At 65.3% G+C, this 53,397-nt stretch carries 63 protein-coding genes and 1 tRNA gene (1 of these 64 only partly in view); 41 read left to right on the forward strand and 23 right to left on the reverse strand.

Annotation, left to right across the window (positions count from 1 at the left end; translation table 11 throughout):
* Positions 1-123: 123 nt before the first annotated feature.
* Genes truA through def form a run of 4 tightly spaced genes read right to left on the reverse strand, consistent with a single transcriptional unit; the run spans position 124 to position 2,822 of the window.
* A complete protein-coding gene (gene truA / locus ACFOYU_RS08380) occupies positions 124-867 on the reverse strand; it encodes a tRNA pseudouridine(38-40) synthase TruA (RefSeq protein WP_226736765.1) in 744 nt (247 codons plus the stop codon).
* 1 nt (position 868) lies between these two features.
* Complete coding sequence (locus tag ACFOYU_RS08385; protein ID WP_377033197.1) at positions 869-1,375, reverse strand: GNAT family N-acetyltransferase; 507 nt, start codon at positions 1,373-1,375, stop codon at positions 869-871.
* Positions 1,372-2,304, reverse strand: coding sequence for a methionyl-tRNA formyltransferase (gene fmt, locus ACFOYU_RS08390; protein WP_226736761.1), 933 nt, complete (start codon positions 2,302-2,304; stop codon positions 1,372-1,374). Before fmt ends, ACFOYU_RS08385 begins: the two co-directional genes overlap by 4 nt.
* Positions 2,301-2,822, reverse strand: a complete 522-nt coding sequence (gene def / locus ACFOYU_RS08395) for a peptide deformylase (RefSeq protein ID WP_226736759.1) — start codon at positions 2,820-2,822, stop codon at positions 2,301-2,303. The genes fmt and def overlap by 4 nt, the downstream gene beginning before the upstream one ends.
* Before the next feature lie 87 nt (positions 2,823-2,909).
* Here def and ACFOYU_RS08400 point away from each other — a divergent pair, with 87 nt between their 5' ends.
* Both ACFOYU_RS08400 and ACFOYU_RS08405 read left to right on the forward strand, forming a co-directional pair.
* Entirely contained in the window at positions 2,910-4,097 is a 1,188-nt protein-coding gene (locus ACFOYU_RS08400; RefSeq protein WP_226736757.1) for a DNA recombination protein RmuC, read from the forward strand.
* Positions 4,098-4,258: 161 nt separating this feature from the next.
* Positions 4,259-4,762, forward strand: a complete 504-nt coding sequence (locus tag ACFOYU_RS08405; protein ID WP_377033198.1) for a ferritin-like domain-containing protein — start codon at positions 4,259-4,261, stop codon at positions 4,760-4,762.
* Positions 4,763-4,848: 86 nt separating this feature from the next.
* Here the strand turns inward: ACFOYU_RS08405 and ACFOYU_RS08410 are convergent, their stop codons facing one another.
* The 9 genes from ACFOYU_RS08410 to rpmH all read right to left on the reverse strand — a co-directional run bounded on the left by ACFOYU_RS08410 (position 4,849) and on the right by rpmH (position 12,478).
* Entirely contained in the window at positions 4,849-5,586 is a 738-nt protein-coding gene (locus tag ACFOYU_RS08410; protein ID WP_226736753.1) for a pyrimidine 5'-nucleotidase, read from the reverse strand.
* 76 nt (positions 5,587-5,662) lie between these two features.
* Complete coding sequence (gene argB, locus ACFOYU_RS08415; RefSeq protein WP_226736751.1) at positions 5,663-6,574, reverse strand: acetylglutamate kinase; 912 nt, start codon at positions 6,572-6,574, stop codon at positions 5,663-5,665.
* A 79-nt stretch (positions 6,575-6,653) separates the two neighbouring features.
* A complete protein-coding gene (locus ACFOYU_RS08420) occupies positions 6,654-7,016 on the reverse strand; it encodes a DUF423 domain-containing protein (RefSeq protein ID WP_226736749.1) in 363 nt (120 codons plus the stop codon).
* Positions 7,013-7,669, reverse strand: coding sequence for a ribosome biogenesis GTP-binding protein YihA/YsxC (yihA, locus tag ACFOYU_RS08425; RefSeq protein ID WP_377033199.1), 657 nt, complete (start codon positions 7,667-7,669; stop codon positions 7,013-7,015). Before yihA ends, ACFOYU_RS08420 begins: the two co-directional genes overlap by 4 nt.
* A gap of 79 nt (positions 7,670-7,748) precedes the next feature.
* Positions 7,749-9,278 carry a CHAD domain-containing protein gene (locus tag ACFOYU_RS08430; RefSeq protein ID WP_377033200.1) on the reverse strand — a complete coding sequence of 510 codons (1,530 nt, stop codon included), beginning with the start codon at positions 9,276-9,278 and terminating at the stop codon, positions 7,749-7,751.
* Between the two features lie 67 nt (positions 9,279-9,345).
* A complete protein-coding gene (locus ACFOYU_RS08435; RefSeq protein ID WP_377033201.1) occupies positions 9,346-9,990 on the reverse strand; it encodes a CatB-related O-acetyltransferase in 645 nt (214 codons plus the stop codon).
* A gap of 67 nt (positions 9,991-10,057) precedes the next feature.
* Positions 10,058-11,899 carry a membrane protein insertase YidC gene (yidC, locus tag ACFOYU_RS08440; protein WP_226736739.1) on the reverse strand — a complete coding sequence of 614 codons (1,842 nt, stop codon included), beginning with the start codon at positions 11,897-11,899 and terminating at the stop codon, positions 10,058-10,060.
* A complete protein-coding gene (rnpA, locus tag ACFOYU_RS08445) occupies positions 11,892-12,323 on the reverse strand; it encodes a ribonuclease P protein component (protein ID WP_226736738.1) in 432 nt (143 codons plus the stop codon). The genes yidC and rnpA overlap by 8 nt, the downstream gene beginning before the upstream one ends.
* Positions 12,324-12,343: 20 nt before the next feature.
* Complete coding sequence (rpmH, locus tag ACFOYU_RS08450) at positions 12,344-12,478, reverse strand: 50S ribosomal protein L34 (RefSeq protein WP_027314822.1); 135 nt, start codon at positions 12,476-12,478, stop codon at positions 12,344-12,346.
* A gap of 270 nt (positions 12,479-12,748) precedes the next feature.
* On the opposite strand from rpmH, the gene ACFOYU_RS08455 reads away from it, so the two are divergent.
* The 4 genes from ACFOYU_RS08455 to ACFOYU_RS08470 all read left to right on the forward strand — a co-directional run bounded on the left by ACFOYU_RS08455 (position 12,749) and on the right by ACFOYU_RS08470 (position 16,642).
* On the forward strand, positions 12,749-13,567 hold the full coding sequence (locus tag ACFOYU_RS08455) for a TVP38/TMEM64 family protein (RefSeq protein WP_377033202.1): 819 nt from the start codon (positions 12,749-12,751) through the stop codon (positions 13,565-13,567).
* A complete protein-coding gene (locus ACFOYU_RS08460) occupies positions 13,545-15,008 on the forward strand; it encodes a dihydrolipoyl dehydrogenase family protein (RefSeq protein ID WP_377033203.1) in 1,464 nt (487 codons plus the stop codon). The genes ACFOYU_RS08455 and ACFOYU_RS08460 overlap by 23 nt, the downstream gene beginning before the upstream one ends.
* A 7-nt stretch (positions 15,009-15,015) precedes the next feature.
* The gene (locus tag ACFOYU_RS08465; protein ID WP_377033204.1) at positions 15,016-16,461 is read left to right on the forward strand and encodes a sensor histidine kinase; all 1,446 of its coding nucleotides are present in this window, start codon (positions 15,016-15,018) and stop codon (positions 16,459-16,461) included.
* A gap of 104 nt (positions 16,462-16,565) precedes the next feature.
* Positions 16,566-16,642, forward strand: a tRNA-Arg gene (locus tag ACFOYU_RS08470).
* Positions 16,643-16,854: 212 nt separating this feature from the next.
* Here ACFOYU_RS08470 and ACFOYU_RS08475 read toward each other — a convergent pair.
* Entirely contained in the window at positions 16,855-17,202 is a 348-nt protein-coding gene (locus ACFOYU_RS08475; RefSeq protein ID WP_377033205.1) for a DUF6665 family protein, read from the reverse strand.
* 249 nt (positions 17,203-17,451) lie between these two features.
* On the opposite strand from ACFOYU_RS08475, the gene ACFOYU_RS08480 reads away from it, so the two are divergent.
* The 7 genes from ACFOYU_RS08480 to phnE (ACFOYU_RS08510) all read left to right on the forward strand — a co-directional run bounded on the left by ACFOYU_RS08480 (position 17,452) and on the right by phnE (ACFOYU_RS08510) (position 23,161).
* Positions 17,452-17,763: a DUF6894 family protein gene (locus tag ACFOYU_RS08480; protein WP_226736727.1), complete on the forward strand. Its 312-nt coding sequence runs from the start codon at positions 17,452-17,454 to the stop codon at positions 17,761-17,763.
* Positions 17,764-18,158: 395 nt separating this feature from the next.
* Complete coding sequence (locus ACFOYU_RS08485; RefSeq protein ID WP_377033206.1) at positions 18,159-18,851, forward strand: DUF1045 domain-containing protein; 693 nt, start codon at positions 18,159-18,161, stop codon at positions 18,849-18,851.
* Complete coding sequence (locus ACFOYU_RS08490) at positions 18,848-19,471, forward strand: chloramphenicol acetyltransferase (RefSeq protein ID WP_377033207.1); 624 nt, start codon at positions 18,848-18,850, stop codon at positions 19,469-19,471. The genes ACFOYU_RS08485 and ACFOYU_RS08490 overlap by 4 nt, the downstream gene beginning before the upstream one ends.
* An 83-nt stretch (positions 19,472-19,554) precedes the next feature.
* Positions 19,555-20,361, forward strand: a complete 807-nt coding sequence (phnC, locus tag ACFOYU_RS08495; protein WP_377033208.1) for a phosphonate ABC transporter ATP-binding protein — start codon at positions 19,555-19,557, stop codon at positions 20,359-20,361.
* Between the two features lie 71 nt (positions 20,362-20,432).
* Positions 20,433-21,335: a phosphonate ABC transporter substrate-binding protein gene (gene phnD, locus ACFOYU_RS08500; RefSeq protein ID WP_377033209.1), complete on the forward strand. Its 903-nt coding sequence runs from the start codon at positions 20,433-20,435 to the stop codon at positions 21,333-21,335.
* A 63-nt stretch (positions 21,336-21,398) separates the two neighbouring features.
* Positions 21,399-22,295, forward strand: a complete 897-nt coding sequence (gene phnE / locus ACFOYU_RS08505; protein ID WP_226736714.1) for a phosphonate ABC transporter, permease protein PhnE — start codon at positions 21,399-21,401, stop codon at positions 22,293-22,295.
* Positions 22,292-23,161, forward strand: a complete 870-nt coding sequence (gene phnE / locus ACFOYU_RS08510; protein ID WP_377033210.1) for a phosphonate ABC transporter, permease protein PhnE — start codon at positions 22,292-22,294, stop codon at positions 23,159-23,161. Before phnE (ACFOYU_RS08505) ends, phnE (ACFOYU_RS08510) begins: the two co-directional genes overlap by 4 nt.
* Positions 23,162-23,167: 6 nt before the next feature.
* Here the strand turns inward: phnE (ACFOYU_RS08510) and phnF are convergent, their stop codons facing one another.
* On the reverse strand, positions 23,168-23,917 hold the full coding sequence (gene phnF / locus ACFOYU_RS08515) for a phosphonate metabolism transcriptional regulator PhnF (protein ID WP_377033211.1): 750 nt from the start codon (positions 23,915-23,917) through the stop codon (positions 23,168-23,170).
* A 74-nt stretch (positions 23,918-23,991) separates the two neighbouring features.
* Between phnF and phnG the strand changes: the two genes are divergently transcribed.
* The 11 genes from phnG (at position 23,992) to ACFOYU_RS08570 (ending at position 32,965) form a co-directional block, all read left to right on the forward strand.
* The gene (gene phnG, locus ACFOYU_RS08520; RefSeq protein ID WP_377033212.1) at positions 23,992-24,483 is read left to right on the forward strand and encodes a phosphonate C-P lyase system protein PhnG; all 492 of its coding nucleotides are present in this window, start codon (positions 23,992-23,994) and stop codon (positions 24,481-24,483) included.
* Positions 24,480-25,076: a phosphonate C-P lyase system protein PhnH gene (gene phnH / locus ACFOYU_RS08525; RefSeq protein ID WP_377033213.1), complete on the forward strand. Its 597-nt coding sequence runs from the start codon at positions 24,480-24,482 to the stop codon at positions 25,074-25,076. The genes phnG and phnH overlap by 4 nt, the downstream gene beginning before the upstream one ends.
* A 2-nt stretch (positions 25,077-25,078) precedes the next feature.
* Positions 25,079-26,185 (forward strand): carbon-phosphorus lyase complex subunit PhnI, encoded by a 1,107-nt coding sequence (locus ACFOYU_RS08530; protein WP_226736703.1) that lies wholly within the window; start codon positions 25,079-25,081, stop codon positions 26,183-26,185.
* Positions 26,182-27,105 (forward strand): alpha-D-ribose 1-methylphosphonate 5-phosphate C-P-lyase PhnJ, encoded by a 924-nt coding sequence (locus ACFOYU_RS08535; protein ID WP_226736701.1) that lies wholly within the window; start codon positions 26,182-26,184, stop codon positions 27,103-27,105. Before ACFOYU_RS08530 ends, ACFOYU_RS08535 begins: the two co-directional genes overlap by 4 nt.
* Positions 27,098-27,874, forward strand: a complete 777-nt coding sequence (phnK, locus tag ACFOYU_RS08540) for a phosphonate C-P lyase system protein PhnK (protein ID WP_377033214.1) — start codon at positions 27,098-27,100, stop codon at positions 27,872-27,874. Before ACFOYU_RS08535 ends, phnK begins: the two co-directional genes overlap by 8 nt.
* Before the next feature lie 2 nt (positions 27,875-27,876).
* Positions 27,877-28,578, forward strand: coding sequence for a phosphonate C-P lyase system protein PhnL (gene phnL / locus ACFOYU_RS08545; RefSeq protein ID WP_377033215.1), 702 nt, complete (start codon positions 27,877-27,879; stop codon positions 28,576-28,578).
* A gap of 21 nt (positions 28,579-28,599) precedes the next feature.
* Entirely contained in the window at positions 28,600-29,742 is a 1,143-nt protein-coding gene (locus tag ACFOYU_RS08550) for an alpha-D-ribose 1-methylphosphonate 5-triphosphate diphosphatase (RefSeq protein WP_377033216.1), read from the forward strand.
* 2 nt (positions 29,743-29,744) lie between these two features.
* On the forward strand, positions 29,745-30,332 hold the full coding sequence (gene phnN, locus ACFOYU_RS08555; protein WP_226736693.1) for a phosphonate metabolism protein/1,5-bisphosphokinase (PRPP-forming) PhnN: 588 nt from the start codon (positions 29,745-29,747) through the stop codon (positions 30,330-30,332).
* A gap of 38 nt (positions 30,333-30,370) precedes the next feature.
* The gene (locus ACFOYU_RS08560) at positions 30,371-30,865 is read left to right on the forward strand and encodes a hypothetical protein (RefSeq protein WP_377033217.1); all 495 of its coding nucleotides are present in this window, start codon (positions 30,371-30,373) and stop codon (positions 30,863-30,865) included.
* A gap of 497 nt (positions 30,866-31,362) precedes the next feature.
* The gene (locus ACFOYU_RS08565; RefSeq protein WP_377033218.1) at positions 31,363-31,641 is read left to right on the forward strand and encodes a DUF3563 family protein; all 279 of its coding nucleotides are present in this window, start codon (positions 31,363-31,365) and stop codon (positions 31,639-31,641) included.
* Positions 31,642-31,900: 259 nt separating this feature from the next.
* Positions 31,901-32,965, forward strand: coding sequence for a patatin-like phospholipase family protein (locus tag ACFOYU_RS08570; protein ID WP_377033219.1), 1,065 nt, complete (start codon positions 31,901-31,903; stop codon positions 32,963-32,965).
* Between the two features lie 46 nt (positions 32,966-33,011).
* Here ACFOYU_RS08570 and ACFOYU_RS08575 read toward each other — a convergent pair whose 3' ends face one another.
* Positions 33,012-34,157, reverse strand: a complete 1,146-nt coding sequence (locus tag ACFOYU_RS08575; RefSeq protein ID WP_377033220.1) for a glycerophosphodiester phosphodiesterase — start codon at positions 34,155-34,157, stop codon at positions 33,012-33,014.
* Between the two features lie 210 nt (positions 34,158-34,367).
* On the opposite strand from ACFOYU_RS08575, the gene ACFOYU_RS08580 reads away from it, so the two are divergent.
* The 4 genes from ACFOYU_RS08580 (at position 34,368) to ACFOYU_RS08595 (ending at position 38,921) form a co-directional block, all read left to right on the forward strand.
* On the forward strand, positions 34,368-34,904 hold the full coding sequence (locus ACFOYU_RS08580) for a DUF1440 domain-containing protein (RefSeq protein ID WP_226736682.1): 537 nt from the start codon (positions 34,368-34,370) through the stop codon (positions 34,902-34,904).
* A gap of 240 nt (positions 34,905-35,144) precedes the next feature.
* Positions 35,145-35,660, forward strand: a complete 516-nt coding sequence (locus ACFOYU_RS08585; RefSeq protein WP_226736680.1) for a (2Fe-2S)-binding protein — start codon at positions 35,145-35,147, stop codon at positions 35,658-35,660.
* Positions 35,657-36,673: an FAD binding domain-containing protein gene (locus ACFOYU_RS08590; RefSeq protein ID WP_377033221.1), complete on the forward strand. Its 1,017-nt coding sequence runs from the start codon at positions 35,657-35,659 to the stop codon at positions 36,671-36,673. The genes ACFOYU_RS08585 and ACFOYU_RS08590 overlap by 4 nt, the downstream gene beginning before the upstream one ends.
* Positions 36,674-36,683: 10 nt before the next feature.
* The gene (locus ACFOYU_RS08595; protein WP_377033222.1) at positions 36,684-38,921 is read left to right on the forward strand and encodes a xanthine dehydrogenase family protein molybdopterin-binding subunit; all 2,238 of its coding nucleotides are present in this window, start codon (positions 36,684-36,686) and stop codon (positions 38,919-38,921) included.
* Between the two features lie 29 nt (positions 38,922-38,950).
* Here the strand turns inward: ACFOYU_RS08595 and ACFOYU_RS08600 are convergent, their stop codons facing one another.
* The 3 genes from ACFOYU_RS08600 to ACFOYU_RS08610 form a co-directional block, all read right to left on the reverse strand.
* Entirely contained in the window at positions 38,951-39,796 is an 846-nt protein-coding gene (locus tag ACFOYU_RS08600) for a lysine/arginine/ornithine ABC transporter substrate-binding protein (RefSeq protein WP_377033223.1), read from the reverse strand.
* Positions 39,797-39,864: 68 nt separating this feature from the next.
* Positions 39,865-40,029, reverse strand: a complete 165-nt coding sequence (locus ACFOYU_RS08605; RefSeq protein ID WP_226736672.1) for a hypothetical protein — start codon at positions 40,027-40,029, stop codon at positions 39,865-39,867.
* A gap of 88 nt (positions 40,030-40,117) precedes the next feature.
* Positions 40,118-40,285, reverse strand: a complete 168-nt coding sequence (locus tag ACFOYU_RS08610; RefSeq protein ID WP_226736669.1) for a hypothetical protein — start codon at positions 40,283-40,285, stop codon at positions 40,118-40,120.
* 429 nt (positions 40,286-40,714) lie between these two features.
* Here ACFOYU_RS08610 and ACFOYU_RS08615 point away from each other — a divergent pair, with 429 nt between their 5' ends.
* Positions 40,715-43,183, forward strand: coding sequence for a calcium-binding protein (locus ACFOYU_RS08615; protein WP_377033224.1), 2,469 nt, complete (start codon positions 40,715-40,717; stop codon positions 43,181-43,183).
* A gap of 337 nt (positions 43,184-43,520) precedes the next feature.
* On the forward strand, positions 43,521-43,790 hold the full coding sequence (locus ACFOYU_RS08620; RefSeq protein WP_226736667.1) for a GlsB/YeaQ/YmgE family stress response membrane protein: 270 nt from the start codon (positions 43,521-43,523) through the stop codon (positions 43,788-43,790).
* A 62-nt stretch (positions 43,791-43,852) separates the two neighbouring features.
* Here the strand turns inward: ACFOYU_RS08620 and ACFOYU_RS08625 are convergent, their stop codons facing one another.
* Positions 43,853-44,092, reverse strand: a complete 240-nt coding sequence (locus tag ACFOYU_RS08625; RefSeq protein ID WP_377033341.1) for a hypothetical protein — start codon at positions 44,090-44,092, stop codon at positions 43,853-43,855.
* Positions 44,093-44,238: 146 nt separating this feature from the next.
* Here ACFOYU_RS08625 and ACFOYU_RS08630 point away from each other — a divergent pair, with 146 nt between their 5' ends.
* Positions 44,239-44,733 (forward strand): ferritin-like domain-containing protein, encoded by a 495-nt coding sequence (locus ACFOYU_RS08630; protein WP_226736665.1) that lies wholly within the window; start codon positions 44,239-44,241, stop codon positions 44,731-44,733.
* A gap of 123 nt (positions 44,734-44,856) precedes the next feature.
* Here ACFOYU_RS08630 and ACFOYU_RS08635 read toward each other — a convergent pair whose 3' ends face one another.
* A complete protein-coding gene (locus tag ACFOYU_RS08635; RefSeq protein ID WP_377033225.1) occupies positions 44,857-45,222 on the reverse strand; it encodes a hypothetical protein in 366 nt (121 codons plus the stop codon).
* A 400-nt stretch (positions 45,223-45,622) separates the two neighbouring features.
* Here ACFOYU_RS08635 and ACFOYU_RS08640 point away from each other — a divergent pair, with 400 nt between their 5' ends.
* The 8 genes from ACFOYU_RS08640 (at position 45,623) to ACFOYU_RS08675 (ending at position 50,723) form a co-directional block, all read left to right on the forward strand.
* On the forward strand, positions 45,623-46,162 hold the full coding sequence (locus tag ACFOYU_RS08640; protein ID WP_226736661.1) for an apolipoprotein A1/A4/E family protein: 540 nt from the start codon (positions 45,623-45,625) through the stop codon (positions 46,160-46,162).
* A gap of 11 nt (positions 46,163-46,173) precedes the next feature.
* Positions 46,174-46,569 carry a phage holin family protein gene (locus tag ACFOYU_RS08645; RefSeq protein WP_226736658.1) on the forward strand — a complete coding sequence of 132 codons (396 nt, stop codon included), beginning with the start codon at positions 46,174-46,176 and terminating at the stop codon, positions 46,567-46,569.
* Positions 46,566-46,967: a DUF3618 domain-containing protein gene (locus ACFOYU_RS08650; RefSeq protein WP_226736656.1), complete on the forward strand. Its 402-nt coding sequence runs from the start codon at positions 46,566-46,568 to the stop codon at positions 46,965-46,967. The genes ACFOYU_RS08645 and ACFOYU_RS08650 overlap by 4 nt, the downstream gene beginning before the upstream one ends.
* A 20-nt stretch (positions 46,968-46,987) precedes the next feature.
* Complete coding sequence (locus ACFOYU_RS08655; protein ID WP_226736654.1) at positions 46,988-47,773, forward strand: hypothetical protein; 786 nt, start codon at positions 46,988-46,990, stop codon at positions 47,771-47,773.
* A gap of 288 nt (positions 47,774-48,061) precedes the next feature.
* The gene (locus tag ACFOYU_RS08660; RefSeq protein ID WP_226736652.1) at positions 48,062-48,418 is read left to right on the forward strand and encodes a response regulator; all 357 of its coding nucleotides are present in this window, start codon (positions 48,062-48,064) and stop codon (positions 48,416-48,418) included.
* Between the two features lie 27 nt (positions 48,419-48,445).
* Positions 48,446-49,519 carry a UV damage endonuclease UvsE gene (locus ACFOYU_RS08665; protein ID WP_377033226.1) on the forward strand — a complete coding sequence of 358 codons (1,074 nt, stop codon included), beginning with the start codon at positions 48,446-48,448 and terminating at the stop codon, positions 49,517-49,519.
* Positions 49,520-49,768: 249 nt separating this feature from the next.
* Complete coding sequence (locus ACFOYU_RS08670) at positions 49,769-50,221, forward strand: response regulator (protein WP_377033227.1); 453 nt, start codon at positions 49,769-49,771, stop codon at positions 50,219-50,221.
* 181 nt (positions 50,222-50,402) lie between these two features.
* The gene (locus ACFOYU_RS08675) at positions 50,403-50,723 is read left to right on the forward strand and encodes an SWIB/MDM2 domain-containing protein (protein ID WP_226736647.1); all 321 of its coding nucleotides are present in this window, start codon (positions 50,403-50,405) and stop codon (positions 50,721-50,723) included.
* Positions 50,724-50,741: 18 nt separating this feature from the next.
* Here the strand turns inward: ACFOYU_RS08675 and ACFOYU_RS08680 are convergent, their stop codons facing one another.
* The gene (locus ACFOYU_RS08680) at positions 50,742-51,359 is read right to left on the reverse strand and encodes a hypothetical protein (protein WP_377033228.1); all 618 of its coding nucleotides are present in this window, start codon (positions 51,357-51,359) and stop codon (positions 50,742-50,744) included.
* 108 nt (positions 51,360-51,467) lie between these two features.
* On the opposite strand from ACFOYU_RS08680, the gene ACFOYU_RS08685 reads away from it, so the two are divergent.
* Complete coding sequence (locus tag ACFOYU_RS08685) at positions 51,468-52,331, forward strand: D-amino-acid transaminase (protein WP_226736643.1); 864 nt, start codon at positions 51,468-51,470, stop codon at positions 52,329-52,331.
* Positions 52,332-52,384: 53 nt separating this feature from the next.
* A complete protein-coding gene (locus tag ACFOYU_RS08690; RefSeq protein WP_226736640.1) occupies positions 52,385-52,711 on the forward strand; it encodes a hypothetical protein in 327 nt (108 codons plus the stop codon).
* A 16-nt stretch (positions 52,712-52,727) separates the two neighbouring features.
* Here ACFOYU_RS08690 and ACFOYU_RS08695 read toward each other — a convergent pair whose 3' ends face one another.
* Positions 52,728-53,397 carry the 3' portion of a hypothetical protein gene (locus ACFOYU_RS08695; RefSeq protein WP_226736638.1) on the reverse strand. It continues 317 nt past the right edge of the window, so 670 of the gene's 987 nt are visible here — the last part of the coding sequence; the start codon falls outside the window, past its right edge; the stop codon is at positions 52,728-52,730.

Here is a 53,397-nt window from a genome sequence, read left to right on the forward strand (position 1 = left end):
TCTTCTGCAAGCTCAAGGAGTTCAAGCGCATTGCCATGAGAGCCGACAAGACCGACCAAAGCTTCTCCGCAATGATCTATCTCGCCGCCGCCGTCATCAATTCACGATGAATCCCCACAAGCCTTAGTCGGGATAATCGACGCCGATCAGGTAGAGCCCCGTCGACGGGGCCATGGGGCCGCAGCGCTTGCGGTCCCGCGCATCCAGCGCCGCCCGCACGTCCTCCACGGCCCAGCGGCCCGCTCCGACCCTCTCCAGCGTCCCGACCATCGAGCGGACCTGATGGTGGAGGAAGGAGCGGGCGGAGGCGTAGACACGGATTTCGTCGCCGATCCGCTCCACGTCGAGCCGGTCGAGGGTGCGGATCGGGCTGTTCGCCTGGCACTCGGCGGCGCGGAACGTGGTGAAGTCGTGCCGCCCGATGAGCGCCTGGGCCGCCTCGTGCATGGCGCCGGCATCGAGCTTCCATGCCACGTGCCAGACCCGGTTGACCTCGAGGGCGGCTGGCGCCCGGCGGTTGAGGATCCGGTAGACGTAGTGGCGTTTGACGGCCGAGAGCCGGGCATTGAACGTGTCCGCCACCTGCTCCGCCGCCAGGATCGCCACGGGGGCGGGCTTCAGATGCGCGTTCGTCGCGTCGCGGACCGTGTCCGTGCGCCAATCCTTGCCGAGATCCACGTGGATGACCTGATGGGTCGCATGGACGCCCGAGTCGGTGCGCCCGGCGCAATGGACCCGCACCTTTTCCCCGGCGAATTTCTCGATCGCCTCCTCGACCGCCTGCTGCACCGAGAGACCGTTGGTCTGGTGCTGCCAGCCGGTGAACGGCGTGCCGTCATATTCCACGACGAGCTTGAAGCGGGGCATGTCAGGACAGCTCCGCGAAGGCGGGGGCGTAGGCGATCGGCCCGCGAGCCTCCTTGCCCCTGTCCGAGAGGGGAAGGGCCTGGAGATAGGGGCCGTCATAGGGCGTCTCGAATGCCCTTGCCGCCTCCGGCGCGAAACCGAAGCGGCCGTAATAGGCGGGGTCGCCGAGGACCAGGGCCAAGTCCCAACCGGATTGCGACAGCCGCCGCAGGCTGTCGGCGACCAGGGCGGCGCCGATGCCCTGCTTCTGCGCGTGGGGATCGACGGCCAGGGGCGCCAGGGCGCATGCCCTGATGGACGGCATCTCGACAACGTTCAGGCGTGAGAAGGCGATATGGCCGACGGGCCGTTCGGTGCAGGCGACGAGGGACAGGATCAGGTCGCCGTCTCTCTCCAGCCGCTCCACCAGCTCGGCCTCCGCCTCCTGCCCGAAGGCGGCGACATGGATCGCGTGAATCGCAGACCGGTCGCCGGGCTCGGCGGGGCGGACCTGCACCGAGGACGTCATGCGAAACGGGCTCCGGGCTCGAGTCGCACGCCGCGGAAGAACTCCTCGGCGCTCATGGGAGCCTTGCCGGCGCGCTGGACCTGGATCAGCCGGACCGCCCCGTCACCGCAGGCCACGACGCCCTTGGCATCGACGAGGCTTCCCGGTGCGCCCGCGCCCTCGCTTTTCGCCGCCCGCAGAACCTTCACCCGCTCGGTGCCCTTGCCGAAATCCGCGGTGAAGAAGGCGCCCGGAAAGGGGGAGAGGCCGCGGATATGGTCGTGCACCGCCTGGGCGGGCTTCGCCCAATCGATCCGTCCGTCCTCGTTGGCGAGCTTGTGGGCATAGGTCACGCCTTCCTCGGGCTGGGGCGTGAAGCTCAGGCCCCCGCGGGAGAGGGCGGCCAGCGCCCGCACCATGAGGTCGGCACCCAGAACCATCAGCCTGTCGTGCAGCTCGCCGGCATTCATGTCGGGGGCAATCGCCACGCGCTCGGCCATGGCGACGGGCCCGGTGTCGAGGCCTTCCTCCATCTTCATGACCGCGACGCCGGTCTCGGCATCTCCGGCCATGATCGCCCGCTGGATCGGGGCCGCGCCGCGCCAGCGCGGCAGGAGCGAGGCATGGAGGTTGAGGCAGCCGAGTTCCGGCGCTTCCAGGATCGGCTTCGGCAGGATCATGCCGTAGGCCACCACCACGGCCACATCGGCCCCATGGGCCCGGAAGGTCTCGGCGGCCTCGTCGCTGCGCAGGGTCTTCGGCGTCAGGACCGGGAGCCCGAACCGTTCCGCCATCCTGTGGACCGGGGAGGGCTTCAGCTCCATCCCGCGGCCCGCGGCGGCGGGCGGACGGGTATAGACCGCCACGACCTCGTGTCCCTGGCCGACGATCTCGGAGAGCGTCGGCACGGCGAAATCGGGCGTTCCCATGAAGACGACGCGAAGGCTCATGCGCCGCCTGCTCCGCGCTTGGCGGCCTTCTTGAACTTGGTCATGACCCGGTCGCGCTTGAGCTTGGAGAGGTGGTCGATGAAGAGCACCCCGTTGAGATGGTCGATCTCGTGCTGCACGCAGGTCGCCATCAGATCCTCGGCGTCCTGCTCGACGATCTCGCCCTTGAGGTTCATGTAGCGGAACCGCACCCGGTCCGGCCGCTCGACCTCCTCGTAATATTCGGGAATCGACAGGCAGCCTTCCTCGTAGACCCGCTTCTCCTCCGAGGCCCACAGGATCTCGGGGTTGATCAGAACCATCGGCTCGCGCTCGCCTTCGGTCTTGGACACGTCCATGGTGACCATGCGCAGGGGCACGCCGATCTGGATGGCGGCGAGGCCGACGCCGGGGGCGTCGTACATGGTCTCCAGCATGTCGTCGGCGAGCTGCCGGATTTCGTCCGTGATCTCTTTCACGGGCTCCGACATCACGCGGAGCTTGGGGTCGGGGAGGATGACGAGAGGTTTGATGGTCATGATCGCGGGAGATAAGGGCTCGGGTCGGGATGGTCAAATCGTTCGTCTTATGTTCGGATGCTCCCGTCAACCGGAAGTTCCACGTCCATGAACGATGTCGTCCTGAGTATCGGCTCCCATCCCCTGACGCTGGGTCAGATCGTGATCGGAGCAGCGGCGACGAGCATCTTTCTTCTCTTCGTCGTGACCCTGCTCCTCCTCAAGACGCGGCGGGAGCGGACCCTGGAGGCGGCCATCGCGGACGAGCGCGCCCGGGAGATGGACGACAAGGTCTCCGAACTGACCCGGATCCAGGCGGAGATGACCGGGCGGATGCAGACCATCGCGGAGGTGTTCGGCACCCGGCAGAGCGATTTCGTGCGGCTGATCTCCGAGCGGATCGACGGGCTGCAGCACCGGATGGGGCAGGGGCTCGAAGCCACCGCCCGGCACCAGACGGAAAACCTCTCCAGGCTCAACGAGCGGCTCGCCGTCATCGACGCGGCGCAGAAGAACCTGACGGACCTCACCGGCCAGATCGTCGGGCTGAAGGACATCCTTTCCAACAAGCAGAGCCGCGGCGCCTACGGCCAGGGCCGCATGGAGGCCATCATCCGGGACGGTCTGCCCCCGAGCGCCTTCCAATTCCAGCCGACGCTCTCCAACCGCACCCGTCCCGATTGCCTTGTCCGCCTGCCCGGAGACGACAGGGGCCTCGTGATCGACGCCAAGTTCCCTCTCGAAGGCTTCACCCAGTTTCGGGACGCAAAGGGGGAGGACACCCGCCTGCGGGCGGCCGCCAAGGTGCGCAGCGACATGCTCGTCCACGTGAAGGACATCGCCGAGAAATACCTCATCCCGGGCGAGACGCAGGACATCGCCATGCTGTTCGTGCCGGCCGAGTCGATCTATGCGGATCTGGCCGAGCATTTCGACGATGTGGTGCAGAAGGCGCACCGGGCCCGCATCGTCATCGTGTCGCCGTCGCTGCTCACCCTCGCCATCCAGGTCATGCAGGCCCTCGTGCGGGATGCCCGCATCCGCGAGGAGGCGCGGGTGATCCAGGTCGAGGTGCAGAAGCTTCTTGAGGATATCGAGCGGCTCGACGGGCGCGTGGCGAAGCTCGACGCCCATTTCCGGCAGGCGCAGGACGACGTGGCCCAGATCAGGGTTTCGACCGACAAGATCGTGAAGCGCGGCCAGAAGATCGAGATGCTCGAATTCGAGGACGGCGAAGCGGGAGCCCGGGCCGAGCTGCTTCGTCTTCAGGGGCGCAACCTGCGGGCCGTGGACTGAGCCCGCCCGCCTGCATTCTCCCGCCCGCTCCTTGGAGGGAACCCGGGCGAAGCGTGGAACTGCCTCGAACGCCGCGACGTTCTTCCAGCGTTATGCCAGGCGCAGCGTCACTGCGAGCGCTTTGTGCCGACTTGCCTCACATCAACGGAAGGATATGCGCCATGGGCCTTTTATCGAAGGACATCAAGACCTTGGATGATCTCTTCATCCATACTCTGCAGGACATCTATTACGCCGAGCAGCAGATCACGAAGGCTCTGCCCCAGATGATCGGCAAGGTGACCGACCCGCAGCTGAAACAGGCCTTCCAGACCCACCTTGGCGAAACCGAGCAGCAGATTCAGATGGTGGAGCAGGTCTTCCGCATGCATGGCCACGACCCCAAGGGCGTGACCTGCCCGGCCATCGACGGCATCATCGACGAGGCTCAGGACATCGCCGGCGACATCGACGATCCGCAGGTTCTCGATGCGGCGCTGCTGGCGGCGGCCCAGGCCGTCGAGCACTACGAGATCACCCGCTACGGCACCCTCGTCGCCTGGGCGAAGCAGCTCGGGCGCGAAGACTGCGCCAGCGTGCTCCATCAGATCCTGGAGCAGGAAAAGGCGACCGATCAGAAGCTCAATCGCATCGCGGAGAGCAAGATCAACACCCAGGCCGCCTAAAGCTGAAGGCCTCGGACTGAACTGAGAGGACGGCGGCCTTCAGGCCGCCGTTCTTTTTGTTCGGGAGCCGTCGCGTCGGCTGGAGATCAGCGCCGGGGCGCTTCCGACAGGCAGAGTTCGAGGAAATCGGCCAGGTCGTTGGTGATGTAGTCGATATGGGGCATCTTCACCGCCTCCTGCTCGAACTCCTCGCGGAAGGGGTCGATGGTCGGCGGCACGATGAGGGTGGTCGTCATGCCGAGTTCATGGGGGACGACCAGGTTCTTGGCGATGTCCTCGAACATGGCCGCGCGGGAGGGTTCGACCGCGTGCTTCTCGAGGAAGATCTCATAGGCGCGCCGGTCCGGCTTAGGCACGAAGTTCGAGGCCGCGATGTCGAAGACGTCCTCGAAATGGTCGAGAATGCCGATCTTCTTCGCCACGTTCTCGGCGTGCTTGCGCGACCCGTTGGTGAGGATGAGCTTCCGTCCGGGAAGCTTCTCGATGGCCTTCCCGAGGTTTTCGTTCAGCTCGATGTCGGTGTGGTCGATGTCGTGGGCGAAATCGAGGAAGTCGTACGGGTCGACGTCGTATTCGTCGATCAGCGCGCGCAGGGTGGTTCCGTATTTATGGTAGAAGAACTTCTGCAGGGACCGGGCCGACAGGCCGTCGATGCCGAAGAGCTCCGCGATATAGAGCGTGATCCGGTCGTCGATCTGGGGCCAGACCCGGGAGGTGTGCGGGTAAAGGGTGTTGTCGAGGTCGAAGATCCACGTTTCCACATGCGAGAAGGGCCGCGACTCGGCGGAGGATATGTGGGGCTCGACAGGTGGGATCGCGTTCATGACCATCAAGATAGCAATGGGGCCGATATGGCCCCACTGAATCTCATATAAGGACGGAACAGAGTTCCGGAAAGGGCTAGCTTCGCCGGATCAGGGTTCCCGCGCCGTGATCGGTGAACAGCTCCAGCAGGACCGAATGGGGCACCTTGCCGTCCAGGATGACCACCGCCTCGACGCCCTTTTCGAGGGCATAGATGCAGGTCTCGATCTTCGGGATCATGCCGTCGGTGATGGTGCCGTCGGCGATCAGGCGGCGGCAATCCTCGATCGTCATCTCGGGAATGAGGTTCTTGTTCTTGTCCAGCACGCCCGGAACGTCGGTCAGGAGCAGAAGGCGCTTGGCCATCATGGCGCCCGCGATGGCGCCCGCGAACGTGTCGGCGTTCACGTTGTAGGTCTGGCCGTCCTGCCCCACGGCGACCGGCGCGAGCACGGGGATCAGCTCGGCGCTCAGTACCTGGTCCAGAACCGCCCGGTTCACCTTCTCCGGCTCGCCGACGAAGCCGAGATCGACCACCTTCTCGATGTTGGAATCGGGATCGACGGTCGTGCGGGTGACCTTGCGGGCGGTGACCATGTTGCCGTCCTTGCCGCACAGGCCCACGGCCTTGCCGCCCTCGGCGCCGATCCAGCCGACGATCTGCTTGTTGATGGAGCCGGCCAGCACCATCTCGACGACCTCGACGGTCGCCTGGTCCGTCACGCGCAGGCCTGCCTTGAACTCGGACTTGATCCCGAGCTTGTCCAGCATCTTGCCGATCTGAGGCCCGCCGCCATGGACGACGATGGGCTTGATGCCCGACTGCTCCAGCAGGACCACGTCCTCGGCGAAATCTTCCGCGGCGGCGCGGTCTCCCATGGCGTGGCCGCCATACTTGATCACGACCACCTCCTGGTCGTAGCGCTGCATGTGCGGCAGCGCCTGCACAAGCACTTCGGCCTGCACATGGACATCGGGGAGCTGATCGGGCGTAGGCGACGAGGACATGGGCGGCTCCAGCGCGTGGCAACGACAAACGGCCTGCCTTCTAGCCCAGCTCCGAGGCTCTGGAAACAGAGACTTCGGTTCAGCGGCGCAGAAGTGCGGAGGCGCCCACCAGAATCCAGCCGATCATCAGCAGGATGCCCCCGGTGGGGGCCGCCATGGGCGCCAGGGCGACCCCGGAGAACGCCCGCCGGGAGAGATCGCCGCAGAACAGCGCGAGCCCGAGGACGAGCACGAAGCCGGCGAGCCGCGCGAAGCCGGGGCTGACGGCGCCGATCTGGGACAGGGCCACGAGGGCCAGAAGGGCCGGAGCGTGGAACAGCAGGAACTGGGCCGCGGTGGTGAGATTGCCCCCGGTCACATGCGCCGCCGCGGCCGACAGGCCGACACCCAGGAGCCCCGACACGGCCGCCAGGACGATCAGGATGCGTTCGGGCAGGCTCATTCCACGCCCCGTTCGTTCAGGAGCTGGGCGATCCCGGCGCGCAGCTCGGGAATGCCGGCGCCCGAGCGGCTGGAAGTGGGCATGATCACGGGATAGGCCGCGGCCCGCTTGGCGATCTTGCCGGCCGTGTCGGTGATGCGCTTCTCCAGCTCGCCCGCCTTCAGTTCGTCCGCCTTGGTCAGGACGACCTGATAGGAGACCGCGGCCTTGTCGAGGGTTTCGAGAACCCCCTCGTCGACCGGCTTGATGCCGTGGCGGGCGTCGATCAGCACGAAGACGCGGGCGAGGCTGGCGCGGCCGCGCAGATAGTCGTGAATCAGCTGCGTCCAGGCCTGGACCTTCTCCTTCTCGACCGCGGCATAGCCGTAGCCCGGCATGTCCACGAGGTGGAAGCGCCCGCCGATGTCGAAGAAGTTGAGCTGCTGGGTCCGGCCCGGGGTGTGGGACGTGCGAGCGAGGGTGTTTCGCCCCGTCAAGGCATTAACCAGGCTCGATTTTCCCACGTTCGAGCGGCCCGCGAAGGCGATCTCCACCTTCGTCATGGGCGGCAGGTTCTTCAGGGAGTTCGCAGCCCAGATGAAGTCCGCCTCGCCCGCGAAGAGTTTGCGGCCGGTTTCGAGAAAGGGGTCGGTTTCAGGTGCCATATCGCTCATGCGGATCCTTATCGACGCTCGAAGGCCGTTCATCAAGGCATTCGGTGCCGGTTCGCCGGCAGGCATCCTCTTTTGCGCGTCATTTCCAGAAAGGCTTCAGCGCCGGCAGGTCGCGGCCTGCGGCATCGGCCTTGGAGAGAAGCTTCTTCATCCGGCGCCTGGCATGATCCGGGTCCTGCTCCGCCAGGGAGGGGATCAGGGAGCTTCCGACCGCGATGTCGTTCATCGCGCCGAGGAGGTCCTGGAGTCTTTCGAGGGCCGAGAGCATGGCCTTCCGGCGCCGTTTGACCCCGCCCGACGTGAACAGCGGCGCGAAGAACTCGGAGCCGTAGCGCAGTTTCTTGATCCTGATCCGCAGCCTGTGTCTCCCCTCGTCGTCGAGATCCGCCAAATGTCCCGCCTGCCTGCGGATCTTCTTCCAGCGGCGCGAGAGCTCCTTCCGGGCGTGGTCCCGGGCCGGACGGGAGGTCGGGGAATCGTCGGACAGCCATTCGCCGGCCTCGATCCAGGCTGCGACCTTGAGGATCGCCTGCATGAAACGGGGGGATTCGAGCGCCTCCATGAGCGCCTCGTATGCGCGGGCACGATGGGCCTCGATCTCCTCTCGCTGGTCCTCCGGCAGGTCCGGACCGTCCGGATCGCTCAGCCTTTCGAGCAGGACGTCGAGGTCGCGGGCGGGGCCGAGGCACCTGCCCATCCACCGGAGATCCTGCGTGACCGCCTCGGTCTGCGGGCCGCCGAGCAGGTCCTTGAACAGCGACATCGCGGCCCGAAGCCGCCGAATGCCCACGCGCATCTGATGCACGGATTCCGGATCCCGCGTGCGGCGCAGGACGGCCTCGTTGAGCACCATCTGCGACAGGCACGACCGTGCGACGACCTGAAAGGCCTCGGCGCAGGAGGCATCCGGGTCCATCCCGATCTTGTCGGCGCGGGCGGGCTGCGGGGCGGCGCGGTCGAGAAGGCCGTAGCCCCGCTCGGACTTGGTGACGGGCGCAAGCCGCAGCGGCACCGCCTCCGAGAGATTCAGGGCCAGGGTGAAGAGGGAGGAGGGGTCGCCCTCCTTCAGCTCCAGCTCGAGCTCGGCAAAGCGCAGGGTTTGGCTGCCTGCCCGCGCCTTCGCGTCGTCGAGGGCGAGTTCCACCAGCGCAGCATCGTGGCGGACCATGAAGGCTCGCCGCTCCGTCTCGATGCTGAAGGCCGGCTTGATGCTCCCGCGAAGCGCCTCGTCCGCCGCGAAGGGGGCGAGGGGCGTGCCGGTCGCGGCATCGAAATCGATCGCACTGTCCTCCACGGGGCTTTCCCATTCGCTCCGGTCGAGGGCGAGACCTCGTGCCCCGTGCTCGGCCTTGATCGTCTGGACGTGGCGGCCGTTCCGGCGGCGGACCCGCAGGCTCAGCCCCGCATGGCGCAGGGCAAGGTCCGGCGTATCGAAGTAGACGGCATGAAGCTGGCCGCTCTGTTCCGGATCGGGTTGGGCCTGGGCCAGCAGGGGATGTTCGAGAAGGCGCGAGGTCTCGCCCGAGGCGACTTCCAGCTTGAGCTCGATCTCGCGCGGCGCTCCCCCGTCCTTGGGAGACCCGCCTGCCGCACCTTTGGACACGCTCATGAATCCAACCGCTCCGTCATTCCGACGATCCATATAGGACCGCGGCGACGGCATTGAAGGCGATGGCCTAAGCGGCGTTCCTGAGAGCCTCCAGATCTGCGCCGCGGATCGCATCGAGGTTGCGGGTGATCCGGTCGATCTCCCAATCCCACCAGCGGATGGAGAGAAGCTCCGCCACCACCTCGTCGGCGAACCGCTGCCGGACGACCTTGGCCGGATTGCCGCCGACGATGGCATAGGGCGGCACGTCGGCGACGACCACCGATTTCGCCGCCACGACGGCGCCGTCGCCGACGGTCACGCCGGGCATGATCGTCGCCTCGTGCCCGATCCAGACGTCGTTGCCGATGACGGTGTCGCCCTTGAAGCCCGCCTGGATCGTCGCCCAGTCGAAGCCTTCCTCCCAGCCGTGTCCGAAGATGTTGAACGGGTAGGTCGAGAACCCGGTCATGGCGTGGTTCGCGCCGTTCATGATGAAGGTGACGCCGGTGGCGATGGCGCAGAACCTGCCGATGACGAGCCGGTCCCCCATGAAGTCGTAATGGTGGAGCACGCACCGTTCCACGAAGGCTTCCGGGCCCTCCGGGTCGTCGTAATAGCTGAAGTCGCCAACCTCGATATTCGCCTGCCTGACGAAGGCCTTGAGGAAGCCGACCCGGGGATGTCCGGGAACCGGATGGGGCGTGAGAGGATCGGGTCCGGCGGCCGGCATCGTGATCTCCATGGCACAAAGAAAAATCCCCGGGACAGGGCCCGGGGATGATGTTCGCGGTCGGTGATCAGCCCTTGGCGGGGCTCTTCCTGTTGAACGTGCTGCGCAGGTTGTCCCAGAGTTCGATCTTCACGCCGTTGCGCTTCATGATGAAGGCCTGCTGGGTGACCGAGAGCAGGTTGTTCCAGGCCCAGTAGATCACGAGGCCGGCGGGGAACGAGCCCAGCATGAAGGTGAAGATCACCGGCATCCAGGCGAAGACCTGCTTCTGGACCGGGTCCGGCGGCTCCGGGTTCATCTTCATCTGCAGCCACATGGTGATGCCCATGATGATCGGCCACACGCCGATCATGAGGAACGAGCCCAGCACCGGGACGGCGCCCGGGTTGTAGGGCAGCAGACCGAACAGGTTGAAGATGGACGTCGGATCGGGAGCCGCGAGGTCGCGGATCCAGCCGAAGAACGGCGCATGGCGCATTTCGATGGTGACGAAGAGCACCTTGTAGAGCGCGAAGAAGACCGGGATCTGGATCAGGACCGGCCAGCAGCCGGCGACCGGATTGATCTTCTCCTTCTTGTAGAGCTCCATCAGCGCCTGCTGCTGCTTCATCTTGTCGTCGGCATAGCGCTCGCGGATCGAGGCCATCTCCGGCTGCACGGCCTTCATCTTCGCCATGGAGGCGTAGGACTTGTTCGCCAGCGGGAAGAAGATGAGCTTCAGGACCACCGTCACGAGCAGGATCGCGACGCCGAAATTGCCGAACAGGCGATAGAAGAAGTCGAGGACCTTAAAGAGCGGCTTGGTGATGAAGTAGAACCAGCCCCAGTCGATCAGGAGATCGAAATTCTTGATGTTGAGGGCTTCGCCGTAATTGTCGACGACGGCGACTTCCTTCGCGCCGGCGAAGAGCCGCTGGGTCACCTCGGTCGTGGCGCCGGGCGCCAGGGTCTGCGCAGCACCCAGCATGTTGGCCTGGTAGGTCTGGCCATTGGGCGCCTGCCGCATGGTGAAGGAGCCCTGATAGACCTGGGTCTGATCCGGGATGACGGCCGCGGCCCAGTACTTGTCGGTGATGCCGACGAAGCCGCCGGTGACGCTGTCCCACACCTTGCCGACGGTGTTCTGGCCCGGAACGGCCTCTTCCTTGTCGAGGTTCGCGTAGGTGTATTCCTGCAGGCCCTGGTCGCCCAGGACGCCGATCAAGCCCTCGTGCAGCACGTAATAGCCGAGCGTCGTCGGCTTGCCGTGGCGGGAAACGAGGCCGTAGGGATGCAGGGTCACGGCGGCGGAGCCGCGGTTCTCCACCTCGTTCTTCACGGTAAACATGGACTTTTCGTCCACGGAGACGATGCGGCGGAACACGAGGCCCTGGCCGTTGTCCCAGGTGAGGGTCACGGGCGAGGAGGGGGTCAGGGTCTGCTTGTCGGCGGTCCAGATCGTGTCCGGTCCCGGGAGCGGGCCCGCCTGCGTGCCGACCCAGCCGAAATCCGCATAATAGGGGTTCGGGCTGCCGGAGGGCGAGAACAGCACGATGTTCGGGCTGCGAGGATCGACCGTCTCGCGGTAGTGCTTGAGCGCCACGTCGTCGACGCGACCGCCGCGCAGGTTGATCGAGCCAGCGATGGACGGGGTGTCGATGGCGACGCGCGGCGAGCGGGCAAGCGCAGCCTCGCGGGACTCGACTACCGGCGCCACCGGAGCGCCGGGAACGGTTCCCGGAACGGGAGCGGAGGGCCCGCCGGCCTGGCTCGGGGTCGGGGCGGTCGGGTTGACCTGCGTGGATTGCTGCTGCTGGTTCGCGAGACGCTGTCTCTCAGCCTCGGGAGCGGCGAAAAAGTACTGCCAACCGATCAAAACCGCCACCGACAGCACGATGGCTACGATGAGGTTTCTGTTATCTTCACGCATGGGAATGTCCGCGACGCTCGCCGTTGGAGGGAGGTGAGGAGGAAACTGAACGATCCGGGGGCCGCGCACTCTTCGGCTTGGTTACAACCCGTAATGCACGCCGAAGGTCGTCGACGAGCACATCGTAATCAGCGGTCAGGATGTCGCGGCGTCCGATGATCACGACATCCATGTTGGTGCCGGCAAAGCCTTCGCCCGCTTCCTGGCAGACGCTGCGAAGCCGGCGCTTGATCCGGTTGCGTTCCGTGGCATGGCCGACCCGCTTCGTCACCGTGAGGCCGAAGCGCAGGCCAAGAGCCAGATCGTCGCGCGGACGGCCCTGGACCGTCATCCGTTCCGTATGAAAGCGGCGGCCAGAGGCCGCCGCGACGAAGTCAGGTCGTTTCGTCAGGCGCCCGATCAAGCCTGCGCGTGACCCGCGCACCGGGCAGTCCTTACCGCTGCTTACGCCGAAAGGCGCTTGCGGCCATGGGCGCGGCGAGCAGCAATGACCTTGCGGCCGCCCTTGGTCGCCATGCGCGCACGGAAGCCGTGGCGGCGCTTGCGAACCAGCTTGCTCGGTTGATACGTCCTCTTCACGGCACTTCTCCGATCGAATGGGGCTGCGCTGCCTCAAGGCTCGCGCCCGTCTGAAATCCTTGGGGTTTCCCCCGAAACTGTCTCGAAAAAACGATCAGCGCCCAAGAAGAGCGCTGTCAGCTTGCGGGCTTATGACGGAAGGATGGGCCAAAGTCAACGCCGGTCCCGTCTTTTCGGAAGCGAAACCCGGGACCCTCACGGCGGTTTGAGGGCGGTTTGGGCTTGGCCTTGTCGGGCGCTACATAGTAGGGCGGTCATTCAGGAGCAAGCGTGGCAGAAGACGGAAAAAATCGCGAGGATTCCGATCCGGGGTTCAGCCCCTGGCGTTTCCTGCCGCTGGCGCTGGTCGTGATCGCCGTCGCGGCCATTTTCGCCACGGGGCTCCACCGCTCCCTGACCTTCGAGGCCTTCATCGACTACCAGGGCCGTCTCGAACAGATGGTCGCGGCTCACCGCCTGAAGATGCTCGGGCTTTATGTTCTCGTCTATGTGGGGGCGGTCACGCTCTCTCTGCCCGTATCCGCCTTCCTGACGGCGATCGGCGGCTATCTCTTCGGCTATGTCGTGGGGACCGGGGCCGCGGCGGTCTCGGCCACCCTTGGGGCCACGAGCATCTTCCTGATCGCCCGGACCTCCCTGGGGCAGCCGCTCCTCAACCGCGCAGGCCCGAGGATCCGGAGCCTTGCGGATGGCTTCCGGAAGCGGGCCTTCTCCTATCTGCTGTTCCTTCGCCTCATGCCGGTCGTGCCGTTCTGGCTGACCAACCTCGCGGCGGCGTTCTGCGGCATCGGCCTGAGGAAGTTCGTTCTCGCCACCCAGATCGGCATGCTCCCGGCATCCTTTGCCTTCGCCTTTGCCGGATCGGGTCTCGAAGAGGTGATCGAAGTGCAGGCGCGGGCCCGCGCGCAATGCCTCGCGGGAGGCGGGGGCGCCTGCGCGGTGGACTTCGACGTCAAGAGCCTTCTGACGACCGAACTGATGATCGCGCTCGGGGTGCTGAGCGTGCTGGCGCTTGCGCCGATTCTCTACAAACGCCTGCAGGAGCGCCGGACCAGGGGGACGACGGGTGAAGAAAACGTACAAGCTTAGCCGTGAGCCCGAGGTGCTCAGGCCGGATCTCTGCATCATCGGCGCCGGCTCGGCGGGCCTGTCGGTCGCCGCCATCGCCGCCTCCTTCGGAGCGTCCGTCGTGCTCGTCGAGAAGAGCCGCATGGGCGGGGAATGCCTCAATGTCGGCTGCGTGCCCTCGAAGGCGCTGATCGCCGCCGCCCAGCAGGCTCATGCCTTTCGCCATGCCGAACGCTTTGGCATCGGCTCGGGAGACGATCCGGCCGTCGATTTCGCCAAGGTCCACCGGCACGTAAAGGATGTGATCGCCGCCATCGCACCCATGGATTCCGTGGAGCGCTACACCGCCATGGGCGTGCAGGTGATCCAGGCGGAGGCGAGCTTCACGGACGGCCGCACGGTGACGGCCGGAGGCAAGACGATCCAGGCCCGGCGCTTCGTGATCGCCTCCGGCTCCCGGCCGGCCGTCCCGCCGATCCCGGGCCTCGACAGGGTTTCGTATTTCACCAACGACACGATCTTCGATCTCGCCGAGAAGCCGGAGCACCTCGTCGTCATCGGCGGAGGCGCCATTGGGGTCGAACTCGCCCAGGCCTACCGGCGCCTGGGCGCAAGGGTCACGGTTCTCGAGGCGGGCGAGCGCATTCTGAGCCGGGAAGACCCGGAAATGGCCGCCGTCGTGGAGCGTGCCCTCAGACGGGAGGGTGTCGCTCTTCGGGTCGGCAGCGCCATTGCCCGGATCGAACCGCGCCCGGATTCCCGTTTCGCGGTCGTGATCGAGGAAGGCGAGAGCGTCGAGGGCAGTCACCTGCTCGTGGCGACCGGCCGCCAAGCCGTCACCGAGGGGCTCGGCCTCGAGGCCGCCGGGGTCGGGTCGGATCCCACCGGGATCCTCGTGGGGCGGGACCTGAAGACCTCGAACGCCAGGATCTATGCCATCGGCGACTGCGTCGGCGGCGACGGCGCGATGGGGCGCTTCACCCATGCGGCGAATCACCAGGCCGGGCTCGTGATCCGCAACGCCCTGTTCCGGCTGCCGATCCGCTGGAGCCGGGCTCCTATCCCCCGCGTGACCTATACCGACCCGGAGCTGGCCGCCGTGGGGCTGACGGAGGAGGAGGCGAAGGCCGCCCACAAGGCCATCCGCATCCTGCGCTGGAGCTTTGCCGACAACGACCGGGCGCGGGCGGAGGGGGCCACGGAGGGGCACGTGAAGGCCGTCGTGACGCCGCGGGGCCGAATTCTGGGCTGCGCCATTGCAGGGCGCCATGCCGGCGAACTCATCATGCCGTGGGTCATGGCGCTGTCGAAGGGGTCCAAGGTTTCGGAATTGGCCGGTTTGGTCTATCCCTATCCCACTCTCTCCGAGGTGACGAAGGGTGCTGCAGTGGAGTTCTTGAAGCCTTCGACACAGAATCCGTGGTTGCGGCGGCTGATCGGCCTCGTCCGCCGCTTGGGGTGAGAGCTGAATGCGCATGGAGCAGCCGCATCCGGTGAGATGGCGCCTCTGGAGTCACTTCGGACTCTCGGCGCGCCTGCTCCTTTTGACCATTCTGTTCGTCATGATCGCGGAGGTGCTGATCTATGTGCCCTCCATCGCCAATTACCGCCTGACCTGGCTCAACGACCGGCTGGCCGCGGCGCAGATCGCGGCCCTCGTTCTCGATGCGGCGCCGGAGGAGGGGATTTCGGAGGAGCTGGAAATGCGGCTCCTCGACGGTGTCGGAGCAAGAGCCATCGCGCTCCGGGCCGGCGGGCGGAGAAGCCTGCTCGCCGCCGGCGACGTGCCCGCCGAGGTCGAGAAGAGCGTCGATCTGCGGACGGTGCGGTGGAGCGATCTGGTCCGGGACGCCTTTCACGACCTCTTCTTCGCCAGCGACCAGCCGATCCGGGTCATCGGGTCCGGAATGGGCGTGGATTTCGTGGAGCTCATTCTCGATCCGCGTCCCTTGCGCGCGGCCATGCTCGACGTGTCGCGCAACATCCTGCTCCTCTCGCTGCTGATCTCCGCCATCACGGCATCCTTCGTCTATCTCACGCTGCAATGGGTCATCGTGCGCCCCGTGCGGCGTCTCACCGGCAATATCGCCGAGTTCTCCGGCCATCCGGAGGATGCCTCGCGGGTGATCAAGCCGACGAATCGCGCGGACGAGATCGGGCTCGCGGAGCAGGCGCTCGCCCGCATGGAGACGACGCTCGCGGACGAGCTGCGCCAGAAGCGGCGCCTGGCCCAGCTCGGCCTCGCGGTCAGCAAGATCAATCACGAGCTGAGAAACATGCTCACGACGGCCCAGCTCCTGACGGACCGGCTCGACCGCGGGCGCGGCAACGACGAAGCGGTGCAGCGGATCGCGCCGCGCCTCGTGGCGACCCTCGACCGGGCCATCGCCTTCTGCGAATCGACCTTGGCCTATGGGCGGGCCACGGAGCATCTGCCGCAGCGCCGTCTCATTCCGCTGGCTCCCGTGATCGACGACCTGGCGCACCTGACCGATCTGGCCCCGGAGGTCGGCATCGGCTTCGACGCCGAGGTGCCCGAGGATCTGATGGTGGATGCGGATCCCGACCAGCTGTCCCGCATCCTGGTGAACCTGATCCGCAATGCGGTACAGGCCCTCAGCCAGACGGGCGCGGTCGAGGGACATCCGTGCGTCAAGGTGAAGGCCGCCCGCGAGGGCAGGAGCGTCACCATCCTGGTCGAGGACAACGGCCCCGGAATTCCGGAGCGCATCCGCGGGGATCTCTTCACGCCCTTCCAGGGCTCGGCGCGCAAGGGCGGAGCAGGGCTCGGCCTCTCCATCGCATCCGAACTCGTCGGCCTTCACGGCGGCGCGATCGCTCTCGACCCGGTCCGGATCGGCACCCGGTTCAGGATCACGATCCCGGATCGAGACGCGCCGGAAGAGACAGTTTGAAGGAACGTGCAGATCTTTTCACAATCGGGCTTGCCAACAGCGTCAGAACCCTTTAAGTCAGCCGCCTCAGCCGATGTTGCTCCCCGCGAGCAACTGCTGAAAAAGCGCCCGTAGCTCAGCTGGATAGAGCACCAGACTACGAATCTGGGGGTCAGAGGTTCGAATCCTTTCGGGCGCGCCATTTCCTTACGAAGCCGGGCATAATGAGCCTGGCTGATACGTCCTCCCGATCAGCAGCATCAACGACCGGTTCCTTGGGAGCGCGGATCGCGATTCGATCCGAACCGATTCACATCCATTCCTGAACGGATACCGCCGGAGCCGCAGGCACGCGCGACGCGAATCGCCTTCGGCCAAGCGCGCCGCGGTTCCGCTGACGCACGCCGAATGCAGTTAGTCCGCCTCGCGCCTGACTTGCCCCACCCGGTTCAACACCTCTCGGGGAATGCCGTAATCCTTCACGACAGCCTCCCAGTTCCGGAGCCCGCAGAGCTCCCGCTGGATCATGAAGGCCCAGACCCGGTCAGCGGCCTCGTCCAGCAATGCACGACGGCGATGGTTCCCGTCCGGTCCATGCTCCCCGGCATCGAAGGTCCTCAACGCCGCAAGAGCCTGCTCGACCTGGCCGCTCAAGCTCCCCAAAGCGTGTGCCTTCTGCTCGCGAAGCTCGTAATCGAGCACGTTCCAGCCGTTCTCCGGCTGGAGGCCGGTCGAGAGGCTCTGGGGAATGCGAACTGCCATTTCGTGTCTCCGCAAGGCGTGGCAACGCGAGGAAGATGGTGTCGCCGTCTTCACGGGTGAACGCGACACCCTGGCGCAACTCCCCGCAGAGGTCGAGCCTATGCCGACGCGCCCGGCTGCGAGAAGACGCGACCTGCTCCGGCTCATCGGCCACGAGCAGATCGTGCATGGCCTGGCGGAGCTTTCGCCGGATCGATCGGTGCCTTGTCACATCCCTGTCAGCCACGACCGCTAGAGCACCAAATCATCATGCAGCGCTACTTCTTCGACATCACCGACGGGAAACGCTCCTATCCGGATCCGCTGGGCATCGAGCTGCCGGGCCCCATCGCGGCCCGACAGCACGCGCTCGACGATGCGCGCGCCCTGTTGGAGAGCTGGATGGTCCGAAGCGCCTTGCCGTGGCGCATCGAGGTTCATGACGCCAGTGGCGCCGTCATCTGCGTCGTCAGGCTCGCAGAGGCTGCGGTCTCCGAGGCAAAGCCGCTCTTCTGCGACGACGAGGAACTGGCGGAGGTTGCGTTCATCGCCTCATCGGATCTGTCCCGGCCCTACGTCTAGATCCGTTTCCACTTGCGTGGAATTGGAGCCGAACGCTCCGCGAGCCGGCGCGTCATGGTTGCGTCATGCAAGCTTCAACGCATCGTCATTCGGCCTTCCTATCGATGCCCGGTCATTGCCGATTCTCACGGCGACGGAGAGGCGCATCGTCAAGGCACCGAGCCTTCCGTCCTTCATGCCGGTCCGACACGTGGGCGCGCCTTCGCGCGTTGCAGCAGCGCCGGCGGCATCGCGGACGGACCTGTGTCGATGCCTTGCGCCTCCGAAGACCCGGACGGCGCCGGCGGTCGCGGCCTGACATCGCCGTCGCCCTGGCCTAGCATGGGAGCGTCGCGGCCGACGGGTCGCGGCGCTCCGACGTTTCTTCAACAACCAGTCGGTCCCTCAGCATTCCAATGTCCTCTCGCTATGCCCTCTATTTCACGCCGCCTCCCGGTTCGGAACTCGCCGGGCTCGGCGCAGCCGTTCTCGGTTACGATTGCCATTCGGGCGAGTTCGTCGCCCAGCCGCCCCTGCGGGGCATCGACCCGGAGGAACTTCGCACGCATACGGCCGAACCGCGCCGCTATGGATTCCACGGCACGCTCAAGGCGCCGTTTTCCCTGAAAGAGGGGGCGAGTCTCGATGATCTCAAGAACGCGGTTCGCGACTTCGCGTCCGACCACCGGACCTTTGCGGCAGGGACGCTCTCACCGCGCCCGCTCGGCCGCTTCATCGCCTTGACCCTCGACATGCCGTCCGTCGAACTGTCCCTGTTCGCGGCCGAGTGCGTCGCGGCGCTCGACGGGTTTCGCGCCCCGCTCAGCGAGAGGGATCTCCAGCGCCGCGAGGCCGCCAATCTTTCGGCCCGGCAGCGGAGCCTGCTGATGCGGTGGGGATATCCTTACGTGTTCGACCAGTTCCGCTTCCACATGACGCTGACGGGTCCGCTGCCGCAGGAGCGCGTGGGAGCGTGGCTCGAGAGCCTCGAACACCGGATGGGTGAGGAAAGAACGCTTCTGATGGATTCGATCACTCTCCTGGAGCAGGCGGGCCCGGACGAACCATTCCGCGTCGTGTCGCGCATCGGCCTCGGAGGACAGGAATGAGCGCCAAACAGCTTTCCGAGACTCCGACCGTCGATCCCACCGCCCGGCTGCGCGACTGCCGTCTCGGGCGCTATACGGAGGTGGGCGCCAGGACGACGATGGTCGAGACGACCCTCGGCGACTATTCCTACATCGTCCACGACGGCGAGACGGCGTACACGACCATCGGCAAGTTCTGCTCGATCGCCTCCCATGTGAGGATCAATCCCGGCAATCACCCGATGTGGCGGGCGAGCCAGGCGCATTTCTCCTATCGCTCGCGGCAATACTGGCCGGAGGAGGCGGACGACGAGGCTTTCTTCGAGTGGCGCAGGTCCCATCCCGTCGTCATCGGCCACGACGTCTGGATCGGCCACGGGGTCGTCATTCTTCCGGGCCGGACCATCGGTACCGGCGCAATCATCGGGGCCGGGGCCATCGTGACCCGCGACGTCGCGCCCTACACGATCGTGGGCGGCAATCCGGCCAGGGTCATTCGGCGCCGGTTCGACGAGAGCGTCTCGGAGAGGCTGCAGGAACTGGCCTGGTGGGACTGGGACCACGAACGCCTGCGACGGGGTCTCCGCGATTTCCGCGAGCTGTCGGTCGAGGCGTTTCTAGACCGATACGAAGGAACGTAGCGAATGTCATTCGAGCGTCGTGTAACGGTCATTGGGCTTTCATTCGGGATGGCTACATCGGCCTCAACACACGAGGTGAAGCCATGCTCATCATTGACGGTCTGTCGCGGCGGTTCGGCCCCAAGATCGCGGTCGATCAGGTCAGCCTGACCATTCAGCCCGGCTCCTTCGTCGGCGTCATCGGACGCTCCGGCGCGGGAAAATCGACGCTCCTTCGGCTCGTCAACCGGCTGATCGACCCCTCGTCCGGACGGATCGTCTTCGACGGGGCGAACGTCTCGGATCTTCGTGGACAGGATCTCCGCGACTGGCGTGCGCGTTGCGCCATGATCTTCCAGCAGTTCAACCTCGTCGGCCGTCTCGACGTTCTCACCAACGTGATGATGGGCCGGCTCAACCGGATCCCGAGCCACCGCTCGCTGCTGAAGCTGTGGAGCGAAGAAGACAAGGCCATCGCCCTGTCGGCGCTGGAGCAGTTCGACATGGCGGGGCTCGCGGCACAGCGGGCCGAACAGCTTTCGGGCGGACAGCAGCAGCGCGTCGCGATTGCGCGCGCCCTGGTGCAGCAGCCCGACATCATCCTGGCCGACGAGCCGATCGCCTCGCTCGACCCCCGCAACACCCGCCTCGTGATGGATGCGCTCGCGCGCATCAATCGCGAGTACGGCATCACCGTTCTGTGCAACCTCCATTCCCTCGATCTGGCGCGCACCTATTGCGACCGACTCGTCGGCATGGCGGAAGGTCGGGTGGTCTTCGACGGCGGCCCGAGCGACCTCACCGACGACGTGAGCCGCCAGCTCTACGGCCTGGAAGCGGGCGACGTGGTCGATGTGGAGCTGGACGTCGAGGTCGCGCCGCGCGGCCGAGTTCCCGCCTACGCGGCCTGAACCGTAACCCGGCGCGGCTGCCCGGGACCTTCCTTTCATTCTCTCGAACGTACACCAAGGAGACTGTCGTCATGATCACTCGTCGCCTCATGCTCGGCGCGGCCGCCGCGCTCACCCTTTCGGGAGCGGCCCAGGCGCAGGACTGGAAGTCCCAATATCCGGAACTCGTCTACGCCATCATCCCGGCCGAGAACGCCTCCGGCGTGACGGACCGCTGGACGCCGTTCGTCAATTATCTCTCGAAGGAGCTCGGCACGAAGGTCACGCTGCGCATCGCCAACGACTACGCGGCCGTCATCGAAGGCCAGCGCTCGGGCAACATCCACATCGCCCAGTACGGCCCGGCCTCCTACGCCCGCGCCTATGTGACCGGCGCCAAGATCGAGCCCTTCGCCATCGAGACCAATCTGGACGGCACCAAGGGCTATCACTCGGTCCTGTGGGTGAAGGCCGGCTCCCCCTACAAGGAGATCGGGGACCTCAAGGGCAAGAACCTGTGCCTCGTCGATCCCAACTCCACTTCGGGCAACAACGTGCCGCGCTTCGCCATGAACAAGATGGGCATCAAGCCCGAGGAGTTCTTCAGCAAGGTCGTCTATGCCGGCAGCCATGAGAATGCGGTTATCGGGGTTCAGCAGGGCACCTGCGATGCGGCCTTCAACTGGTGGAACGACGAGAACGAGTCCAACCTCCAGCGCATGGCCCGCAAGGAGATGGTCAAGGCGGACGACTTCCGGATGATCTTCAAGTCCGACCAGATCGTGAACTCGCCCTTCGCGTACCTGACGGATCTCCCGGCCGACCTGAAGGCCAAGATCAAGCAGGCCGTGCTCGAGATGCCGAAGAGGGATCCCGAGGCCTTCAAGAAGATCTACGACGGCAAGCAGGGTCCCTGGGATTCGGTCGACCACAAGGCTTACGAGCCGATCGTCGAGCTCATCGGCTTCGTCGACTCGCTCCGCAAGCGCTCCTGACCTCTCGCGATGTTTCAAAGCGGCCCGCTCGTTCGAGCGGGCCGCCTTTTCTGAACGGATCCCATGGCCACATCATTCTCACGTCTGCCGGACGACAGGCTCGCGCCATACGCCCGGGCCTACGACGATGCGAACAGGAAGAAGCGTGTCCAGGCCATTCTCTTTTTGGGCATCGTCGCCGGCCTGACGCTCCTCTCGGGTGCGGTCGCCGAGGTCGACCTCTTCAAGCTGTTCGGAAACCTCGGCAATTTCTTCAGCTATTTCGACCGCATCCTCACCTTCGACAGCGGGCCGATGGTGGGCCGCCGGGTCTGGACGGATCCGTCCGAGTGGCTCTGGGGCCTCGGCAAGTGGCTGAGCCTTCTCGGCGACACGATCCTGATCGCCTATCTCGGGACGATGCTGGGAGCCATCGGGGCATTCCTGCTCTGCTTCTCCGCCTCGACCAACCTGATGCCGAACGCCTGGTTGCGGGGCCTCGTGAAGCGCGTCTTCGAGTTCTGCCGCACGGTCCCCGAGATCGTCTTCGCGCTCATCTTCATCATTGCTTTCGGGCTCGGCCCCGTGCCGGGCGTTCTCGCGATCGCCATTCACACGATGGGAGCGCTCGGCAAGCTCTTCGCCGAGGTCGTCGAGAACATCGACATGAAGCCGGTCGAGGGGTGCACGGCGACGGGCGCGGGCTTCAGCGACACGATCCGCTTCGCAGTCGTCCCGCAGGTTCTGTCGAACTTCGCGAGCTACACGCTCCTGCGGTTCGAGATCAATGTCCGCGGCGCATCGGTGATGGGCTTCGTCGGAGCGGGCGGAATCGGCCAAGACCTGATCGAGGCGATCCGGAAATTCTATTATGCCGACGTTTCCGCGCTCCTTCTCCTGATCATCCTGACCGTCGTGCTGATCGACCTGGGCACCGAGCGCCTGCGCCATGCCCTCATCAGCCGGGAGGAACGGCCATGAATCGATCCCCGAAGCTCGCGGTGCAGGACCTGCACGCCCTGAAGTCGCGGCACGCGGCCGTCTTCGCGCCATCTTGGACGACACGGTCGGCGACGATCGCGACGGTTGCGGTTCTGGCCGGTCTCTTCGTCTTCGGCTTCTGGCGCCTGGACTTCTCGTTTGCCAAGCTGGTGTCCGGCATCGGGCAGCTGGGCGTCCTGATCTGGCTCATGATCCCGCCCGATCCGGGCAGCTGGGCGCGCTTCGTCACATTCCTGGGCGCTCTTGCGGAGACGGTCGCCATCGCCTTCCTCGGAACGCTGCTCGCGGCACTGATCGCCTTCCCGATCGGTTTCGTGGCGGCGCGGAACACCACGGTCAACCGCATCGTCCGCTTCGCGTCGCGTCGGGTTCTCGACGGCATCCGCGGCATCGACACGCTGATCTGGGCGCTGCTGTGGATCAACGTGGTCGGGCTCGGCCCCTTCGCCGGAGTGCTCGCCATCATGACGGCCGATATCGGCACCTTCGGCAAGCTCTTCTCGGAGGCGATCGAGGCGGCCGACAGGAAGCCGGTCGAGGGGATCGTCTCGACAGGCGGCGCACGGCTGCACCAGATCCGGTTCGGAGTGCTGCCGCAGGTCCTGCCGGTGATTGCCGGGCAGGTTCTCTATTTCTTCGAGTCGAACACCCGGTCGAGCACGATCATCGGCATCGTCGGCGCCGGGGGCATCGGCCTCCACCTCGCGGAGCAGATCCGCACGCTCGAATGGCAGGCGGTGTCGTTCCTCGTGATCATGATCCTGATCACGGTCGCGGTGATCGACGCGGTTTCGGTGCGGCTGCGTTCGGCCATCATCGGCCGGCCGCAGCGCGCTGCCGCATGACGCAAGTCAGGGCTCTATGACGAGGTCGACCCTGTCGGCCGCGAAGAGGGAGCGGGTCGCCTGGATCCGCTGACCGCGCTGGTTCACGTTGACGCTGTCGATCACGAGCACCACGCGCCCGACGGCGAGATCGAGATGGGCCGCCTCGTCGGCGGTCGCGGTCCGGGCGGAAATGCGCGTCGAGAGCCGGGAGTAGTCGGACACCGCGTGCCGCGCATAGGCCCGGGTCAGCGAGCCCGTCCGTCGGTAGGTCTCGTCGAGACCGGCGAAGCGCGGAAGCGGCAGCCAGGTCCGCGCCACCGAGATCGGGACCTCGTCCGCCCGATGGAGGGTAACGAGTTGCAGAACCGGTGCGCCGATCTTCACGCCGAGAGCCTCGGCGACCTCCGGGTTCGCCTCGGCCTCGGCCGAGTGGATCAGTTCGCCCCGGGCCTCGCGCCCGACGCGGGCCATGGCCTCCGAGAACCGGGTCTTCGGGCCGATGGGATAATGGAGGGGCTTGGCTTCCACGAAGGTGCCGCCGCCCTGCGTCGCACGCACGAGACCGCGCTCGGACAAGGCCGCCACGGCCCGACGCACCGTGTGGCGGTTGACGCCGAAGCGCTCCGCGAACTGCGTCTCGCTCGGCAGCTTTTCGCCCGGCCCGTAGCGGCCCTCCGCAATGGCTGCCTCGATGCTGTCGGCGATCTGCCGCCATGCCGTCAGACCGGCGCCGCGACGAAGCGGCTGAGGGTCCTGAAGGGGTCTGTCCGTCATAAAAGCTTCATGCCTCCATGTTGTATATACGTATATACAACTAGACGAGATCTCTGCCAATGAGGATCGCACCCATGGCTCCTTCCCAATCCGCTTCTCCACCGCCCGAGCTCCCGCGCGACCCCATGGTCGCGCGCCGGCAGACCGTCATGGCCCTCTGCGCCGACGGAACCCTAGACGATCTCGAGGCGGTGATGGACGCCCTCGCCTACGAGGGGGCCGTGGAGGATCTCCGCCGTCCGGAAACGGGACTCGTCATGGTCCGCGGCCGGATGGGCGGCGACGGCAATCCGTTCAATTTCGGCGAGGCGACCGTCACCCGCGCGGCCGTTCGGCTTCAGAGCGGAGAGACCGGCTTCGCCTACCAACTGGGGCGCGACGTGAAGAAAGCCCGGCTCGCCGCGATCCTCGACGCCCTGGTGCAGAACCCGCGATATAGCCGCGAGGTCGAGCGCGCCATGGACCCTCTTCGCATCCGCCTGGCCGGGGAACGCAGCACGTGCGAACGCCGGACCGCGGCCACGCGGGTCAACTTCTTCACGATGGTCCGGGGAGAAGACCAATGACAGCGCTCGCGCACGGTTTCGGCGATCCGGTGACCGAGGCTCAGCAGGTGTTTCATGCGGCCATGAACGCCCTCGCGCGGCCAGGTCGTCCTCAGCCCCTGACGAGCGGCCTCGAGCCGCCCCGGCCGATGACTCCGGAACTGGCCGCCATCGCCCTTGCTCTTGCGGATCATGAAGCCCCGATCTGGCTCGACCCTGCGCTCGCGGCCGCTTCGGGTGCCGCCGATTTCCTACGCTTCCATACCGGTGCGGCCGTGGTGGCGGATCCCGGCCGAGCGGCCTTCGCGCTCATCGCCGATCCCGGAATGCCGCTGCCCGTCGAGCAGTTCGCACTCGGCACGGCCGAGTTCCCGGACCGCTCCACGACTCTCGTCATCGCCGTGGAGGATCTCTCCGACGCGAACGGCTGGGTCTTGCGCGGACCTGGAATCGCGGACCGCCAGAGCCTGCTGGCGGCGCCGTGGCCCCATGACCTCGCCGACATCGTCCGGCTCAACAGCGCCGTCTTCCCCCGCGGGTTGGACGTGCTGCTCGCCGCGCCCGGGCGGATCGTCGGCCTGCCGCGCTCCACGCGCTTCGTCGAGGAGATCTGACCATGTATGTAGCCGTCAAAGGTGGCGAGGCCGCCATCGACAATGCGCACCGGCTCCTCGCCCATGAGCGGCGTGGCGATCCGTCGGTGCCCGAACTGTCCGTGACGCAGGTTTCCGAGCAGCTCGGCCTGCTCGTCGACCGCGTGATGACGGAGGGATCGCTCTACGACCGGGCTCTTGCGGCGCTCGCCCTCAAGCAGGCACGGGGCGATCTGATCGAGGCGGTGTTCCTCGTCCGCGCCTTCCGGACGACGCTCCCCCGCTTCGGTTACTCGCAGCCCGTCGACACGGCCCGCATGGAGATCCGCCGCCGGATCTCCGCCACCTACAAGGACCTGCCGGGCGGGCAGGTGCTGGGCCCGACTTTCGATTACACCCACCGCCTGCTCGATTTCATGCTGGAGGCGAACGGCGAGCCACCGCAGCCGCCGGCGGAAGCCGATGCCGGTGCGGCGGAAGGCGACATGCCGCGCGTGACGGACCTTCTCGATGCGGAAGGGCTGATCGAGCCTTCGAGCGCGTCGGATTGCGACACGGTCGGCGACCTCACGCGGGAACCCCTGACCTTCCCGGCGGATCGCGACCTGCGCCTGCAGGCGCTGGCGCGGGGCGACGAAGGCTTCATCCTGGCCCTCGGCTACTCGACCCAGCGCGGCTATGGCCGCACGCATCCGTTCGTCAGCGAGGTTCGGGTCGGCGAGGTGGCGGTCGAACTCGTGCCGGAGGAGATCGGTTTCGCGGTTCCGCTCGGTCGCCTGACCGTGACGGAGTGCCAGATGGTCAACCAGTTCAAGGGCAGCGCCGCCACGCCGCCGCAGTTCACACGCGGCTACGGCCTCGTCTTCGGCCAGAGCGAGCGCAAGGCCATGGCCATGTCCCTGGTCGACCGCAGCCTGCGGGCCCGCGAACTCGGGGAGGATGCGGTCGCTCCCGCGCAGGACGAGGAGTTCGTGCTCTCCCATGCCGACAACCTTCAGGCGACGGGCTTCGTCGAGCACCTGAAACTGCCCCATTACGTCGATTTCCAGGCGGAACTCGATCTCGTGCGCCGCATGCGCGCCGAGCATGAGGCCAATCATCCCTATCCTCTGTCGGAGGCCGCAGAATGACCGCGCAATCGGCAACGCATACCGCCCCGGAGACCGGTTACAACTTCGCCTATCTGGACGAACAGACCAAGCGCATGATCCGCCGGGCAATCCTGAAGGCCATTGCGGTTCCGGGATACCAGGTGCCCTTCGCGTCGCGCGAGATGCCCATGCCCTACGGCTGGGGAACGGGCGGCGTGCAGGTGACTGCGTCGATCCTCGGCCCGGACGACGTGCTCAAGGTGATCGACCAGGGTTCGGACGACACCACGAATGCGGTGTCGATCCGGAAGTTCTTCAAGCGCACCGCTGGCGTCAGAACCACAACCCGCACGGGGGAGGCGACCGTCATCCAGACCCGCCACCGCATCCCGGAGCAGCCGCTGGGCGAGGGGCAGGTGATCGTCTACCAGGTGCCGATCCCGGAGCCCCTGCGCTTCCTCGAGCCGCGCGAAACCGAAACGCGCAAGCTCCACGCGCTCGCGGAATACGGCCTCATGCACGTGAAGCTGTACGAGGACATCGCGCGGCATGGCCATATCGCCACGACCTACGCCTATCCGGTCGAGGTTGCCGGGCGCTACATCATGGACCCGTCGCCGACACCGAAATTCGACAATCCGAAGATGCACATGATGGCTGGGCTGCAGCTCTTCGGCGCCGGCCGGGAGAAGCGCATCTATGCCATCCCGCCTTATACGCAGGTGCGAAGTCTCGATTTCGAGGATCATCCGTTCCGCATCCAGACATTCAGCCACCCCTGCGCCCTCTGCGCGGCCGAAGGGGTCTATCTCGACGAGGTCGTCATGGACGATCGCGGCGGGCGGATGTTCGTCTGCTCCGATACCGATTCCTGCGAGGAGCGGCGCGAACAGGGCCACCGGGGGGCCATGCTGGCCGACACCCCCGCAGCCCTCAAGGGGGAGAGCTCCCATGTCTGATACACCGCTGCTTTCCGTCTCGGGGCTGACCAAGCACTTCGGCCACCGGATCGGCTGCGCCGACGTTTCCTTCGACCTGTACGAAGGCGAGGTGCTCGCCATCGTGGGCGAATCCGGCTCCGGCAAGTCCACGCTCCTCAACCTTCTCGCGACGGAGCTGTCGCCGACCCGAGGCGGCATTCGCTACCGCATGCGTGACGGTGCCATGAGAGACCTTCTCGCGATGAGCGAGGCCGAGCGGCGCTTTCTTCTCAGAACCGACTGGGGTTTCGTCCGGCAGGACGCGACGCACGGGTTGCGGATGAACGTCTCCGCAGGCGGCAACGTGGGCGAGCGCCTCATGGCGGTCGGCCAGCGTCACTACGGTCGGATCCGCGGCACCGCCTTCGACTGGCTCGAACGCGTCGAGATCGAGACGGACCGGATCGACGATACGCCGAAGGCATTCTCCGGCGGGATGCGCCAGCGCCTTCAGATCGCCCGCAACCTCGTCACCCATCCTCGGCTCGTGTTCATGGACGAGCCGACTTCCGGCCTCGACGTCTCCGTCCAGGCCCGCCTGCTCGACCTCATCCGCAACCTCGTCAGCGAACTGGGCCTGGCGGTGATCATCGTGACCCACGATCTGGCCGTGGCAAGGCTGCTGTCGCACCGGGTGATGGTGATGAAAAGCGGCCGCGTGATCGAGACGGGACTGACCGACCAGGTCCTCGACGATCCGCGCGAGCTCTACACCCAGCTCCTCGTTTCCTCCGTTCTGGTGGTCTGATCATGCCCCCGCGCCTCACGCTCGAACGCGTCTCGAAATCCTTCACCCTGCACCTTCATGGCGGCGCCATGCTGGAGGTCGTGTCCGACGTCAGCCTCTCGGTGGGTCCCGGCGAGTGCGTCGTTCTCGGCGGGCCCTCAGGTGCAGGGAAATCGTCTCTCCTGAAGATCATCTACGGCAACTATCGCTGCGATTCCGGCCGCGTCCTGGTGCAGGACGGCAGCGAGACGGTGGACGTGGCGGCCGCCGAACCCCGTCGCATCCTCGCCCTTCGTCGGTCGGTCATGGGCTATGTCAGCCAGTTCCTGCGCGTCATTCCGCGCGTCGGCGCTCTCGACATCGTGGCCGGTGCTGGCCGGCAGGGCGGGCTCGATGCCGAAACGGCCGCGGAGCGGGCCAAGGAACTGCTCACGGTGCTGAACGTGCCGGAGCGGCTCTGGGGGCTTCCTCCGGCGACGTTCTCGGGCGGCGAGCAGCAGCGGATAAACATTGCGCGCGGGTTGATCGCGGATCGGTCGCTCCTTCTTCTCGACGAACCTACCGCATCGCTCGACGCCCGGAACCGGGCCGTGGTCATCGATCTGATCGAGAACAAGAAGCGCAGCGGCACCGCGATCGTCGGCATCTTTCACGACGACGAGGTTCGCGAGGCTCTCGCCACCACTGTCGTCGATGTGACGCAGTTTGCCGCTAAGGCTGCCTGAGTGAATTTGGGGGACAAGGACATGGATCCGGTCACGGTCATCGAAAACGCCGAGATCGTGCTGCCCGAGCGCATCATGCGGGGGTGGCTTGCGGTCGCCGATGGGCAGATTGAGGAGATCGGGGAGGGAAGGGCGCCGGAGCGCGGCATCGACCTCGACGGCGACTATCTCATTCCGGGCCTTATCGAGTTGCACACGGACCATCTGGAGAGCCACTACGCACCGCGTCCCAAGGTGCGCTGGCACCCGCTCGGGGCCGTGCTCGCCTACGACGCCCAGATCGCCTCGTCGGGAATCACGACGGTGTTCGACAGCCTGCGTGCCGGCGTCGACGTGGATGGCGGCGGGCTCGGTGCGGAACTCGTCGAGCTCGCGGAGGCCATCGACGAGGCACGGCGGCATCGCCTGTTCCGCTGCGACCACCTTACCCATCTGCGGTGCGAAATTCCGTCCCCCGACGTGGTCGAGACGGTCGAGAACTTCGTCGCGCGCTATCCCGTCGGTCTCATGTCGCTCATGGACCATACGCCGGGTCAGCGCCAGTTCCGGGATATCGGCAAGTACTTCAATTACTACGGCGGGAAGACCGGCAAGACCGCCGACGAGATCAATGTGGCGGTCGCGGAGAAGCAGCGCGTGAACGGCGAGCGCGCCGCGGTCAACCGCCCGGCGCTCGTGGGGCTGGCGCAGCAACGCGGCATCCCGCTGGCGAGCCACGACGACACGACTCTCGACGAGGTCGACCAGTCGATCAAGGAGGGCGTCGTTCTGGCCGAATTCCCAACGACCGTCGAGGCCGCCAGGGCGAGCCACCGCCAGGGCATCACCGTCATGATGGGAGCGCCGAACCTCATCCGAGGCGGCTCTCATTCCGGAAATGTCGCGGCCGAGACGCTCGCACAGGAGGGTGTCCTCGACATCCTGTCGTCCGACTATGTGCCGGCGAGCCTGCTGATGGCGGCATTCGAACTTCCACGGCGCATCCGGTCGATCTCCCTGCCGGAGGCCATCCGCACCGTGACCAGGAACCCGGCCCAGGCCACGGGCCTGAAGGATCGCGGCGAGATCGGCGCCGGAAAACGGGCCGACCTCGTCAGGGTGCGCGTGACCGGCGAAACGCCCGTCGTCCGCCAGGTCTGGCGCTCGGGAAGCAGGATCGTCTGAGAATGACGGGCGGGTTCGTTTTCGTCGTCGGGCCGAGCGGAGCCGGGAAGGATACCCTGCTTGCGCTCGCCCAGGCCGAGCTGTCGGGCGACAACCGCTTCCTTTTCCCGCGCCGGCTGGTGACGCGCTCGTCATCGGCCTGGGAAGAGCATGACACGATCACCGAGGAGGAGTTCGAAGCCGGGCAGGCTGAGGGACGCTTCACCCTGTCGTGGAAGGCTCACGGACACGGCTACGCGCTTCCCGGATCCTGTCTTCAGGCGGTCCGGGTCGGCTGTCTCGTCGTATGCAACATCTCGCGGACGCTCGTGGACGATGCGCGTCGGCGCCTTCCGAACGTCGCCGTCGTGGAGGTCACGGCACCCCGCGCTGTTCTCGCGGAAAGGCTCGCGAAGCGGAACAGAACCGACGATGCCAACCTGGAGGCCCGATTGGCACGTTCGAGCGAGGTCGGACCTGTCCAAGCCGATCTGACCGTCGTCAACGACCGGAGCCCGGAAGTGGGAGCGGGCCAGTTGATCGCGTTCCTCCGCAGCCGGGCAATGTCCTCGAGCGCCCCGTACGAGGCCCGATCGGGCCTCGTGAGTTGAGGGACAGCGGCAGCGGAATGAGCGGCGCGGAACCACCGGTGCAGCCATCCGGACGGACCGCCTCCGCAATGTCGGGGCTGTCCGCTCCCGTCTTGGAGACACTGGCGCACGTCGCAAAGGAGCTGACCGTCGCCGACGGTCCGTGGTGGCTGATCGGCGGTGCCGCCGCAGGGCTGCATGGGGCGGAGGACGGCGCGATTGCCGATGTCGATATCATCATGAGCCCGCGCGACGCGCGAAAAGTCCTCGCGTGCCTGAAGGTCGTGCCGGAGCAGGATGGGGGGACCGATCTGTTCCGGTCGGAAATCTTTGGGCGCTGGAGCGATCCGCCGCTGACGGTCGATCTCATGGGCGGCATGGAGGTTCTCACGGCCGGGGGCTGGCGGCGTGTAGAACCGGCGACCCGCGAGCCGATCCGTGTAGGCGGGCAACTCGTCTATACGCCCTCGCGCGCGGAACTGATCGACATTCTGCGATTGTTCGGACGTCCGAAGGATCTCGCCAGGGCAAGGAGACTCTCCGAGGCGGGCTGACCCCGTGTCGGCACGGGCGGCGTGTCTGTCCCCTGCGACAATCGTGCACCGCACAATCCCGGCCCTGCGGCGTTGGGCTCTGGCACAACGGAGATGCAGGATGATGAGCCGTCCTTTGCCGCCCTCATGGAGCCGCAGGCGCACGCGATACGATCCGCCGGGCATAGAAGAAGCCGTTGCGGCAGCCCAAGGACTGACCGACGACATCGACAGTCAGGTCGAGATCGCCGCGCAGTTGATGGGCTTTTCGGAGGATGAGGTCAGGCCGTCCGTCATCGAAGCGTCCGCTCGATCCCGTATGCACCTCATGGCGCCAGCGCCAATCCCGGCCACATCGAAAAGGACCGTTACGATCGTACGAAGAAGTCCTCGCCTGCCGTCCGCGAGGGACGCGGAACGCCGCCGCTGACGATCCGGCCCGTCCCGCGGCAGGTGTGAAGACAATCATAAAAAGCACAACGGAAACACCAGGAAGGCTCTCACTCAGGAGCCGCAACATGATCCTCGTTCCCCTTCTCAATCTAGCCTTCCGCTCGCTCACGATCGCCTTCGGGCGCTTCCGTCCCGGACCGTCGTGGCGCGACCGGATACGGGGCCGCCTGAGGCAGCTCCGGCACGACCTCATGCCCACGGATGCGGAGCGCGACAGCCGGTACCTCGACGAGGCTTGTGACCTGTACGACCTGGAACATCGGATCCGGGAGCTGGACCGGCCCAGGCAGCCCGCGCCCCATCCCTTCCACCCGCTCGGGGACAGACGACGCGGCTGCCCGTGAAGGGCATGGGTGGCCTCGGTCACAGGTCCGTCGCTCTCCCGCAGGATACGGCTGACCATGTCTTGGGCAGGTGCGGGCGCTCCGGCCTGTTCCATGCCGGTGCTGCATTGCTGTATCGGCGGAGTCTCATGTTGCGCCGCAGCAACCAAGGCCGCGCTGAAGCGTTCAGAAGTCTTCCAACCGGGTCAGGCGATCCGACTGGCCCTGCCGCCTCAATGATCGACCCCCAACAAAGCACGCGGCAGCATGGAGGCAAAACATGACTGTTCTCGATCCCGCCGGTTTGTCCTGCGGCGCTCCTGCCGGCTATCCGCGGGCCATGCGTCATGATGCTGCCGTGAGGAACAAGGCTGCCCGCCCAAGGCGGATTTCGCTGGCGCTGCAGGGCGGCGGCGCATTCGGTGCCTTCACCTGGGGCGTTCTCGACCGGCTTCTCGAAGCGAAGGTTCCGCTCGACAGCGTGAGCGGGGCCAGTGCCGGCGCGATGAACGCCGTGCTGCTTGCCTCGGGGCTGGCGCAGGGCGGCGAGGACGGAGCGCGGGCCGCTCTCGAGCGGTTCTGGCGACGGGTCAGCGAGGCAGGAGGGCGGAGCCGCCTGTTCTCGCCGCTACTGTCGCAGGTCGCCTCGCAGCTCTCGCCCTATCAGTTCAATCCCTTCGACCTGAACCCCTTGCGCGACATTCTCACCAGCGAGATCGACATCGAGGCCGTGCGCACCGGGGCGCATGTGCGGCTGCTGCTTGGAGCGACACGGGTCCGTGACGGAGCGCTGCGCATCTTCCGCAACAAGGACCTCACCTACGACGTCGTGCTCGCCTCCGCGTGCCTGCCGCAGCTCCATCAAGCGGTGTCCATCGACGGCGAGCCGCACTGGGACGGCGGCTATGCGGCCAATCCCCCGTTGATGCCGGTCGTGACCGCCACACGGGCATCGGACCTGATGGTCGTGCAGATCATTCCGGCCCATCATGCGGAACTGCCGACCACCTCACCGGAAATCCAGAAGCGTCTGAGCCAGATTACCTTCAACAGCTCGCTGCAGCGGGACATGGACGCCCTGTCGCTGATGACCCAGCTCTGCCAGGAAGGGGACATGCAGAACTCGCGCCTCGGTCGCAAGCTCCGGCGCCTGACGCTGCATCGGCTTGTCGCGGAGGATCATGTGGGCGGGTTGAGCCAGTTCAGCTTTCTGAACACTGACTGGGCGCATCTTCAGCGCCTCCGGGATCACGGTCGGGCGGCTGTGGAGACCTGGCTTGCGGGCCGGTCGGTGCCGACCGGCCCGCAAGCATGGGGCGGACCACGGCAGGCATGCCGTGGCTAGTTCATGGCCCTGTTCGGGTCTCGCCCATTGCGCGACGAGGGTGCGCTTACCGCGCCTTCACGGCCGTATCCGGGAAGTCGCTGAACAGGCCGTCGACGCCGAGTGCATAGAACGCCTTGTACTCCGCCGCAGGGTCGCCCTCGAACGACGCGGCCAGGCGCTTCGGCTCGTTGCGGAATGTCCACGTGTAGACCATCAGGCCCGCCGCATGGGCGTCCTTGACGATGCTCGTCGGCGCGGCGACCACCCGATCCCGCTCGTCCATCGCGCCGTCGCCGTTGAGGTCGTCCGGCTTGCCGTCGTTGTTCTGATCGACCTGCTTGGTCGGGAGGATATACGGCTTCCAGGGAGCAAGGATGTCGGCGTAGGTCTTCACCTCGGCCAAGCCTTCCTTGGTGATCAGGTCCTTGTAGGTGCGCTTGTCGCCGACCACGACGAAGTCGTAGGGCTGCGCATAGGGCGCGCCGAGGACGATGTTCCCGTCCTTGTCCACGTCCTCCGCGTCGAGGAGCTGCGCCAGCTTCACGTTCGTCTTGGTGCGGAGATACTTGAGGTTCGCAACCTCGAAGCTCTGGATCACCACGGGGTGCGACTTCTCGGTCCAGCCGGCGGCCTTGAGGGTTTCCACGAGACGGTCTTCCAGGGGAAGGCCCAGCGCCGCATGGAATGTCGAGTGCTTCGTCTCCGGCGCGATTCCGACGGTGCGGCCACGGGCGCCGGATTCCGCCTTCACGAGATCGATCACCTCCTTGAGGGTCGGGATCTGGAACTGGCCGTTCTTGGACTGGTCGCGGTCGGACATCGCCTGTTTGGCGCGAAGCTGCTTAATTTCGGCCAGGGTGAAGTCGCCGGCAAACCAGTCGGTCGTGTCCACGCCGTCGACCTTGCGGGTCGTCTTGCGGGATGCGAATTCCGGCCGGTCGGCAACGTCGGTGGTCCCGCTCAGCATCGGCTCGTGGCGGGCGATGAGAACGCCGTCCTTGGTGGAGACGAGATCGGGCTCGACGAAATCGGCTCCCATCTCGATCGCCATCTTGTAGGCTTCGAGCGTGTGCTCGGGGAGATAGCCGCTCGCGCCGCGATGCGCGACCACGAGCGTCGGCTCGCCCGTGAGCGTCCTCTCCTGGGCGATGGATGGCCCCGCCAGCGCCGACATGACGGCAGCAGCGGTCAGTATGGTTGTCTTTTTCATAACGTCCTCCTCCAACTGGAGATATTCGCACCCGATGCATTCCTCGGCAAAGCGAGATTGCAGCTTGTTCATGACAGGAGGATTGCGCCCTCCGACGGCCGCGCCACGGGTGCGGTGCACGTCCCGCTGACGATCCCAGGTACGGAGCGTCATTCGGAAACAAATCCACGCCATGGCGTTCTAGGACGAGCAAGCGGTGCGGAGAGCCTCATGGCGGTTGGAAGAGCTGAGCAGAAGCTGGACGGAAACATCGTGCAGGGTCTCGCGGCCGGAATTCTGGCGGGGCTTGCCGCATCGTATGCCATGAACGCATTCCAGTCGGCCATCAGTCGTCGGCAACGGTCCGAGCCTCAGCCGGAGCCGAGGAGGACACAGGGGTACAACGATGCCGACCCGGCTACGGCGAGGGCTGCGTCCATATTGTCCGAGAACGCCTTCCGCCACCGTCTCTCACCCCGTCAGAAGGACGTCGCCGGCCCGGTCGTGCATTATGCCGTCGGCGCAGCGCTCGGAGGCCTCTATGGCGTTGCGGCCGAGCTTGAGCCCCGGGTGACGACTGGTGCCGGTCTTCCTTTCGGAGCCGCTGTTGCAGCGGTGCTTGACGAGGGCATCGTCCCAGCCGCCGGCCTGTCGGGGCCGCCTTGGGAGTCCTCTGCCTCGACGCATCTCTACTCGCTCGGATCGCACCTCGTCTTCGGTCTGACGGCGGAAGTCGTCCGACGCAGCGTGCGCAGTCTTTCGACCTGAGGCGGCTTCGGATTCGGCGTCGGGCATCCGTGCCGGCTTCCCGATCCAACCCCCAGAGGTTGTCACGATGCGCTGTGAGGCCTGCAGGAACCTTGGCGAGCATGGAATGTTGGTAAAGGTTTGTTGGTGATTGCCGCCGGGTTGACGGCCCATTGACGGGATTGTCGCGGCAGTCCTTATGCTTCGGCCTGATCGATCCTTGGCAGGACCATTGGGCTCACCGTGCCAAGGGAGGTCTGGATGGGTGCCGGCCAAAGTAGCGCAGCAACCCTGCCCGAGAGAGTTGCCATCACGCTCACCGTCAACGGCGAGACCCGGCGGCTGGAGGTTCTGCCCTGGACGGTCCTGCTGGATCTTCTGCGCGATCATCTCGGCCTGACGGGAACCAAGAAGGGCTGCGACCATGGGCAGTGCGGAGCCTGCACGGTTCTGATCGACGGCAAACGGATCAATTCCTGCATGGCGTTTGCCGTGATGAAGGACGGTTCGCACATCACGACCGTCGAGGGACTGGCCAGGAATGGGGCGCTGCACCCTCTGCAACAGGCTTTCATCGATCACGATGCCTTCCAGTGCGGCTACTGCACGCCCGGGCAGATCTGCTCCGGTGTTGCTCTCATCGAAGAGGGAAGGGCGCAGACGCGCGATGAAATCCGCGAGCTGATGAGCGGCAACATCTGCCGCTGCGGCGCCTACACGAACATCGTCGATGCCATCGAGCAGGTCATCGGATCCGATGCGGAGGCCGCGCGATGAATCGCTTCTCCTATATGCGGGCGGGAAGCATCGAGGAGGCCGTGCGGGAAGCCGCGGCCGATCCTGCCGTCCGCTTCATTGCCGGCGGCACCAACCTCATCGACCTGATGAAGTACAATGTGGAGCGGCCTACCCGCCTCGTCGACATAACACGGCTGCCGCTGAACCGGATCGAAGAGACCGATGGCGGCGGCCTTCGTCTCGGCGCTCTCGTGACCAACGCCGAGGCCGCCTACGATCCCCGCATTCAGGATCGGTATCCGCTGCTCTCCAGTGCGCTCCTGGCCGGTGCCTCGCCCCAATTGCGCAACTCGGCCACAACCGGGGGCAATCTCCTGCAGCGCACCCGCTGCTATTATTTCTACGATCCCGGCACGCCCTGCAACAAACGGGAGCCCGGCACGGGCTGCCCGGCGGCCTTCGGGCGGAATCGAATTCACGCCATCCTGGGGACGAGCGAGCATTGCATCGCGACCCATCCGTCCGACATGGCCGTCGCTCTCGCCGCTCTGGAGGCTGTCGTTCACGTGGCAGGTCCCGAGGGCGAGCGGGAAATCCCTCTGTCCGAGTTTCACCGCCTGCCGGGCGACAGACCTGAGATCGACACCACCCTCCGGCATGGGGAGATCATCACGGCCGTCGAACTTCCGCCGGGAGGCTACGGACGCAACTACACCTATCTCAAGCTGAGAGACCGTCTCTCCTATGCCTTTGCGCTCGTTTCCGTTGCCGCCGCCCTCCGCATGGATGGCACAACTGTCGAGGAGGCGAGGCTCGCCCTCGGCGGCGTGGCCCACAAGCCGTGGCGCGATCCGGAAGCCGAGGCGATGCTGCGTGGGCATCCGGCCACCGCCGAGCGCTTTGCAGCCGTCGCGGATCACATCCTGAAGGATGCCAAAGGCTACGAGGACAATGCCTTCAAGATCGATCTCGCCAAGAGAGCGATCATCCGGGCGCTGACGCAAGCCGCCGCCGGAACACCTCAGTCTCAAGTCGACAAGCGGATCCAGTGAGGGCAGGCCCATGCAGCAGCCAACAGGTTACATCGGCACTCCTCAAAGCCGGGTCGACGGGCGCGCCAAGGTCACGGGCGAAGCGAAATACGCGGCGGAGTTCGATGCTCCGGATCTCGCATACGGCATCGTCGTCACAAGCGCGATCGCCAAGGGCCGCATCAAATCCGTCGACACGTCGGCGGCGCTCGCCGTGGCGGGTGTGCTCCAGGTCTTCACCCATGAGAACCGGGCCAAGACCGCATGGTTCGACCGCAACTTCCGCGACGAGACGGCTCCTCCCGGCTCGCCTTTCCGGCCGCTTTACGACGACCGGGTGATCTATAGCGCACAGCCCATCGCGCTCGTTGTCGCCGAGGAATTCGAGATTGCGGCCTATGCGGCCTCGCTCGTGCGGGTCGAGTATGAGACCGAGACCCATATGACGGATCTCGACGTCAAGCGCCACGAGGCCTATGTGCCGCCTCGCAAGCGTTCGAACGTGAAGCCGCCTCCGAGCCCGCGCGGCGATGCCGAGGGAGCTTTCGCGCAGGCGCCGCTCAAGGTCCACGCCGAGTACCGGGTTGCCATCGAGCACCACAATCCGATGGAGACCCATGCCTCGACGGTCGTTTACGAACAGGACGGGACGCTCACCATCCACGACAAGACCCAAGGAGCGCAGAACAGCCAGAGTTACGTGTCGAGCGTCTTCGGACTTTCCAGCAGCCAGGTGCGCGTCGTTACGCCTTTCGTCGGCGGAGCCTTCGGCTCCGGTCTGCGGCCGCAATACCAGCTTTTCCTCGCCGTCATGGCTGCGCTCGAACTCAAACGCTCGGTTCGTGTGGTTCTGACCCGCGACCAGATGTTCACCTTCGGCTACAGACCGCTGACGATCCAGACGATCTCGCTGGGAGCGAACCCGGACGGGAAGCTCGTATCCCTCATGCACGACGCCGTCCAGACGACCTCCACCTTCGAGGATTATCAGGAGGTTGTCGTGAACTGGTCGAACCTTCTCTACCACTGCGATAACGTCAAGCTGACCTACAAGCTGGCGCAGGTCGATACCTATACGCCCATCGACATGCGGGCGCCCGGAGCGGCTCTTGGAGTCACGGCCATCGAGACGGCGATGGACGAACTCGCCTATGCGGCGGGGATCGATCCGATCGAGCTGCGCCTGCGGAACTATGCCGAGACGGACGAGGCTGACAACAAGAGCTTCACCAGCAAGGAGCTCAGAGCCTGTTATCAGCTGGGAGCGGAACGTTTCGGTTGGGCCAGGCGGAGCCCCGAGCCGCGCTCCATGCGCGACGGGCGCGAACTCGTTGGCTGGGGCATGGCCAGCGGGGTCTGGGAGGCCGTGATGCAGAAGACCGCTGCGCGTGTCGTTCTGACCCGGGACGGCAAGCTCGAGGTCGCCTCCGCCACCACCGACATCGGTACCGGCACCTACACGATCCTGACCCAGATCGCAGCCGAGACCCTCGGGCTTCGGATGGAGGACGTCACGACGAAGATCGGGGATTCCGACCTGCCGAAATCTCCCGTCGAGGGCGGATCCTGGACGGCCGCCTCCGCAGGCTCAGCCGTGCAGAAGGCCTGCCTCTCCGTGCGGGAGACGCTCTTCAAACATGCGCGGCAGATGGATGAGTCCCCGCTGGCAAACGCGAGCATCGAACAGGTGATGTTCGCCGATGGGCGCATTTGCCTGATGAACGATCCGAGTGCCGGCGTCACCTTCGCCGAGGCCATGCAGGCCGGCGGCGCCGACAAGGTCGAGGCGGAGGAGAACGCGAGCCCTGGCCTGCTGGCGAGCATGCGCTATTCCGGCTACTCGCATTCCGCGATCTTCGCCGAGGTCAAGGTGGACGAGGAACTCGGCATCATCCGGGTGACGCGGATCGTCAATGCGGTTGCGGCCGGGACCATCCTGAACCCCAAGACGGCGCGCAGTCAGATTCTGGGCGGCGTCGTGTTCGGGATCGGGATGGCGCTGGAGGAGGAATCCCTGCTCGACCACAACCTCGGCCGCTTCATGAACCACAATCTTGCCGAGTATCACGTGCCGGTGAACGCGGATGTATTCGACATCGACGTGATCTTCGTGCTGGAGCACGAGGACAAGCTCAATTCGCTGGGCGTCAAAGGCCTGGGCGAGATCGGCGTCGTCGGCACGGCCGCGGCCATCGGCAACGCCATCTATCACGCCACGGGCAAACGCATCCGCGAGTATCCCATCACCATCGACAAGCTGCTCGGGTAGCCTGAATCGCGCGTAGCCGCGAAACCCACTCAGCTCTTTGGCGCGATGTTGATCTTGAACCACTTCTCGGACAGCTTCCTCACCGTGCCGTCCTTGATGGCGGCCTGGATCGCCTCGTCGAAGGACTTTTTCAGTTCGGTGTCCTCCTGGCGCAGGCCGACGCCGACGCCATCGCCCTGGACGCCGCCGCTGATGGCGGGGCCGACGAGCGCGTAGTCCTTGAACTCCGGCTTATCGAGCGTGCCGATGATCGCCGTGGCGTCGGCCAGAACCGCATCGATGCGGCCGGCAAGAAGGTCGAGGTCGTGCTGCTCGGTTGTCTTGTACTCACGGATCTCCGCCGTGCCCTTCAAGTACTTCTCGGCGAAATCCGGATGGGTCGTGGAGACCTGCACGCCGATGGTCTTACCCTCCAGGAGCGGCTTGGTGGCCTCGATGGCCCTCTCGGTCTCGTCCTTCTGCTTGACGAGATCGTAAGCCTCGCCCGTGCCCGGCATCTGCGCCAGGGGCGAGCTCTTCGCCACGAGGTAGCCATTGGGGGAGACAGCATAGGGACCGGCGAAGGCGATGACCTTCTTGCGTTCGTCGGTGATGCTCATGCCGGCCATAATGGCGTCGTACTTCTTGGCCTGCAGCGCCGGGATGATACCATCCCAGTCCTGGGCCACGATCTCGCACTTCACCTTCATGCGGCTGCAGAGCTCGTTGGCCAGATCGATGTCGAACCCTTCGAGCTTGCCGCCGGGGCCAGTGAAGTTCCATGGAGCGTAGGCGCCCTCGGTGGCGATCCTGACGGTCTTTTCCTGGGCTGCGGCGGAGCCGGCTGCGAGGGCGGAGCCGACAAGGGCAAGGCTGACGATTCTGGCGAATTTCATGGCTGTTCCCCGGTTCGCGTGGGCCTCTGCAGCGAGGCAGCTCGTCATGCCGTTGCAGGAGGCAAGGCTCAGGGTGCGGCCAAAGCCGGATCGATGGCAAGATGCGGAAACGCTCTTTCTGCCGTAACGGCAGCCAAGCTCGGGGCAAGAAAAAAGGCTGCCGTTGCCAGCAGCCCGAAGTTTAGGGAGGAAACGCCCAAGAAGGGCAGCAGCACCACGACGCCAATCGTCATGCTGCACTGCAATAGATAGTTTATGCCTGAACCCTGTTCAAGGGTAAAAGGGCAGCATCGCTGCCCAATTTTTTGGCGCCGTGCCGGCTCAGGCCTCAGCCGGCGGCGTGACGCCGAGGTCGCTCAGCTTGGCCCGCACATCCGTGACCGAGCGCTTGAGCTTGAGGCTGATGACCGAAACCGGAAACCCTTCCTTGGCGAGGGCAATGAGCGACTGGACGGCTTCGAAGGACCAGGTCGATGCGCTGGTGTCCATGATATTCTCCTCCGTTCGAGCACAGGCTGCAAAGGTTATCCGCAAGTGCGGCGAGATCATGGATGCGGCCGATCCAGATGGACCGGCACCGTACGCAGGACAAGAAGAGATCGGGAAAGAACAGAATTCCGCTCTTCTTCCGTGCCGCCGGCCAGGATCGATGGAGTTCTTTCAGGCTCTCGTCCCGACCGGATCCGATGTCACGAGCGACCTTCCGGCCCGTGCTGCGTAGTGAATCGGTGCGGCAACTTGCGCGACCGAAACGTTAACCATTTATTACCAGGACGTTCTTACGGCAGCGCCAAGTAAATTTCGGCTCCTCCCGCGTGCGAAACCGCACGTTTCCGAAGCTCCCCCCTTCGTTCGGATAGTAGCGTTATTACCTTGCTTGAGATTCATAGAGCCCCTGTTCACAAGGGGATTCGAACAATGACATACGGGATCTGGGGAACTGAGGAATACGCGCGCCTTGGGCAAGCCTCGATGAATAAGAAGAACGTCGTCGCTGCCCTGCCCAACGGCGGCTATGTTGTTGGCTTCCAAGAAGGCGGTTCAATCTATTTCCAGCGCTACGATGGCGCTGGCGTTAAAGCTGGCGGTCCTACGCTCGTTGCGGCGGCTGACGGAGTTACCCTGGACCAGTTTGACATCCACGCGGTCGAGGCGAACGGGAACTTTGCTGTTACGTGGACGCAGACTATTGGGACTGTCAACAGCTTCGTCATGTCCCGCGTTTTCGATATCAACGGCACTCCGCTGACGGCTGAACCGAACGAAGTTGCCAGATCCTCCGGTAGCGTCCGCTCAAGTGCGCCATCGACCATCAGCACAGATAATGGCGGCTACATTACTGCCTACAACAATCCGGCGGATTCTTCGGCAACCGATACAGGAGTCGAAATTGCTGTTCAGAATGCCGCCGGCGGCGTCACAAGCAGGCTGGTAGTCAGCAACAGTGCAGGGGCGGACTATGGCGAGATCGCAAAGATAGATGCCAATAAGTACGTCGTTTCTTATCAGGACGGAACCGATATCAAGTTCAAGATCATCGACTTCGGCTCGGCAACACCTGTTCCCGCCAGTGAAGTTACTGTTGGGCAGGGGCGAATCTCCGACGTCGTAGTCCGAGGCGATGGCAGTTTTGTGGTTGTTTACAATCACTACTCCGGAAACGCCAATTGCACCGTCAAGGCTCAATTCTATACTGCCCAAGGCGAGCCGGTTAACTCTGCCATAACACTCGTAACATCTGCGGAAAACGCTAACGACAACTTCGAAGCAACGATGCTGCGAGACGGGCGCGTTGCTGTCGTATACTCGGAGCGCAACCCTAACGATCCCGAAACGGGTGCTACGGACTTCGGCAACATCTATCTCAAGATCATCGGAACCAATGGGCAGGTCAGCGCTCCGCTTCTGCTCAATTCCGATGCGTCAACCGATGGTAATGATGCTCAGGTGCTGCCTTCGGTCGTCGAGATGACCGACGGTCGCCTCGCAGTAACTTGGTATTTTAGCACTGGCCGCGGTTCGGTCTCGACCACCATCGTCGATGCCCGCGAAGCAGCGGTTGCCGTGAACGGTACGAACGGCAACGATGTCTATGCCGGCTCCGAATATCACGGCAACGTCCTGAACGGCCATGGCGGCAATGACAAGCTCATTGGCGGCAGCGGCAGCGATGCCCTGGATGGTGGTGAAGGCATCGACGTCGCATCCTACGAGCGTTCCGCGGCGGGTGTGATCGTCAGTCTCGCGGGCGGCCCCGGGATCGGTGGCGACGCTGCTGGCGACACCTATGCGAATATCGAGAACGTCATCGGTTCGCAGCACGGCGATACCATCACCGGCGACGATGCCGCGAACCATCTCTGGGGTCTCGGCGGCGACGACGTCTTCATCGGCGGCGGCGGTCAGGACACGCTCGAGGGCGGTGCCGGCAACGACTCCTACCATGTGGATGGCAATGACGTGATCGTCGAAGCTGCCGGGGGCGGCATCGACACAGTCTACACGAGCGGGAACATCGATCTGTCCGCTCTCGCCAACATCGAGAACATCGTCTTCACTGGCACGGGACCGGTCAACATCACCGGCACGGCCGAGGGGAATGCCCTCAATGGCGGCGCGGGCGGCGACGGAATCGACGGCGGCGGCGGCAACGACGTCATCAGCGGCAACGACGGCAACGACTCCCTCTACGGCGGAACGGGCGAGGATGTCCTTTCCGGCGGTTCGGGCTTCGACTACCTTCGCGGCGATGCCGGCAACGACACCCTCGATGGCGGGGCCGACAACGACTTCCTCGACGGCGGCGTCGGCTTCGACTTCCTGGTCGGCAATGTGGGCGACGACACGCTCAACGGCGGGGCCGACAATGACGTCCTCGATGGTGGCCTGGGTTCCGACAACCTGATCGGAGATCTCGGTGACGACGCTCTCTTTGGAGGAGACGACAACGACATCCTGATCGGCGGCGTCGGCAACGACCGTCTCGACGGTGGTGCCGGCAACGACAAGCTCTACGGCAAGGAGGGCAAGGACTTCCTGGTGGGCGGCTCCGGCAGGGACATCTTCGTGTTCGACACCCGGCCGAACAAGAGGACGAACCTCGACAAGGTCGACGACTTCAACGTCAGGGACGACAGCATCTATCTCGAGAACAAGTATTTCAAGAAGCTGGGCAAGAAGGGCAGCGAGAGCAAGCCAGCCAAACTGAAGAGGGACTTCTTCAAGGTCGGCACCAAGGCGTTGGATAAGAACGACCACCTCGTCTACAATAAGAAGAAGGGCATTCTGTACTACGATGCCGACGGGTCGGGCCGCTCCAAGGCCGTCGAGATCGCCAAGCTCGATAAGAACCTCAAGATGTCCTACAAGGATTTCTTCGTCATCTGACCTTTCTTGCCGGAAGGCTTCCCGGTCGGCCGGGCAGCCTTCCGGCCTTTCATTGAAAGCACCCGCCGGCGCGAGCTCCGGCGGGTGCTTTTTCGTTCCGGGTCGGGAGGGTTCGAGAGGCGGCCAAAGGGGCCGCTGCTCCTGCGGGCGCGGCATGCGGCAGGCGCCCGTCGGACGGACCGTCCGGCTGCCCCTCCTTCGAGGCGCAGGCGCGGCCGCTCCTCGCAGGGCCATGTGCCGGGCTTCTAGGAGAGAGATCACAAAATAAAAGGAGCCCGCGCAACCTTAGCCACGGGTCCGGCGTTCCCCGTCGAGCCATCCACCACAGGGGTTCCTCATGAGCATTATCTGGACGATCATCATCGGCTTCATCGCGGGCGTCATCGCCAAGTTCATCATGCCCGGTCGGAACGAGCCCTCCGGCTTCATCCTCACCACGATCCTGGGCATCGTGGGCGCGTTCGTCGCGACCTATCTCGGCCAGGCCATCGGCTGGTATCGCGCGGATGAGGGGGCGGGTCTCATCGGTGCCGTGGTCGGCGCGATCATCGTGCTGTTCATCTACGGCATGATCGCCGGCCGCAGCCGCTCCTCCAACACCTACTGATCACGGCCTCGTCCGATCATCCTGCGGGCCACTGCCTCTGCGCCGTGGCCCGCGAATTTTCGTCAGCCCCGGTGGGAGATGCGCCCCGAGGAGCCTTCCGGGCCCATGAGGGCAGCCTTGACCGGGCAGTTTCCGACATATCCGCTCCAGGCCAGGTAGGACCCGCCGAGGAGGGCGACCACGTTGAGGAGCGGGTTGGGGCGAGGCTTGACGCCGGCCGCCGCGAGGCCGAGGCCGACAGCGATATAGGCGCCGCGTTCCGCCATGGACAGGTTGTGTTCGCCATCGGAATGGCCGCTCATGTTTTTCAAGGGAATTCTCCTTCTTTCGCCTGACCCGAACGCCACGCGGGGCGCGACGGTTCCGCTCCGGGAAGGAGTCTCGAGAGGTCGCGGAACCACCAATCTTGGCTGTCGTTGAGTCCACTCTCAACCAAGGAGCTCTAGCGATGGCAGCGAAGGAAAAGACACTCGAAGACCTGTTCCTCCATACTCTGAAGGATGTCTATTACGCGGAGAAGCAGATCCTGAAAGCCTTGCCGAAGATGGCGAAGGCGGCCGAGTCCGATGAGCTGAGGCAGGCCTTCGAGACCCACCGGGAAGAAACCGAAGGCCAGATCGAGCGGCTGGAAGAGGTCTTCAAGATGCTGGGCAAGGCGGCTCGCGGCGTACAGTGCGAGGCGATCAACGGCATCATCGAAGAAGGCAAGGAAGTCATGGAGGACTTCGCCGACAGCGTCGCCCTCGATGCGGGCATCCTGGCGGCCGCGCAGGCGGTCGAGCACTACGAGATCACCCGTTACGGCTCGCTCAGGACCTGGGCCGAGGAACTCGGCATGAAGGATGCGGTCCGCCTTATCGAACAGAACCTCGAGGAGGAGAAGAAGACCGACAAGCTGCTGACGCAGCTGGCCGAGGCGCGGGTCAACACCAAGGCCGCCTGATCCTTATCCGGGTTGCGGACGAGCGGACCCCGCGCCCGACAGGTGCGGGGTTTTTCGCGTCGGCGTTCCATTCCTCATGCGCATCCTGGCGGGCAGAACCGGATCCGCTTTTCTGCGGGCTGCCTACCGCGTGCCTGACGAAGCCTGCCCAAGGCGAGCGTCGGCCGCATCCGCGGTCAGCGTCAGGCACAAGCCGCCGCCCTGCCGCAGTTCGAGAGACGCTTTCATCCCCGCCGGATCCTTGATGAGATGGATGAAGGCCGAGAGCCTCAGCCGCGTCGCAGGCGAGAGCTGAGGAACGACGCCCTGGAGCGCCGAACAGGCCCCGCCTGCGAGTTCCTCGTAGGCGAAGGGGCCAAGAAAGCTGCCTTGACCGGGCGAGGCTCCGCTTTCCGTTCCAGACGGGCGTTCGGTCGAGGGCAGGCGGGAGGGCAGGGAGGCCGGCTCACAAGAGGCGGCGCTCGGCAGGTCCGAGGTTGACGGGGGCATGGCGTCTCTCAAAAGGCTTGCGGGTCCAGGGGCATTGAACGGCGTGACCGCATCCCGCCGGCGCTGCAGCAGCTCCCGCAGGATGTCGGGTGCTCCCCCGGGATCGGTCGTGTCCCGGCGAAGTTTGCAACTCATAAGATGAAATATGAACTAACTCAACCAGGAGTTATATCGGGACATGCGGGAATTCGATCCCGCCCTTCAGGCGGCGGAGCCGTGCAGCGCCGCCCATAATTGTTACCCCTTCCGGCTTATCGATTCACGCGCGAGTGAACACCGGGACACCCTCGAACGTTGCCGTCTGAGACGGGGCATGGGCAAATACTCCAACAGCCCTTGGAGTATGGGGAACCTGCCGCGCTTCTAGTGGTTACTTCCTCACGATTGAGAGAGGTTGACCATGGGCGTCGGACAGCAAAACAGTAATGGAAATGGCCAGAAAGATATCCGTGGCGATGATTGGGACGCGTTGAAGGAAGACGTCGGCGGTGTGGCAGGCGCTGCAGTCGAGCGGGGTCGTCACTTCATCGATGCGGCTCGCGATCAGGCCACCGATTATGCGGATCGCCGCAAGGACGACATTGCTCAGTCGGTTGCGGACTTCGCCAACTCGCTGCGGGATTCGACGGGATCCTTCGAGGAGCGGCCGAATATCCGCGCCGTCGTCGACAGCGCCGCCGAGGGTCTGGAGACCCTGGCCGACACGATCCGCGAGCGCAGCTTCGCCGATATCTTCAACGACTTCGAAGGCATGGTCCGCCGCCGTCCGGCAACTGTTGCGGCCGTGTCCGTCGCCGTCGGCTTCCTGACGGCCCGCTTCATCAAGAGCACGGCTGAAGAGCTCAGGCACGATCAGAACATCTCCGGTCCTGCGCGGGGCGGCGGCAGTCGCGGTCGCTCGAAGCAGGGTCAGGGCTCGCGGGCTCGGGCGAGCGTCTGACGGAGGGCAGCATGACAGCAAACGGCAATCAGACAATCCAGGGCCTCGTCGGTGAGGCTCTGCGCGAGTCGACCGATCTCGCGCAGAAGGAGTTCGCTCTCTTCCGCACGGAAATGACTCAGAACGTCCGGACGATCTTCGTCGGACTCGCCATGGTGGTCGTGGCGGCGATCTTTGCGATTGCCGCGATCATCCTGTTCACGGATGCGCTTGTCGATTGGCTGGCGACCGTCGTCAATTCGGAGGCGCTTGCCGCTCTGATCGTCGGCGGCGTCATGGCCGTCATCGCCATCGGGCTCGGCCTCTACGGGCGTCACGCCATGTCGTCGACCCCGTTGTCGCCTCAGAGGACCGTCCGCTCGCTCAAGCGCGATGCCGAAGTGCTGTCCGAAAGGGTCACGGGATGACACAAGACCTGCACGATCTGGAAAAAGACATCGAGCAAAGCCGCGCGAAGCTCGACCTGACCATCGACCGCCTCCAGGACCGGATGTCGGTCTCGGGTGTGGTCGACGACATGCTGGGCACGGCACGGGCAGGCCGCTATGCGCCACTCTTCGACAATGTCCTCCTGACCATCAAGCGAAACCCCGTTCCGGTCATGTTGATCGCCGCGGGGATCGGCCTTCTCGTCCACCGCCTCGGGCGGCCGCAGCCGCTGCCGCGCCGGAGCACCCACGTGGTCGTCGACGAGGACCTGGTGGCGGAGCCCCTCGATACCCGTGTCTACAGTGCGGGTGCCACGACCCTGCAGTCGCCGGATGAGCCGTATGAGCCCCGGCGCACGATGAATTCCCGCATCTAACGAACGTATAGGAGCTTTCGATGGCTGATCCCAAGAATGAACCCGGCAAGACTTCCTCGACCGAAAAGCGGACGACGGGGAGCGATTCCGGAACGGGTTCGAAGATTTCGGCCGGCACCTCCGTCGGCAATGTCGGCCAGCCTCCGATGCCCCATGCTCACGAGGATACGAAGCCGGCGCAGAGCTCCACGCTCGCATCGCACACCTCCAAACCGCTCGGCGGAACCGACAGGACCCATTCCGCCGGCCAGTCCGATCAGGACCGCTCCGGCAAGGAACAATCCGGCTCGGCGGGCAAGAGCCAGCAGGGTGCGGGTGCTCAGGCCAGCGAGCAGGCCCGCAACGCAGCCGATCAGGCTCGCGAGAAGGCCTCGGACGCCTACGAGGGCGCGTCCGAATGGGCTCAGGACACCTACGAGCGGGTGTCGGGTTGGGCTTCCGGCTCCGGCAGCCGCCGCGGCGGCCAGTCCCGCCGGACGAGCCGCATGCGCAGCCGCTCCGGGACGAGCTTCGGCAACATGCGCGGCGGCGTTCAGCAATACGTCGCGGAGAACCCGATGGTGGTCGGCCTGGTCGGCCTCGCGGCCGGTCTCGCCCTGGGCGCCCTGCTGCCGCGCACCCGCCGCGAGAACGAGGTCTTCGGCGAGTGGGCCGACGAGGTCCGCAGCCAGGGCCTCCGCTACGCCCGCGAAGCCGCCGACATGGGACGGGAATACATCGAAGAGAGCCTCGGCGGCGACGATGCTCAATCCGGCGGGCGCGGGAACGGGTTCCAGGCGGACCAGCCCGGCACCAATCGCCACTGAGCCGTTCCTCGGCAATCTCGGAGCGCCGGCCTTGTGCCGGCGCTTTTTCATTGCACGGGAGCCTGGGGTGGCCGGCGCTCCGCGGGGCGCGGGCGAATGCCAATCCTCCGTAACGGAAGCTTAACCTTAACTCCTTGAAGTCAGTGCCCTTTCCTTCGGCTTCTGGAACTACTGTGCTCCAAATGCCGTTCTCCATCTGTTTTCCAATAGCATTGCGTCCGCAAGCGTACCGAATGCGCCGGGAGGACGAATAAAAATCCGAATTGGATTTATTGATGGAGTGATGGTGTGCGGGTTCTGATTCTAGAAGATGATCCATTCATTGCGCTTGACCTGCAGGCGATAGTCGAAGGCGAGGGGCACGAAGTAGTCGGAGTGTTCGAGTCCATCGCCGAGGCCCAGGAACACCTGGAGGACAAATTCGATTACGCTCTGCTCGATATCGATATCGTTGGCGGAAAGACGTTCGGAATTGCCGCGGAATTGCTGGAGCGGCGGATTCCTTTTGCGTTCGTGTCGGCGTCCCGTCCGGCGGAGGTGCCTCCAGGCCTGAGAGGGGCTTCGTTCATTCCTAAGCCTTTCGAGGAGAGAGCCATCCGCAAGTCGATCGCCGAGGCTGCGCATGACCGATTCTCGTTCCACTGAGACGTCCCGAGGCCGGAGGCGCGCTTCTTGACCGAAGCGTCGGACTGCACGAGCGCCGCGTCGGCCCTGAGCAGCCCCCGGCTGGGCTTCTGCTGCAAATATGTCCCTGAGCCCGGCGAAGGACGACCGGCGACGGCCCCGGAGCTGAACACCACGTCGGTGACGATGGCCTATCTGACCCGGCTCGGCGGCGCAGCGGCCTACGACAAGCTGGCCTCCGTGGTCTCCCACAATCTCGGGGCGGTCCGACGGCAGATCGAGCATGTCGCCGCGCGTCCTCGCATCGAGCGCCTGCATCGCCTGTCGAGCGACCTGCTGCCCGGCTATACGCATCCCACGTGCCGTGACTACTACCGGGATTCGGACCTGCGGGGGATGATCGAGGAAAGCCTCGCCGCGACCGGGCGGATCGCCCGGGAGGGAGGGGTGCGGCTGAGCATGCATCCCGGCCAGTTCTGCGTCATCGCCTCGGCCAACCTCTCCGCTCTCGCGAACGGGGTCGCGGAGTTCGAGTATCACGCCGAGGTGATGGGGCTTCTCGGCTACGACGGAGGCTGGCATCCGGACGGGGCGCATATCAACATCCATGCGGGGGCGAGAGCCGTCGGAGCCGAAGGGTTCCGAGAGGGCCTGACCCGCCTTTCCGAAACGGCGCGCAATCTCATCACGGTCGAGAACGACGAAGTCAGTTACGGCCTCGACGACCTTCTGCCGCTCGCGGACGACCTGCCGCTCGTGCTCGACCTCCATCACCACTGGATTGCGAGCAGGGGCGAGTACATCGAGCCCGACGACCCGCGCATCCGGCAGATCGTTCGCTCCTGGCGCGGCGTCCGGCCCGTGAGCCATGTCAGCGTGTCGCGCGAGGACCTCCTGCCGGATCACGACACCCATACCCGGCCCGATTTCGCCAGGCTCGTCGGCAGCGGCCTGCGCCCGAGAGACCTTCGCGCCCACTCGGACCTGATGTGGAACGACGCGGTCAACGATTGGGTCGCCGGCCACCTGGAATGGTCGGACTTCGAGGTCGAGGCCAAGCTGAAGAACCTCGCCTCCGAGGGGCTGGCCCGCTACGTCGAGGCGCGTCGGCAACGGCCTTAGCCGCGGCCGGAGGATCCGGGGCGCCCCCTCCTTGCTGCAAGCCTCCGGCAAGGCAGACGTCCTATCTTGTCGCAGGACCTCGAAGACGATTGCTCAGGGAGCGCCGGGAGGCTCCGGGGCGGTCGGCCCTTCGCCGGGCCGGGCTTGGACGCCCGATCCCGGGCTGGGAAACGAAAGAGGTCCGCAAGTGGTTGGAACCAAGTCGCTGCTGCAGCGTTAGTGAGCGATGTATAAAGAGTTCAAGAAACCATGTCCGAGGACCAGTCCACAGTTCTTTTGGTCGAAGACGAGCCCCTGATCCGTCTTTTCATCGCCGAGCTTCTTGAGGATGCAGGTTTCAGAGTGGTCGAGGCCGCCAACGCCACGGAGGCCCTGGTCATCCTGGAGGCTGGCCTGCGCGTCAACGTGCTGCTGACGGATGTGGAGATGCCGGTCGGCTGCAATGGTTTCGAGCTGGCCCACAAGGTTCATGAGACCTGGCCCGAGGCTGAAATACTCATCATGTCGGGCCGGCAATGGCCGGCCTTCGGGGACCTGCCGCCCGGAGCAGCCTTCCTGGCGAAGCCGTGCCCGAACGAGGCCATCGTCTCGCATGTCCACTCGGCCGCCGAGCGCACCCGCAGGGTCCACCCCCTGGCCCGGAGGATGCAGGCCTCCCATGAGGCTGCCGCAAAGATTTTGCCCTTCCCAAAGACCGCTTGATCCACAGGCCCGTCTTGCTGATGGCACAGAGCGGACATAAGCTCTGCCCATATTGGCTTCCTGGTCGAAGGTTCGGAGCTTAGGAACAGCGTCCGAAAGCCTGAACGGGCGCAGCCAATGGACTTTTCACGGCCAGACCCGCTGCTGTCGAAGAGTAACTCACCCACCCTCGGAGGAATCTATGCCGACCAAGACTACAGACGGAAAAGCCGGTGCGAAGAAGCCTGCGGCCAAGGCAGCCGCCAAGACTGGCGGAGCCAAGCCCAACGCTCTCCAGAAGCCCTTGCAGCCTTCGAAGGAGCTGGCGGCCATCGTCGGTTCGGACCCGCTTCCGCGCGGCGAGGTGGTGAGCAAGATGTGGGACTACATCAAGAAGAACAACCTCCAGAATCCCGAGAACAAGCGCGAGATCCTGGCCGACGACAAGCTTCAGCCGATCTTCGGCAAGAGCAAGGTGACGATGTTCGAAATGAACAAGCACCTCGCCCAGCACCTGAAGTAACGGCGCCGTCCGCCGCCTTCAGGATGCCTGCCGCCATGCGGCTATCGGCAGAATATCCGGCCGCTGCCCTGGGGCCATGCCCCAGGGATCCACCGCCCACTCCCGCCCCGTCTTCCTTTCCCCGATCACCGCCGTCGTGTGGGGATAGCGTCCATCGATGAAGAAGCCGCGGGATTGCGGCCGTTGGACCCGATGGTGGACGAGGAGGCCCTGATCCTGCAGGACCAGGAGCAGACTTGTCGTGTTCGCGCTCTCATCCAGACAGTCCATCTGACCATGCACCCCCGACATCTGCGGAGGAGAACCCGGCAGGTCGGGTCTGCCGCCGAACTGGCGTGCCAGGTAGGCCGTGTAGGACCTCACCACGTCGCCGATGGCTTTCCTCTCCGCTTCCGGCGATGTGCGCGCGCCCCTCAAGGCGCCTCTTGCACGGGTGAGCAGGGCGGCATCGACGACAAGGGCCATCCTGCGAGCGCAGCCATAGCCGTGGCATGCGATGATTCGGGTCTGTGCCGGCGGAACGTAGCCCTGCTCGCCGAACCAGGCCTGCGCCGTTTGGGCCGCATGGGCGTGGAAGGGCAGGGCGAGGGCCAGAATCAGCGACAGCCTCGAAATGAAAAGTGGCGCGAGTGTCATGATGGGAGTACCTATCGCCCTTAAGCTGTGCGGCGCTTCCGTTAAGATAGGTCAAACGAGGGGGCTGCCTACCGGCCAAGGTCGTTCGTTCCTGCAATCGGAGCCCCCATGTCCCGCATCGTCTTCCTCAACGGCTCGTTCCTCCCGATCGAGGAGGCCAGGGTTCCCTTCATGGATCGGGGCTTTCTGTTCGGGGACGGCGTCTACGAAGGGATCGGCGTTCTCGACGGCCGCCTGATCGACAACGAGGCTCATCTCGAGCGCCTGGAGCGCTCCCTGCGCGAGGTTCGGATCCCCAATCCCTATTCACGGGCGGAATGGACGCGCATCCAGGAAGAGCTGGTGCAGCGCAACGGGATGACGGAGGGCTTCGTGTACTTCCAAGTCACCCGTGGGGTGGCCGAACGGGACTTCTTCTTTCCGGAAGAGGCCCGGCCGACCGTTGCGATGTTCACCCAGGCGAAGTCCATCGCCCAGTCTCCCGCGGCCGAGAAGGGGATCGCCGTCGTCACGGTGCCGGATCAGCGCTGGGAGCGGCGGGATATCAAATCCATCAACCTCCTCGCCCAGGTCCTCGCCAAGCAGGCCGCCAAGGAGGCCGGAGCCCAGGAAGCCTGGATGGTCCAGGACGGGTTCGTGACCGAGGGCGGTTCGTCGAGCGCGTTCATCGTCACGAAGGCAGGCAGCATCGTGGTCAGGCCCCTGTCCAATGCGATCCTGCCCGGCATCACCCGCCGGTCACTGCTGCAATTATCGCGCGAGGATGGCATCGTTCTCGAGGAGCGCCTGTTCACGGTGGAGGAGGCCTATGAGGCGGCCGAGGCCTTCCTGACCAGCGCCTCCAACTTCGTCCTCCCCGTCGTCCGGATCGACGGACGTCCCGTCGGCGATGGAAAACCCGGCCCGGTCACGCAAAGGCTGCGCCAGCTCTACCTTCGGATGGCGGCTTCTCCGGCCCTGGCGGCGGAATAGAGCGACCGGAACCTCGACTGTCATGGCCCGTTCCCTTTGAAAGGAGACGAGCCATGAGGCGAACGCTGATCTTCACGATTATGATGGCCGGCAGCTTTACAGTCGCCGGCGCGCAGACGCCGAGCCTGCAGCAGCAGGCTCCCAACATGCCGCCACTCGAGAGAATGCCGCCCGAGAAGATCGAGCCCGCCGACCCGAGCTCGACCGGCTCCACGGATACCCTTAGCGACAAGCTGCAAGAGACGGAGGGCGTCATCCGGCCGCCCGTCACGAGCACGCCCGACATGCGCGTTCCGGCGCCGGAGCCGAACCCGGGCACGACCCCGGTCATTCCGCCGCCGGGCAGCCCGGGCGGAAATCAGAACGTCCAGCCCAGATAGGCCATCGGGGAGAGGCTTACTTCCCGGCCGATTTGCGCCGCTTGCCATTGCCGGACTTGTTGCCGGACCGGCCATTGCCGTTCTGCATGATCCGGTCCGCAACCTCGGTGATGCGGCGGCGCAATTCCTCGTTCTGCGTTTCGAGGCCCTCGAAGCCGACGATCTTCGCGCGGGCCTCGTCCCGCTCGGCCTCGATCTCGCGGATGTGCTGCTCCAGGATCAGGCCGCGCTCCTGTTCCGCCGTCAGGCTCTTGGCGAGCTGCGCCAGGCGCTGACGCTCATCGGACAGTTCGTTGTGGCGCTCGCCGAGGGCGCGCTCGAAATCGTTGCCCCGGGCGGTCTGGGTCATCAGGCGGGTTTCGAGGTCCGAGATCGTGATGCGCTTGGCGTCGAGCTCGCTCAGGGCTGCGGTCAGGCGCCGCTCGAGATCGTGCGACTGGGTCTCCAGGGCCGTGACCCTCTCCTCCGTCCGCAGGAGCTCTCCCTTGGTCCGCGAGAGATCGGTCTGGGATCTTTCGAGCTCCCGGCGCGTGTCGGACAGCTCGTCCAGGGTGGCGCGGTGGGCGTTTTCCAGGGCCGCCAGCGTCTCACGCGTCGCGGCGAGCAAGGTGCGGGTCTGTGCCAGGTCCTCCTCGGTGCCGCCAAGCCGTCCCTGGGTGTCCGCCAGCTCCGCTTCGAGCTGCGCG

The sequence above is a fragment of the Microvirga sp. GCM10011540 genome (genome assembly GCF_042650665.1).
Lineage (GTDB): Bacteria > Pseudomonadota > Alphaproteobacteria > Rhizobiales > Beijerinckiaceae > Microvirga > Microvirga lenta.

Excerpts from the sequence above, each read along its gene's own strand:
- truA (WP_226736765.1), bottom strand. The coding sequence starts at position 867 with ATGCCCCGCTTCAAGCTCGTCGTGGAATATGACGGCACGCCGTTCACC.
- ACFOYU_RS08385 (WP_377033197.1), bottom strand. The coding sequence starts at position 1,375 with ATGACGTCCTCGGTGCAGGTCCGCCCCGCCGAGCCCGGCGACCGGTCT.
- fmt (WP_226736761.1), bottom strand. The coding sequence starts at position 2,304 with ATGAGCCTTCGCGTCGTCTTCATGGGAACGCCCGATTTCGCCGTGCCG.
- def (WP_226736759.1), bottom strand. The coding sequence starts at position 2,822 with ATGACCATCAAACCTCTCGTCATCCTCCCCGACCCCAAGCTCCGCGTG.
- ACFOYU_RS08400 (WP_226736757.1), top strand. The coding sequence starts at position 2,910 with ATGAACGATGTCGTCCTGAGTATCGGCTCCCATCCCCTGACGCTGGGT.
- ACFOYU_RS08405 (WP_377033198.1), top strand. The coding sequence starts at position 4,259 with ATGGGCCTTTTATCGAAGGACATCAAGACCTTGGATGATCTCTTCATC.
- ACFOYU_RS08410 (WP_226736753.1), bottom strand. The coding sequence starts at position 5,586 with ATGAACGCGATCCCACCTGTCGAGCCCCACATATCCTCCGCCGAGTCG.
- argB (WP_226736751.1), bottom strand. The coding sequence starts at position 6,574 with ATGTCCTCGTCGCCTACGCCCGATCAGCTCCCCGATGTCCATGTGCAG.
- ACFOYU_RS08420 (WP_226736749.1), bottom strand. The coding sequence starts at position 7,016 with ATGAGCCTGCCCGAACGCATCCTGATCGTCCTGGCGGCCGTGTCGGGG.
- yihA (WP_377033199.1), bottom strand. The coding sequence starts at position 7,669 with ATGAGCGATATGGCACCTGAAACCGACCCCTTTCTCGAAACCGGCCGC.
- ACFOYU_RS08430 (WP_377033200.1), bottom strand. The coding sequence starts at position 9,278 with ATGAGCGTGTCCAAAGGTGCGGCAGGCGGGTCTCCCAAGGACGGGGGA.
- ACFOYU_RS08435 (WP_377033201.1), bottom strand. The coding sequence starts at position 9,990 with ATGCCGGCCGCCGGACCCGATCCTCTCACGCCCCATCCGGTTCCCGGA.
- yidC (WP_226736739.1), bottom strand. The coding sequence starts at position 11,899 with ATGCGTGAAGATAACAGAAACCTCATCGTAGCCATCGTGCTGTCGGTG.
- ACFOYU_RS08465 (WP_377033204.1), top strand. The coding sequence starts at position 15,016 with ATGCGCATGGAGCAGCCGCATCCGGTGAGATGGCGCCTCTGGAGTCAC.
- ACFOYU_RS08475 (WP_377033205.1), bottom strand. The coding sequence starts at position 17,202 with ATGGCAGTTCGCATTCCCCAGAGCCTCTCGACCGGCCTCCAGCCGGAG.
- ACFOYU_RS08480 (WP_226736727.1), top strand. The coding sequence starts at position 17,452 with ATGCAGCGCTACTTCTTCGACATCACCGACGGGAAACGCTCCTATCCG.
- ACFOYU_RS08485 (WP_377033206.1), top strand. The coding sequence starts at position 18,159 with ATGTCCTCTCGCTATGCCCTCTATTTCACGCCGCCTCCCGGTTCGGAA.
- ACFOYU_RS08490 (WP_377033207.1), top strand. The coding sequence starts at position 18,848 with ATGAGCGCCAAACAGCTTTCCGAGACTCCGACCGTCGATCCCACCGCC.
- phnC (WP_377033208.1), top strand. The coding sequence starts at position 19,555 with ATGCTCATCATTGACGGTCTGTCGCGGCGGTTCGGCCCCAAGATCGCG.
- phnD (WP_377033209.1), top strand. The coding sequence starts at position 20,433 with ATGATCACTCGTCGCCTCATGCTCGGCGCGGCCGCCGCGCTCACCCTT.
- phnE (WP_226736714.1), top strand. The coding sequence starts at position 21,399 with ATGGCCACATCATTCTCACGTCTGCCGGACGACAGGCTCGCGCCATAC.
- phnE (WP_377033210.1), top strand. The coding sequence starts at position 22,292 with ATGAATCGATCCCCGAAGCTCGCGGTGCAGGACCTGCACGCCCTGAAG.
- phnF (WP_377033211.1), bottom strand. The coding sequence starts at position 23,917 with ATGACGGACAGACCCCTTCAGGACCCTCAGCCGCTTCGTCGCGGCGCC.
- phnG (WP_377033212.1), top strand. The coding sequence starts at position 23,992 with ATGGCTCCTTCCCAATCCGCTTCTCCACCGCCCGAGCTCCCGCGCGAC.
- phnH (WP_377033213.1), top strand. The coding sequence starts at position 24,480 with ATGACAGCGCTCGCGCACGGTTTCGGCGATCCGGTGACCGAGGCTCAG.
- ACFOYU_RS08530 (WP_226736703.1), top strand. The coding sequence starts at position 25,079 with ATGTATGTAGCCGTCAAAGGTGGCGAGGCCGCCATCGACAATGCGCAC.
- ACFOYU_RS08535 (WP_226736701.1), top strand. The coding sequence starts at position 26,182 with ATGACCGCGCAATCGGCAACGCATACCGCCCCGGAGACCGGTTACAAC.
- phnK (WP_377033214.1), top strand. The coding sequence starts at position 27,098 with ATGTCTGATACACCGCTGCTTTCCGTCTCGGGGCTGACCAAGCACTTC.
- phnL (WP_377033215.1), top strand. The coding sequence starts at position 27,877 with ATGCCCCCGCGCCTCACGCTCGAACGCGTCTCGAAATCCTTCACCCTG.
- ACFOYU_RS08550 (WP_377033216.1), top strand. The coding sequence starts at position 28,600 with ATGGATCCGGTCACGGTCATCGAAAACGCCGAGATCGTGCTGCCCGAG.
- phnN (WP_226736693.1), top strand. The coding sequence starts at position 29,745 with ATGACGGGCGGGTTCGTTTTCGTCGTCGGGCCGAGCGGAGCCGGGAAG.
- ACFOYU_RS08565 (WP_377033218.1), top strand. The coding sequence starts at position 31,363 with ATGATCCTCGTTCCCCTTCTCAATCTAGCCTTCCGCTCGCTCACGATC.
- ACFOYU_RS08570 (WP_377033219.1), top strand. The coding sequence starts at position 31,901 with ATGACTGTTCTCGATCCCGCCGGTTTGTCCTGCGGCGCTCCTGCCGGC.
- ACFOYU_RS08575 (WP_377033220.1), bottom strand. The coding sequence starts at position 34,157 with ATGAAAAAGACAACCATACTGACCGCTGCTGCCGTCATGTCGGCGCTG.
- ACFOYU_RS08580 (WP_226736682.1), top strand. The coding sequence starts at position 34,368 with ATGGCGGTTGGAAGAGCTGAGCAGAAGCTGGACGGAAACATCGTGCAG.
- ACFOYU_RS08585 (WP_226736680.1), top strand. The coding sequence starts at position 35,145 with ATGGGTGCCGGCCAAAGTAGCGCAGCAACCCTGCCCGAGAGAGTTGCC.
- ACFOYU_RS08590 (WP_377033221.1), top strand. The coding sequence starts at position 35,657 with ATGAATCGCTTCTCCTATATGCGGGCGGGAAGCATCGAGGAGGCCGTG.
- ACFOYU_RS08595 (WP_377033222.1), top strand. The coding sequence starts at position 36,684 with ATGCAGCAGCCAACAGGTTACATCGGCACTCCTCAAAGCCGGGTCGAC.
- ACFOYU_RS08600 (WP_377033223.1), bottom strand. The coding sequence starts at position 39,796 with ATGAAATTCGCCAGAATCGTCAGCCTTGCCCTTGTCGGCTCCGCCCTC.
- ACFOYU_RS08605 (WP_226736672.1), bottom strand. The coding sequence starts at position 40,029 with ATGACGATTGGCGTCGTGGTGCTGCTGCCCTTCTTGGGCGTTTCCTCC.
- ACFOYU_RS08610 (WP_226736669.1), bottom strand. The coding sequence starts at position 40,285 with ATGGACACCAGCGCATCGACCTGGTCCTTCGAAGCCGTCCAGTCGCTC.
- ACFOYU_RS08615 (WP_377033224.1), top strand. The coding sequence starts at position 40,715 with ATGACATACGGGATCTGGGGAACTGAGGAATACGCGCGCCTTGGGCAA.
- ACFOYU_RS08620 (WP_226736667.1), top strand. The coding sequence starts at position 43,521 with ATGAGCATTATCTGGACGATCATCATCGGCTTCATCGCGGGCGTCATC.
- ACFOYU_RS08625 (WP_377033341.1), bottom strand. The coding sequence starts at position 44,092 with ATGAGCGGCCATTCCGATGGCGAACACAACCTGTCCATGGCGGAACGC.
- ACFOYU_RS08630 (WP_226736665.1), top strand. The coding sequence starts at position 44,239 with ATGGCAGCGAAGGAAAAGACACTCGAAGACCTGTTCCTCCATACTCTG.
- ACFOYU_RS08635 (WP_377033225.1), bottom strand. The coding sequence starts at position 45,222 with ATGCCCCCGTCAACCTCGGACCTGCCGAGCGCCGCCTCTTGTGAGCCG.
- ACFOYU_RS08640 (WP_226736661.1), top strand. The coding sequence starts at position 45,623 with ATGGGCGTCGGACAGCAAAACAGTAATGGAAATGGCCAGAAAGATATC.
- ACFOYU_RS08645 (WP_226736658.1), top strand. The coding sequence starts at position 46,174 with ATGACAGCAAACGGCAATCAGACAATCCAGGGCCTCGTCGGTGAGGCT.
- ACFOYU_RS08650 (WP_226736656.1), top strand. The coding sequence starts at position 46,566 with ATGACACAAGACCTGCACGATCTGGAAAAAGACATCGAGCAAAGCCGC.
- ACFOYU_RS08655 (WP_226736654.1), top strand. The coding sequence starts at position 46,988 with ATGGCTGATCCCAAGAATGAACCCGGCAAGACTTCCTCGACCGAAAAG.
- ACFOYU_RS08670 (WP_377033227.1), top strand. The coding sequence starts at position 49,769 with ATGTCCGAGGACCAGTCCACAGTTCTTTTGGTCGAAGACGAGCCCCTG.
- ACFOYU_RS08675 (WP_226736647.1), top strand. The coding sequence starts at position 50,403 with ATGCCGACCAAGACTACAGACGGAAAAGCCGGTGCGAAGAAGCCTGCG.
- ACFOYU_RS08680 (WP_377033228.1), bottom strand. The coding sequence starts at position 51,359 with ATGACACTCGCGCCACTTTTCATTTCGAGGCTGTCGCTGATTCTGGCC.
- ACFOYU_RS08685 (WP_226736643.1), top strand. The coding sequence starts at position 51,468 with ATGTCCCGCATCGTCTTCCTCAACGGCTCGTTCCTCCCGATCGAGGAG.
- ACFOYU_RS08690 (WP_226736640.1), top strand. The coding sequence starts at position 52,385 with ATGAGGCGAACGCTGATCTTCACGATTATGATGGCCGGCAGCTTTACA.